Origin of the sequence: Mesorhizobium sp. M7A.F.Ca.MR.245.00.0.0 (assembly GCF_003997415.1) — a bacterium.
Classification (GTDB): Bacteria; Pseudomonadota; Alphaproteobacteria; order Rhizobiales; family Rhizobiaceae; genus Mesorhizobium.
In genome coordinates this window covers 56116-110631 of the sequence record NZ_RZTE01000011.1, presented here as the reverse complement: position 1 = coordinate 110631, position 54516 = coordinate 56116, and the positions used below count along the sequence as shown (strand labels likewise).

The window sequence follows — 54516 nt, the reverse complement described above, 5'->3', positions numbered from 1 at the left end:
CAGATCCAGGGCGGCACCATCAAGGCCTATGCCGTCACCTCGCCGGAACGCCTCGATGTGCTGAAGGATGTGCCGACGACGGTGGAAGGCGGTCTCCCCGATGTGCAGGTCGGCATCTGGCATGGTCTCTATGCACCCAAGGGCACGCCGGCCGAGATCACCGAACGCCTGTCGAAATCGCTGCAGGTCGCGCTGAAGGACGAGAACGTCGCCGCCCGCTTCGCCGAACTGGGCACCAAGCCGTCGCTCGAGGCCGATGCCACGCCCGCCGCACTGAAGGCCAAGCTGGAAAGCGAGATCGCGCGCTGGAAGCCGATCATCGAAGCCGCCGGCCAGTACGCCGACTGAGATTTGAATAGGGGCGCCACCAGCGCCCCTATTCCGCTCGGCATCCGCTACCCACTGCGGGCTTGGAGAACCACCATGAAACCTTTCGCGATCGACAGGGCCAACGGCCTGTGCGCCGCCCTGTTCATCGGTTTCGGCGCATGGTTCGCGCTGCAATCGCTCGGTCTCGAAATCGGCACCGCCTTGCGCATGGGGCCAGGCTATTTTCCGCTGGTCCTGGCGATCGTGCTGATCCTGCTTGGCGCGGTCATTCTCGTCCAGGCCGTACGCGTCGAGGGCGAAGCGATCGGACACATTGCGTGGCGCGGCATGCTGCTCATCCTGCCTGCTCCGATCTTCTTCGGCCTGACAGTGCGCGGCCTCGGATTCATCCCGTCGATCTTCCTGACGGCGCTGATCGCGTCGTTTGCCAGCCGCCGCATGAAGCCATTGACCGCGCTCGTGCTGTCGGCCGGCCTGACGTTGTTTGCGTTCCTCGTCTTCAGCTACGCGCTCGGCCTGCCGTTCCGCCGCTTCGGCCCGTGGCTGGCCCCAGGGTTGGCATCGTGAGGCGATGAGCATGGATCTCCTCGACAACCTCGCGCTCGGCTTTTCGACGGCGACGTCGTTGACCAACCTCGGTTTCTGCCTGATCGGCGTCCTTCTCGGCACGCTGATCGGCGTCCTGCCCGGCATCGGCGCCACCGCGACCATCGCCATGCTTCTGCCCATCACCTTCCAGATCGGCGACCCGGTCTCCTCCCTCATCATGCTCGCCGGCATCTATTACGGTGCGCAATATGGCGGCTCGACCACCGCCATTCTCATCAACATGCCCGGCGAATCCTCGTCCGCCGTCACCGCGATCGACGGCTACCAGATGGCCAGGAACGGCCGCGCCGGAGCGGCCCTCGCGATCGCGGCCATCGGCTCGTTCTTTGCCGGCACGGTGTCGACGTTCCTCGTCGCCATCTTTGCCCCGCCGCTGACGGCGATCGCGCTGAAATTCGGCGCGGCCGAGTATTTTTCGCTGATGATCGTCGGCTTGGTTTCGTCCGTCGCCCTCGCCCACGGCTCTATCGTCAAGGCGCTGGCCATGGTCGTGCTCGGCCTGCTGCTCGGCATTGTCGGCACCGACATCTACACCGGCACGCCGCGCTTCACGCTTGGAATCCGGGAATATGCCGACGGGTTGAATTTCGTTGCGGTGGCGGTCGGCGTCTTTGGCGTCGCCGAGATCCTGCGCAACCTCGAAAACGAGGATGAGCGCTCCGTGATGATCCGCAAGATCACCGGCCTTATGCCGACCCGCGAGGACTTTCGGCGCATGGCAGCGCCCATCGTGCGCGGAACGATCATCGGTTCGGCGCTCGGCATCCTGCCGGGAGGCGGCGCGATCCTGGCAGCTTTTGCGTCCTACACGGTCGAAAAACGCGTCTCGAAAAACCCGCAGGAGTTCGGCAAGGGCGCCATCGAAGGCGTCGCCGGACCGGAATCGGCCAACAATGCCGGTGCGCAGACCTCCTTTATCCCGATGCTGACGCTCGGCATTCCAGCCAACCCGGTCATGGCGCTGATGATCGGCGCCATGATCATCCAGGGCATCGTGCCCGGCCCCAATGTCGCGACCGAACAGCCGGCGCTGTTCTGGGGCATCATCGCCTCGATGTGGATCGGCAATCTGATGCTGATCGTCCTCAACCTGCCACTGATCGGGCTTTGGGTGAAGCTGCTGACGATCCCCTATTACGTGCTTTTCCCGATCATCATGGCGTTCTGCTCGATCGGCGTCTACAGCGTCAACAGCAACGTCTACGACCTCTACGCCGTCGCCTTCTTCGGCTTCCTCGGCTATCTCCTGACCAAGCTGCGCTGCGAACCGGCGCCGCTGCTGCTCGGCTTCGTGCTCGGCCCGCTGCTCGAGGAAAACCTGCGCCGCGCCATGATCCTCTCGCGCGGCGACCCGAGCACCTTCTTGACCAGACCGATCAGCGCCGGCCTGCTGCTCATCGCGCTCGCCGTGCTCGTCATCGTCTTCCTGCCGGCGGTCAAGAAAAAGCGCGAAGAGGTGTTTGTGGAGGAGAGTTGAATTACCCCGTCGTTCCGCTTCGGTCCTGAATCTCTTCGACAGGGTCGAGCGGTGCGATCGGCACCAGCGGTGCCGGCACATCGGTCGTCTTGACCTCGGCCTTGCAGATGTCGGCGATGACGCAGGCCGGGCAATCCGGCTTGCGCGCCTTGCAGACGTAGCGGCCATGCAGGATCAGCCAGTGATGTGCATGGCGCATATATTCGTCCGGAATGATCTTCAACAATCCTTGCTCGACCTGTTCCGGCGTCTTGCCGGGCGCCAATCCGAGCCGGTTGCCGATACGAAGAATGTGCGTGTCGACCGCCATCGTGTGCTGGCCGAAGGCCATATTGAGCACGACATTGGCGGTCTTGCGTCCGACCCCGGGCAGCTTGACCAATTCATCGCGACTGTCGGGTACCTCGCCGCCATGGTCGCGGATCAGCGCCTCCGACAGCGCAATCACATTCTTCGCCTTGTTGCGCCACAGCCCGATGGTGCGGATATATTCGCCGACCCTTGCCTCCCCCAGCGCCAGCATCTTGTGCGGCGTATCGGCGGCCTTGAACAGCGCCCGCGTCGCCTTGTTGACGCCGGCATCCGTCGCTTGCGCCGACAGCACCACCGCGACCAGCAGCGTGAAGGCGTTGACATGTTCGAGCTCGCCCTTCGGCTCGGGCCGCTGGACGGAAAAGCGCCGGAATATCTCGTGCACTTCGGCCGGGCTGTAGCGCGAAGTGGGGCGCACAGGCCGCGGACGGGGCTTGGCGTTCGACCCGCCGTGTCGTGCGGGCAACAGCTCTTTTTTGGACAGGGAAGAATCTTTGGACTTGGGGCTTGCCATTTCCCTCCTATAATATCCCCTCATGAGCGACACAAACGCCTCGTTCCAGGCCGACGAGCCATTCTTTCAGGCGCTACTCACCCCGCACCGGTCTCTGGGCCGGACAGGCTTCTTCATCCTGATGGGCGCGCTGCTGTTCGGCTGGCTGGTGACAGGCGCGGTTTTCCTGTCGCGCGGCGCCTGGCCGGTGTTCGGCTTCTTCGGCCTCGACGTGGTCGCCGTCTACATCGCCTTTCGCATCAACTATCGTGCCGCTCGCGCACGCGAGGAAGTCTCGGTCTCGCGCACCAGCCTCGACATCCGCAAGACCGCCCCCTCGGGGAAATCGGAAGCGCATCGCTTCAATCCGTTCTGGGCGCGGTTTTCGGTGGCCCGTCACGCCGAGATCGGCATCACAGGGATGACGGTGGAAGGCCAAGGGCAGAACGTGCCGATCGGATCGTTCCTGGACCCCGATTCCCGCGAGAGCTTTGCCACCGCCTTTTCGCGAGCGCTGGCGACCGCCAAGGCACGCTGAGCCAGCCATGAGCGGCGCCTCGGCTCGAATCCCGTGCCTATCTGGGTATGCGCCGCAGGAAGGCAAGTTTCGGGTGGCGATCGACGCCCCGAGGGGCGATATTCCGGCTCAAGGAGACAGTTCCATGAGCACACACACCGCAGTCCTCAAAAAGGACATCACGCCTGAAGGCAGCGACTACGAAATCGTGCGCCGTGCCATCGAGAAGATCAGTCTCGACTATCGCGATCAGCCTTCCCTTGAAGAGCTGGCCGAGGAGGTCGGCGAGACGCCGACCGGCCTGCAAAAACTCTTCACCCGCTGGGCCGGCCTGTCGCCCAAGGCCTTCCTGCAGGCGGTGACGCTGGACCATGCGCGCAGGCTGCTCGATTCCGGCATGCCGCTGCTCGAGACCTCGTTCGAACTGGGCATGTCCGGCCCGGGCCGGCTGCATGACCTGTTCGTCACCCATGAGGCGATGTCGCCGGGCGACTACAAGACACGCGGCGCCGGGCTCACCATCCGCTACGGCTTCCATTCCTCGCCGTTCGGCACCGCCCTGATCATGGCCACCGAGCGCGGGCTTGCAGGCCTGGCCTTCAGCGACCCCGGCGAGGAACGCGCCGCCTTCGCCGACATGTCCAGCCGCTGGCCGAACGCCGTCTATGTCGAGGACATGACTGCTACCGGTCCCTATGCCGCCCGTATCTTCGACCCGACGCTGTGGCGCCCCGACCAGCCGCTGCATGTCGTCATGATCGGCACCGACTTCCAGGTTCGCGTCTGGGAGGCGCTGCTCAAGATCCCGATGGGTAAGGCCCGCACCTATTCCTCGATCGCGGCCAGCATCGGCGCACCGTCCGCCAGCCGTGCTGTCGGTGCGGCCAACGGGGCCAATCCGCTCTCTTTCGTGGTGCCTTGTCACCGCGCCATCGGTAAATCAGGCGATCTCACCGGCTATCACTGGGGCCTGACCCGCAAGCGCGCCATTCTGGGCTGGGAAGCCGGGCAGGTATCGTAATATCGATTTTCCTCGATATTGCGAAGGAAAACATGGATATATCGGCCTTATTAAGTATAAGCGCGATTTAGACTGTGGTTTCTGCCGTTGCAACCGAGGGCAACCTGCGGTACCTGTAGTTGTTATTTTACGCCGTTATTTTAGGTAACTCTAAATTAACCACGATAAAGTGATGATGCCCTCATATTAATCCGGACGATCCGGCTTGATAGGAGGTCCCGATGACATTGTTTCGCGCCGCCTGCGGCGCAGCTCTGCTGGTTGCCAGCCTCGACGAGGCCGCGTTGGCCGCGACGCAGAATGTCATCTTCAATGGCACGATCGCGCCCACCTGCACGCTTGTCGTTGCCACCAACGGCACGATGACGGCCAGCCCCGATCTCCAGTCCCTCAGTTCCCACAACAGCGGCGGCTCGGCTGGGACCGTGACGCTGACGACGACCGGAGGTGTGTCGCTCAGCGTCGATCCGGTCACCACCATGACGGTGCCATCGGCAGACAGCACGTCGACGACCTGGACGCCGACCTACTCCGCCACCGGCGCGCATGCCATCGTCGAGACCGGCTCGGCAACCAGCATCACCACACCCGGCGCCGATCTCGTCTCGGTTCACCTCGCCGGAACCAAAGGCGGCAGCAATCGCTTCGCCAACGGCAATTATCAGGCAACGGTAACGCTGCGCTGCGAATGACGCGCAGCGAAGGAGGGGTCGTTGAAACATGTTCGAATCCTGACGACGGCACTGGCCATCGGATTGGCGCCCATTGCCGTCAAGGCACAATCGATGTCGCCGATGCGTGGCGAGATCAACAGCTTCACCGACGTCTTCGCGGTCCGCATCTTCCCTGCCAATCCCTACGACAGGAAGATCCGGGTCGAAATCCACGTCTACGATCAGGATTTTCAGCCGGTAGATGCCAGGATCTCTCCAAATGTCTTCCAGCTGGCTTCCCAGGCTTCCCGTTCTGTCCTTGTGGTCGTGCCCTTTGACGGCGCGGCCGAGCGTAAAGTGCGTATCTGTACCGAAAGCATCCCCTTTCCCAATCAACAGACGCAGATAAGGGCACAGATATGCGGAAAGTTCTTTGGGCGCCGCAAGTCCTGACACTGGCGCTCGCGGCTGCTTGGGCGTGTGCCTCGCCGGCCGGGGCCGAGGACGTCTACAATCTCAACCAGAATGAGAGCGGCTTCAACCTGCCCGGTGTCACCTTGCCCCAGGGCCAGGACGAGGTCCGTGCCGCGGACGGCACCACATGCCGTTCCGCCGTCTCCGGCTCCGGGGCCTATGTCGATCTCGGTCTTATCAGAGGCAACAGCCAGTCCGACAACAGCGTCGCCACCTATGGCCGGGTGGTGATCCCGATCGGGCGTACGCCGAAGCGCGTCGATTGCAGCCGCCTCTACGAGCTTGAGGTCGAGCGCCTGCATCTGGAGCTGAAACTTCTCAAAATGGGCCTCGGCGCCGACGGCCAGACGGCCAGCATCGCCGCCACCGCTCCCGCGACTGCATCGCCCGGATGGGCCAACGAAGGCTGGGGCATCAGGACCGGAAATGGCGATGGCAAGAAAAAGAAGAAGCAGTAGCCGCGCGCTGCTTGCGATGGCAGCACTTGCCGGGTCCTGCCTTCCGGTGCAGGCGGCGATCATCGGCACCTGCACCATCATGGTCGGGGCGTCCGGAACGATGAAGGCCAATCCCGCCATCAGCATACTGGGCTCCAAACAGGCAGGCGGATCGAGCGCCAGCGCCACCGTGGTGGCGAGTTCCCTGTTGTGCTCGATACTTAACTTGCTTGACTGCTACTCGGTTTCGGCGCCGGCGCCTGCCGCATTCTCGTCCGCGCCGAGCGGCGGCGGCACCAACGTGACCTTCGCTTCAGTCTTCCGCCTCGATGGCTCGGGGATCGATGTCAACGGAAGTGTGCCGCAGAGGGTTGCCAACGGCACCCACGCGATGCAGATCGACCTCACCGCCACCAAGTCGAGCGGTATCTTTCCCGCCGGCAATTACCAGGGCACGGTCACCGTGCGCTGCGAATAAGGCCACGAAACCTCAAATCGGACTGGACCATGCGCATGGTCTGGCAAGCCGCGGCCTTACAGGTTAGCTTTCACGCAATCGGAACGATCTGCGTTCGCCCGGACGCACGAAGACGCTCCGATATTTTGAGTTTGCGTTGCCAGGAGGCCCTGCTTGATTATCGTCATCGGCTCGATCAACCTCGACCTTATCGCCAAGGTCGACCGCTTGCCGAGCCCCGGCGAGACGGTGGGCGGCTCGGCCTTCACCACCGCACCTGGGGGCAAGGGCGCCAACCAGGCACTGGCCGCCGCACGCGCCGGCGCCTCGGTGCGCATGGTTGGCGCCGTCGGCAGGGACAGCTTCGCCGCCGAGGCACTGGCCTTGCTGCGCGACGGCAAGGTCGACCTGTCCGGCGTTGCCGAGACTCATGCCTCGACCGGCACGGCACTGATCATGGTCGCCGACGACGGCGAAAACATCATCGCCGTGGTGCCGGGCGCCAACGCTTCCGTGGTGCCAGGCGATCTCTCCAAGGCCTTTCTGAAAAAAGGCGACGTCGTGCTGCTGCAAAATGAGATTCCGCTGGCCACCGTCGATGCCGCCCTCGACCAGGCAAGGGCGGCCGGCGCCATCACCGTGCTCAACACGGCGCCTTTCCAGGGGCAGGCAGCCGGCTTTCTCGACAAGGCCGACTATGTCGTCGCCAACGAAACCGAGTTCGACCTCTATGGCGAAGCGCTGTCGCTGCAAGGCCGCGACCGGGCGGCCCGCATGCGCGACTTTGCCGGAAAGACCGGCCGCACCGTCGTCGTGACGCTCGGCGGCGACGGCGTGATGGCAGCGACACCGAGCGATTTCCTGGCCGTTGCTGCGCGCAAGATAACGCCTGTCGACACGGTCGGCGCCGGCGATACGTTCTGCGGCTATTTCGCCGCCAGCCTGTCGTCGGGCCTCGCGCTCGAACAGGCGCTGGCGCGCGCTGGCGCGGCCGGTTCGCTAGCCTGCCTGAAGCCTGGCGCCCAACCGGCGATCCCGCTCGCCAAAGACGTCGATCAGGCGCTGCAGGAAACCCATTAAAATGCTGCGTCCTCAAACGAAACATGCCGTGCAGCCGGCAAGCGACATCTGCCGCCTGTCCGCGGTCGAACTCGCCGGCGCGATCCGGGAGAGAGAGCTTTCCGTGCGCGAGGTGGTGGCGGCATTCCTCGATCGCATCGAGGCGGTCAATCCGCTGGTCAACGCCATCGTCTCCTTGCGCGATCGCGCCGATATCCTGCGCGAAGCCAATGCGGCCGATGCCAGCCTGTCGCGGGCCGAAGCGGCAGGTCCGCTCTTCGGCCTGCCGATCGCCATCAAGGATCTCGCCTCGACCACGGGCCTCAGGACCTCCTTCGGCTCGCCGATCTTCGCCGATTTCGTGCCGCAGGAAGACGATTTCTTCGTCGAGCGTATCCGCAATGCCGGCGCCATCATCATCGGAAAGACCAACGTCCCCGAATTCGGGCTCGGCTCCAACACCTACAACGCCGTGTTCGGGCCGACGCTGAACGCCTTCGATCCGGCCCTGACCGCCGGCGGCTCGAGCGGTGGCGCAGCCGTTGCCCTGGCGCTCGACATGGTGCCCGTCGCCGATGGCAGCGACTTCGGCGGCTCGCTGCGCAACCCGGCCGCCTGGAACAATGTTTTTGGCTTCCGCCCGTCGCAAGGACTTGTTCCCGGCGGACCCGATTTAGAAGTCTTCCATGCGCAGATGGGCGTCGACGGGCCGATGGGCCGCAACGTCCGTGACATGGCGCTGCTGCTCGATGTGCAGGCCGGTTACCACCCGCGCGCGCCATTGTCCTACGAGAAACCCGGCTCGTTCCTCGAAGGGCTTGGAATACCGGCAACTGCTGGCCGCATCGCCTGGCTCGGCGACCTCGGCGGTCATCTGCCGGTTGAAACAGGCATTCTCGGCCTGTGCGAGGCGGCACTTGGCCGCTTTGCGGATGCATCCTTCCCTAGCGAACCCCTGCTGCCGGATTTCGATTTCGAAGCGCTGTGGCAGGCCTTCGTGACGCTGCGCCAGGCCAGCAGCGGCTGCGCGCTCAAAACCCACTATGACGATCCCGCGAAGCGCCGCCTGCTCAAGCCGGAAGCCATCTGGGAAGTGGAGAACGCAATGCGGCTGACGGCGCCGCAGATCCGCGCCGCCTCCGTGACCCGTACATCCTGGCATCGCACGCTGCTGTCGATCTTCGATCGCTATGATCTGATTGCGCTGCCGACCGCGCAGGTCTTCCCCTTCGATGTCGATACGCATTGGCCGCGTGAGGTCGCCGGACGCGCAATGGACAGCTATCACCGCTGGATGCAGGTTTCCGCCTTCGCGACCTTGGGCGGCTGCCCGGCGGCCAACGTGCCGGTCGGCTTCGACGATAGGGGCCGACCGATGGGCATGCAACTGATCGGCCGGCCGCGCGGCGACCTCGCCGTACTGAAGGCGGCGGCCGCCTATGAGGCAACGCTGCCCTGGCCGGCCGGCGCCTGAACCGGGCGGACTGGCGTGTCGCAGGGCGCTGGTTAGCGGCTTGCACCGGCTGCGCTGCTATGCATTGATTGTTCTCAAGCCGCGCCGCATCGGCGGCATTCCTGGGGAAAAGTCATGTCGCTCGAACTCTACGCCGCCTATGTCCTCGCTTGCATCGTCATTATCCTGGTGCCGGGCCCAACGGTCACGCTGATCATCGCCAACAGCATCCGCCATGGCTCCCGCGCCGGTCTCGCCAATGTCGCCGGCACGCAGGCAGGGCTTGCCGTGATGATCGCCATCGTCGGCATCGGCCTCAACACACTGATCTCGGGCATGGGCCACTGGTTCGAGTGGGTGCGGCTGATCGGCGCCGCCTATCTGATCTGGATGGGTGTGCAGATGTTCCGTTCCAAAGGCACGCTGAACGCCGATGGAACGGCCAGGAAACCGCGCGGCGGCTTCTTCCTGCAGGGCCTGCTGGTGGCGCTCAGCAACCCCAAGACGTTGATCTTCTTCGGCGCCTTCTTTCCGCAGTTCATTTCGCCGCAAGGCAACTATTCGCTGCAGATCGCCATCATGGGCCTGACCGCCATGATCTTCGCCGCCTTCTCGGATTCGACCTATGCGCTGGCCGCCGGCCGCGCCGGGCGCCTGCTGTCGGCCGGCCGCATCAAGCTTTTGTCGAGGATCAGCGGCAGCTTCATGGTCGGCGGCGGCCTGTGGCTGGCGCTTTCAAAGGCAAAGTAACAGCGCGCCGACAAGCCGGGACTCTAACAGCAATTTCCTGAAACAGGGAGGCCGATTGAAAGTCGGCCTTCTGTCTACCACATGAATCGGCGGTTGGGGGATTCACGTCGATGTCGTGGACTTTTGCGGATGTGAAAGGGCACGTGCTGGGCGTGGTCCTCATTGTCGCGGTGTTCGCGGCGGTGTTGATCGTCGATCCCATCAAGTGGACGAATAGGGCCAGCCCGATCCGGTCGGTCGAAATGATCGACGCGACGGTCAAAACTGTTCCCTTGAAGATGGTTCGACGGTCCTCGTTTCTGACGATCGCCCACGCTTGATCGGCTCAACCATCAGACTTGAGCGCGTTACGCGCGCAAACGGCTTCGTCTTTTACCGGTTTCAAGATGAGCGGCGGCCGGCTGATGTTTTTCCCAAGCCAAAGCAGCAATCATTGAAAATTTTGAACACGATCTATTGAATGCGGTGTTTGCCACTAGCGAATATAGCGCATGGGGCAAACACGGCTTTCTCTCCGGAATCGCCTGCTTCTGCTTAAGGAAGAATATCGAGACGCTGTCATTTGCGTCAGTTTCTTCTGTGCGGTCGCTCTCATGAAAACCTTGCCTGGCCTAATCAGGCAGGACAGCCCGATCATCGATACGCAACGGGTTAGCGGCATTGTCGAATACGCCACAACGCCGATGAATCCGAACGCCTCCGTCGGTCAGGGACTTCATTTCACATATCAAATCCGCCTCCAGGACAGCGGCGCCATCGTTTTTGTCGATGGCGAGGTCGAGACGCCGCATGTGATTGGATCCCGCGTTTCGGTCGAACGCCGGCACCACAAGAACGGCACCGACACCTACCTATTGCTTAGGGGATAAGCGTCATGGCCAAGGCCCGGCATTCCCTTGCCTGGATGACCCTGCAGGAGAACCTCAGGGGCATTCTCGTCACCATCCTTGTCGTGGGCGTCTGCGCACTGGCGATCGGCATCCCGATTGCAAGGCAAAGCAGCCCCATCGTCAATGTCGAGCGCCTGACCGGTACTGTGGTCAACGTTCTCAACACGACTCCGGACCCCGAAAGCTCGGCGGGCAGGGGGTTCAGCTATTTGTATGGTATCCGCCTCGACGAAAATGACCGCCTGGTCTTCGTCTACGGCGATGCGACAGCGCCGCGAGCCATCGGCTCGAAGGTCTCGGTCGAGCGGCAGCATCGCCGCAACGACACCGAAACATACCGCCTGCTCCGCCAGTAGTCGAGTATCGCCCAGAAGCTCTGCGCCTCTGGGCGAACCGTATGCATCAAGGGATGGAGGTCCTAGAGCCGCCCCAGCCTCTCCACCAGTAGCGCGAAGAAGCCGTCGTGATCGATGTCACGTATCACCATGGCGTTCTTCGGCCGCTTGGTAACGCCCCACCAGTCGATCACGGTCATGCCCATGGTGAGCTCGGAGGCCGTTTCCACGCTGACGTTGCAGTTGCGGCCCTTGAACAGGTCAGGCTTCAACAGATAGGCGATGACGCAAGGGTCGTGCAGCGGGCCGCCGTCGGTGCCGTATTTCTCCTCGTCGAAGCGCTCGAAGAATTCCAGCATCTCGGCGGTGGCGGTGCCGACCTTGGTGCCGAGCGCGCGGAAGGTTTGCGTGCGCTTGGCGGTGGTCAGCGCCTTGTGGGTGACGTCGAGCGGCATCATGACGATCGGGATGCCGGATTTGAGCACGACATCGGCGGCCTGCGGGTCGACATAGATGTTGAATTCGGCGGTCGGGGTGACATTGCCGCCCTCGAAGAAGCCGCCGCCCATCAGCACGATTTCCTTGATGCGCGGTGCAATGCGCGGCTCGCGGATCAGCGCCAGCGCAATGTTGGTGAGCGGGCCGAGCGCACAAAGCGTGATCGTGCCGCTTTCTTCCCCCATCAGCGTCTCGACGATGAAATCGACCGCGTACCGGTCCTGCAGCTTCATCGTCGGTTCTGGCAATTGCGGTCCGTTGAGACCGGTCTTGCCATGCACTTCCTCGGCGGTGACCAATTCGCGCATCAGGGGCCGGATGGCGCCGGCATAGACCTTGATGTCCGGACGGCCAGCCAACTCGCAGATCTTGCGGGCATTCTTTTCGGTAAGCTTCAGCGGCACGTTTCCGGCAACGGCTGATATGCCGACGATCTCCAGTTCGGAGCTGCCGAGCGCCAGCAATATGGCGACGGCATCATCCTGACCGGGATCCGTGTCGATGATGATCTTGCGTGATTGGGGCATTTCAATTCCTTGTTTGGCGAGGTCGTGGGCTTGAACCGATCCGATCGAAACATCCAAATGACGCCGAAGCGGTCGCGAGCTGCCATGTCGAACCGCTCGACCGGGAAAGACAATTCCCGACCTGCGCGCTTCTCCTTGCATCTGCTCGCCGTTTCAAGCGCCATGTCGATCATTCCTGTGAGTCCACGCCTGGTCTTTTTGGGCGGGTCTGTTGACGGCTTGAACTTGGTCGCGGGGCGGACCATATCAAGGCCATCGGGAAAAATGCCATCTGGGTTTTTCCACTTTATGTCGCTCTTGAGAGGACAGTGTAACATGAGCCGAATGACGCCCTTTTCCAGCCCGCTTCTCCTTGGTTTCGACGCCATGGAAAAGACCCTGGAACGCCTGGCGAAATCCGGCGACAGCTACCCTCCCTACAACATCGAACGCCTCAGCGGCGCCGACGGCAAGACCGAAAGGTTGCGCATCACATTGGCGGTCGCCGGTTTCGCCGAAAGCGATCTCGATGTCACCACGGAGGAAAACCAGCTGGTCGTGCGCGGCCGTCAGACCGACGACACCGCGCGCGAATTTCTTCATCGCGGCATCGCCGCACGCCAGTTCCAGCGCTGTTTCGTGCTGGCCGACGGCATGCGGGTGATCGCGGCGGAGTTGAAGAACGGTCTTTTGTCGATCGACCTCGATCGGCCGGAGTCCGAACGGCTGGTACGGAAAATAAACATATCGGTGAAAGACTGATCTTTACCACTGCATCGGCCGGAAATCGGCTCCGACTTTCCGAAAGCACGATGCAGCAAATTGAAATGGCTCTCATGCGGGATGGCCTTGAGCGGCGTCCTCGCGCCAAGGAGGCTTTGAAATGACCAGAACTGAAAACATCACCATGACCAATGGCGAATTCGCTCATCTCGGCGAAGGCTCGGTCGCTTATCTCAGAAAGGTCTCGAGCGACGAATTGCTCGGCCGTTTCCCCAATCTCGGCGAAATCGCCCCCGGCATGGAACTGTGGGCCTTGTTTGCCGCCAATGGTCAGCCGATCCTGCTTTCCGATGCGCGTGACCGCGCTCTGGCCGGCGCCATGGAAAACGACCTGACCACCGTCGCCATTCACTGACAGCGATTTCCGGCTGAAACGGAAAGGGCCGCCCATGGCGGCCCTGTAGCGATATCATTCTCGAAATTCAGGCCGCGTGCGAAGCCTGGGTGTCCGACAAAAGCGCGTGGATAGCGGCGGCGTCGCGCGTACCCCTGATCTTGGCCACGGTGTCAGCGTCGCGCAGGACCCGCGCGATGCGCGACAGTGCCTTGAGGTGGTCGGCGCCCGCCCCTTCCGGCGCCAGCAGCAGAAACACCAGATCGACGGGCTGATCGTCCAGCGATTCGAAATCGACAGGCGTCTCCAGCCGGGCGAAAACACCTGCGATGCGCTTCACGCCGGCCAGCTTGCCGTGCGGAATGGCGATGCCGTTGCCGACGCCGGTCGAACCCAGGCGCTCACGCTGCAGGATGGTGTCGAACACCTCCCGCTCCGGAATGCCGGAAATCGCCGCTGCCCGTTCGGACAGCAGTTGCAGCAGCTGCTTCTTGGAGTTCGCCTTCAACGCCGGCAGTATCGCCGGAACGTTGATAAGATCGCTCAGATCCATGCTAGAAAATCCCTTGTTCGCCTGCCGTCACCAGTCCCCACCCCTCGTGCGGCCGGCTCTTATTGCCGTGCGACCTTGTCGTCACCGTGCGACCCTTGTCGTCACTGTGCGACCCTTGTCGTCACGCTTGCGCGACCTTGGTCGTCGACGGGTCGATCCAGCCGATATTTCCATCGGGTCGGCGATAGACGATGTTGAGATGGTCGGTTCCCGCATTGCGGAAGACAAAGACCGGGCTGTCCTTGGTGTCGAGCTCGATGACCGCCGACGCCACCGACATGGTCTTCAGCGTCATGGTTGATTCGGCGACGATGGCGGGCGCGAAATTCTCCGGAATGTCCTCGTCGTCATCGGCAAGCGGCGCCATCACCGTGTAGGCGATGTCGGTCGGCTGGCCGTTGGCGGCGCCCGAATTGTGCGATTTCAGCCTGCGCTTGTAGCGCCTCAGGCGGGTTTCCAGACGGTCCGCCGCCGCCTCGAAGGCTAGCGTCGGATCCTGGGCATCGCCGGTGGCCTGCAGCGAAGCGCCGGAATCCAGCCGGATCATGCAGTCCGCCGAATAGCGCGAGCCCGATTTGATGACCGTGACATGTCCGGCAAAGCCGCGATCGAAATATTTGCCGATCGCTTCGCCGACGCGATCATTGATGCGTGTCCGAAACGCATCGCCGATATCCATGTGTTTTCCCGATATGCGCAGATTCATCTGAAAACTGACCTTCCTTGCTCAGGCTTCAAACTGGCCCGAGTTTATACTCGTGATCCGTGCGCACAAGCTTTGCGGCGTCACTTGCGCCGATTTTAAATCCAAACTTTCCGGTTGATCACAAGCCGCCCTTTGACCGTCCCGAGGCCAACGTCGTGACGGACCATCCGCATGCGGGCATCTAGCCCGTCTCATGCGGGCGGGCTTCTAGCCACTTCACCGCGGCTTGTCAATGAAGTGCCGGCCTGTGGAAAATCGACCCGCTCAGCGCCCGGCGCTGGCCATCGCCCGTTTCTCGCGTCGGCGCTGCACCGAAGAGGGGATATTCATGCCTTCCCGGTACTTGGCGACCGTACGTCTTGCAATATCGACGCCACTTTCGCGCAACATGTCGACGATCGCGTCGTCGGAAAGCACGTCGACGGGTTTTTCCTCGTCGATCAACTGCTTGATGCGGTCACGCACGGCTTCCGAGGAATGCGCATCGCCGCCGCCCGACGCGGCGATCGAGGCGGTGAAGAAGTAGCGAAGCTCGAACACGCCGCGCGGCGTCAGCATATATTTGTTGGCTGTGACCCGGCTGACCGTCGATTCGTGCATGCCGATGGCGTCGGCTACCGTGCGCAGATTGAGCGGCTTCAGCTGGCGCACGCCATGGACGAGGAAGGCATCCTGCTGGCGAACGATTTCCGAGGCGACCTTGAGGATGGTCTTTGCCCGCTGGTCGAGGCTGCGCGTCAGCCAATTTGCATTCTGCAGGCATTCGGCCAGAAAATCCTTTTCGGCCTGGTTCTTGGCCTGCGGTGAGACCTGGGCGAAATAGATATGGTCGACCAAGACCCGCGGCAGCGTTTCGGCATTGAGTTCGACCGTCCAACTGCCGTCATTGGCCGCGCGCACCTCGACATCGGCGACGATCGCGTCGCTGGCGCCGCCCGAAAACGCCATGCCCGGCCGGGGATCGAGCGCCCGGATCTCTGCCAGCATGTCGAGCAGATCCTCCTCGTCGACACCGCATATCCGTTTCAATGCATGAAAGTCACGTCGTGCCAGGAGTTCGAGATTGGCGACCAGCGCCTTCATCGCCGGATCGAGCCGGTTGCGCACCGCAAGTTGCAGCGACAGGCATTCGGCCAGGTCGCGGGCAAACAGGCCAGCCGGCTCGAAGGTTTGACACACCGCCAGCACCTTCGCCACGGCAGCGGCATCCGCACCGAGACGAGCGGCGATCTCGACCAGGTCGGCACGCAGATAGCCGGTCTCGTCAAGGCCGTCGGCGAGTTCGGCGGCGATCAGCCGTGCAGCCGGGTCAGTGAAGGCTAGCGCCACCTGCTCACCGACATGGTCGCGCAGCGTGATCGCAGCAGTCGCCATATCGCCGGCGTCAAACCACTCGGATGAGGAACCCGCGCCATTGCCCGAAGCCGATTTCCATTGTGCCGTTAGGTCGGGACCGAGTCGCTCGCTGGTCCCCGGGTCGTCGGGGAACAGGTTTTCCAGCGACGTGTCGAGCTTGTCCGAGATCGCCTCGGCGCTCCACTGCGTCTCGTTTTCGAACCAGTCGCCTTCGGCGGTGGCTTGCGGCTCCGCCTCGATCTTCTGCGCCTGGTCGCTGGCGGCATCGTCCTGCGGCTCGGCGCGCTCCAGCAGCGGATTGCGCTCGATTTCCTCGTCGATGAAATGCTCAAGCTCGACATGGGTGAACTGCAGCAGCCGAATCGACTGCATCAGCTGCGGCGTCATCACCAGCGACTGCGATTGTCGTAGCTGTAGTTTGGCCGCCAACGCCATGGTTCGGTTTCAAACGCCTCGTCTACGCATCCCGACTTCCGGGCAAGAATTTTGCAGCCGGCCATAAAAACTGGCCCGGCTTTTGCTTGTCAAGGCAATTGGTAGCAAAACGCGCTTACCGGAGCGTTATCCCGGAGCAAAATCGAGAAAAAAGCGCCGCGCGAACCGCAAAAGTCGTGTCAGGAAACAAATTTCACGCTCAGAGCAATTTCAGGAAAAGTGAGAGACGGCTTTCCCGGGAAAAGCGCATGGCGCTTTCCCTTGGGAATTGCGTCAAGACGAAAAGACGGAGCGGATTGGCGTTTTCCGTGAAACGACGAACCGTTCAGAGCGTAAAACCCTCGCCGAGGTAAAGTCGCCGCACATCGGGGTTTGCCACCACCTCGTCGGCCCTTCCATGGGTCAGCACCTGGCCGGCATGGATGATGTAGGCGCGGTCGATGAGGCCGAGCGTTTCGCGCACATTGTGATCGGTGATGAGGACGCCGATGCCGCGCGCCGTCAGGTGGCGCACCAGTTGCTGGATATCCGCGACGGCGATCGGATCGATGCCTGCGAAAGGCTCGTCGAGCAGCATGTAGGCCGGACGTGTCGCCAGCGCTCGCGCGATTTCCAGGCGTCGCCGCTCGCCGCCCGAAAGCGACATGGATGGCGCCTTGCGCAGATGGCTGATGTGGAATTCCTCGAGCAGTTCGTCGAGATTGCGCTCGCGCACCTTGCGGTCCTTTTCGACCACTTCCAGCACCGCGCGGATATTCTGCTCGACATTGAGGCCGCGGAAGATCGACGCTTCCTGCGGCAGATAGCCGATGCCGAGGCGTGCGCGACGGTACATCGGCATCGACGTGACGTCGAAGCCGTCGATCTCGATCGTGCCTTCATCCACCGGCACGAGGCCGGTAACCATGTAGAAACAGGTCGTCTTGCCGGCGCCGTTGGGGCCGAGCAGCCCAACGGCCTCGCCGGCGCGCACGCCGATGGTGACGCCGCTGACGACCTTGCGGCCCTTGTAGCTCTTGGTCAGCCCCTTGGCGATCAGGGTTCCCTTGAACTTTCCCGCATCTACGGTCACCGTGGCCGGTGCCGAAAGCTTGCCGGCGGCCCGTCCCGGAAGACGCGCCGTCAGCGACGACAGGCTGGCCATCAGGGGTTCGTCGCTCCCGATTTCGGCGGCGGCGTGATCGACATCTGGACGCGTTGCCCAGCGCATGGATCCACCTGAGCCAGCCCGCTTTTCATCTGCACGGTAAGCTTGCAGCCCACCAGAATGTTGTCGTTTTGCGACAGAACGACCTTTTTGCCCGAAAGCACCAGCACCTGGCTCTTCATATCGAAGCTGCCTTGATCGCCTGTCGCGACCTGCGCATCCGACTTGATGTAAACCTTGTCGGAGATCTCCAGGTGATCGATGTTGGCCGAGCCCGTCATCGCCGCACCCGCGGCCTCCGTGCCCTTGGCAGCGGCGTTGGGATCCTTGACGTAGTAGACCGTCATCTTGCCGGCCTTCATCAATGTCGGCCCCTGGACGACGCTGACATTGCCCGTGAAGATGGCGACACTGTCGGCCTGGCGGACTTCCAGCTTGTCGCTCTCGATCTGGATCGGCTTGTCGCCGGACAGTTTGAGGCCTGATTGACTGGTCGTCTGCGCCCATGACGGCACGAGTCCGAGCAGCAGCAACGCTGAAGTTGCAGCCGCGAGCCGCGTCGAACTACTGAGCCGCATTGGTTTCTCCGCTGTTTCCCTGTGCCGCCTTCAAGGCGGTGGAATCGATGTTGACGCGCACTTTGTTCTCGAAAACCAGAACCTTGCCATTGTCCTGGACCGACATCGTATCCGCCGTGATCCGCGACCCGCCACGGCTGACATCGACGGGATCTCCCGTCTTCATAGTGCCTTTGCCCATGTCGAGGAAGACCGATTTGAACTTGGCCTGCATGCCGTCGGTCGTAGTGATCGTCACGTCGCTGGTCAGGTTCATCGTATTGCCGTCGCGATCGTAGGTGCCGTGCGAGGCCTTGACCGCCGCCACATTGTCGGGCGCGATCGGCACCTTGGCGTCGATGCCTTCCAGCTCGATGATACCTTGCGTGCTGACATCCTGAATGGCACGCAGCGCCGTCATCGAATAAGGCTGCTTCTGCTTGGTGAAACCGTTGAGCTTGGGATTGGCCATCACCAGCTTGCCGTTGGAAAAGGCAGTGCCTTCCGCCTGAACCTTCATGGCGACGGGTGCGGCGAGATAGGAATAGACCGGGAAAGCGACCGCTATCAGTGCCGCGGCCACCGGCACGGCAAATTTGAGAACGCGCACGCGGCGCGAATGACGCTGTGCACGGTCGAAAGCGTCGCCGCGCGTCCGGCCGTCCGCCGGAGGAGCCAACACCGCCTCGGCGTTGGTCGGTTCAATCGGTCGCGCTAACATTCACTGCTTTCTTCTAACCCTGCCCACCCTTAAGCACCGCCTATAGGTGGGACGCCGGCGCTTTCAAGCAAGCACAAGCCCACGAAAACTGCAAAAATGTGACAGCCGCCTTTGTACAGACGAAAACGAGGTCCGCACAACTGCGTGTTCTCCATAGCAGAAACAGACACGCGGCGTAAAATTTATCCGCCGTCGGTCTCGTCGCCGACCTGGGGCGATTGCACAAACATGTGAGCAGACCAATACTTGTAGAGCGCCTAGCCGAGGCTGGCCGACTGTCGACGGGGATGGCCACCTCACGTCCAGGTGCTGACTTGTCTCGCCATACGCAAAAGAGAACTGCTTCCAGATGCGCGGATCATGGTCTAAAAGCGTCTCCTCCCGCCGACTGAAAGGCTGACCATGGCACTGAGAGCCGACGACCTGATCGACCGCCGCCGTTTGCGGCGCAAGCTGACATTCTGGCGCGTCGTCGCCATAGGCATCGTAGCCCTTGGGGTGATTGCGCTTTCAACCTGGTTCTATGGCGACGATCTCGGCGGCTCGACGGTCGACCATATTGCCAAGGTCAAGATCGAAGGCACGATCACCGAGGACGAGGAACTGATCAAGCGGCTGGAAACCATTCGCCTTTCATCGAAGGTGAAAGGCGTGATCCTGTCGATCGATTCGCCTGGCGGCACCACCGTCGGTGGTGAGTCGATCTATGAAGAAGTGCGCAAGCTGGCCGCCGACAAGCCGGTGGTGGCGGAAGTCGGCACGCTCGCCGCATCGGCGGGCTATATGATCGCCAGTGCCGCCGATCACATCGTTGCCCGCAAGACCTCGATCGTCGGCTCGATCGGCGTGCTGATCCAGTATCCCGACGTCAGCGGCCTGATGGACAAACTCGGCGTCAAGCTGGAGGAAGTGAAATCCTCGCCGCTGAAAGCCGCGCCCTCTCCTTTCAAGCCGACCAATGACGACGAGCGCGCCATGGTCCGCAAACTCATCCTCGACAGTTACAACTGGTTCGTCGACATCGTCGCCGAACGCCGCAAGATGACCCGCGAACAAGCACTGGCGCTTGCCGACGGCTCGATATTCACCGGTCGTCAGGGCGTTGCCAACGGGCTGATCGACGCCGTCGGCGGCGAGGCGGTAGCGGTCGACTGGCTGGCGACCAAGGGCGTCGATGCCAAGCTCAAGGTCGTCGAGTGGAAGGATACCGAACAGCGCGGCGGCTTCCTGTTCTCGAAAGCGATGGCGCAAACCATCGGCAGCGCGCTCGGCCTGCCCGCCTACAGCGGCGACGTCATCCATGAACTCGGAGCCGACCGCTTGTTTCTTGACGGTCTCGTTTCCGTCTGGCACCCTTGAGACGCCGTTTGGGGCAAGTGAAAAAAGCAAATAAAATCATCCTCATAATTTTGACCGCACTGCTTTCACGGGGACCCGTCTCATGATCAAGTCCGAACTTGTGCAGATTATTGCCACGCGCAATCCGCATCTTTTCCTGCGCGACGTCGAAAACATCGTCGGCGCCATCTTCGATGAAATCACCGACGCCCTTGCCGAAGGCAACCGGGTCGAGTTGCGAGGCTTCGGCGCTTTTTCGGTGAAGAATCGTCCCGCCCGCACCGGCCGCAATCCGCGCACCGGCGAATCCGTCGAGGTCGAGGAGAAATGGGTGCCGTTCTTCAAGACCGGCAAGGAACTGCGTGAAAGGCTGAACGGCGGCAAGTAGGCGCGACGTCAGCGCCTGACGGCCTTTCGGACAGGCCAGCTTCCGACGGAAAACATCATGTTCAATCGCTTCATGCTCATCGCGATCTTCGTGCCCCTGGCGATCATCCTGATCGCGCTCGCCGTTGCCAACCGCGAACTGGTCGCCTTCACACTGGATCCGTTCAACCCCGGCAATCCGAAGCTGACCCTGACTTTGCCGCTGTTCATTTTCCTGTTCCTGGCACTCGCCATCGGCATGATCGTCGGCAGCCTGGCAACCTGGGTCAAGCAGGGCCGCTATCGCAAGCTGGCGCGCCAGCGCGGCGTCGAGGCCGAGAACCTGCGCCAGGCGGTCAGCCGTGCGCCGGCGGTACCGCAAAGCCAGGCTCCGGGAACGGCCCCAGGCTCCACCCAAGGGTCCGCTCAAGGGTCCGCCCAGGGGTCCGCATTGCCGAAGCCGACCGCTTGAGCCGCCCGTCGGCGGTTTTGTCCCTACGGAGTTTTACATGCTGACCATTTCGGCCGCAGAGGTCGACCATGCGCTGACCTTTGCCGGACTGGTCGAGACGCTGCGCACGGCGTTCCGCGACGGTGCGGTGCAGCCGGTCAGGCATCATCATACGATCGAGCGGCCAGATGGCGCGGCCTCCACCCTGCTCTTGATGCCGGCCTGGACCGACCTCAACGCGGCCGGCACATCGACCGGTGGTCACATCGGCGTCAAGATCGTCACCGTGTCCCCCGACAACAATGCCATCGGCAAGCCGGCGGTGATGGGGCTCTATCTCCTGCTCAATGGCGCCACCGGCGAACCCGAGGCCTTGATCGACGGCCAGCGGCTGACACAGTGGCGCACCGCCTGTGCTTCGGCGCTTGCGGCCTCCTATCTCGCCCGCGACGATGCCTCGCGGCTGCTGGTGGTCGGCGCCGGCGCGCTGTCGCCCTTCCTCGCCAAGGCGCACTCGGCCGTACGGCCGATCAAGACCATCCGCATCTGGAACCGCACCCCGGCCAATGCCGAGAAAGTCGCCGCCGATCTGCGCGCCGAGGGTTTTGCAGCCAGCGCGGCGAGCGATCTCGATGCCGAGCTTGGGCAGGCCGACATCGTCTCCTCGGCGACGATCACGACGACGCCGCTGATCAAGGGCGCATTGTTGCGGCCGGGAACCCATGTCGACCTGGTCGGAGGCTTTACGCCGACGATGCGCGAGAGCGACGACGACGCGATCAGGCTCGCCCGCGTCTATGTCGACACCCGCGCCGGCGCCACCAAGGAAGCCGGCGACATCGTCCAGCCGCTGGCCTCCGGCGTGCTGAAGCCGGAAACCATCGTCGCCGATCTGCACGAATTGGCGCGCGGCCAGAAGAAGGGTCGCGAGAGCGCCGGTGAGATCACGCTGTTCAAGTCGGTCGGCGCGGCGCTCGAGGATCTTGCCGCCGGCATTGCCGTCTACAAGGCGCTCACGGCCTAGTTCGCCGGTACAGCCATTTTGGCGCTCATCGCGTCGGCGATCACACGAAAATCGTGATCCCCGATTTCGAAAAGGCCAAAGCGAAGCTGATAACCCCAGTTCGACTTGGCCATGGTGAAGTCCAGCCTGTCGAGCAGCGGCTTGATCGGCGCTTCCTCGGCCTTGGCCCACGCCACATCGCGGCGGAAGGGTGTGAAGCCGGCGCCCATATCGCCCTGATAGGGCTCGCCTTCCCGCACGATGCCGATCGCGGTGAAGGCCCGCAGGCCATCTTTCTCGCCCAAAACAGTGTTCGGCGAGTAGTAGACGATGCCATCGCCTGGCTTGACGCGACGCAGCGGTGCCGCCTTGCCGTGGTTGACCTGCATGAAGCCGGCTGCGCGACCCCGCCGGACATGTTCGGCCGACGCCACGGCGATCCAGTACGCGCTCATTTCTGGTTACCATTGGCCTGTTCGCCATCGGACAGCCAATAGACGCGCAGGCGATGATTGTCGGGATCGAGCGCGACAAAAGTACGGCCGAAATCCATGTCGGTTGGCGTCTGCAGGATATTCAGCCCGCGCCCGGACCAGTCGGCATGGGCGGCATCGACCGCATCGGGCGTATCCAGCGCAAAGACGATTTCGGCGCCACCGCCTGACATGGCGGCTGCCGGCTCCACCGTATGGCGCGACCACAGGCCGAACTTGAAGCCGGCATCGAGCACGAACAGCACGAAGGTCGGCGAACTTTCGACCGGCTCACGGCCGAGCAGCGCGCTGTAGAAGGCGCCGCTCTCAAGCGGCTGGTCGACATAGAGGATGATGAAATTCGGGTGGCCATATCTGCTCTCCAAGGTTCGGTGCTTCGACTTGGCGACCATAAGATGAGCTACTGTCAGATCATGGCAGCAGTCATCTCGAACCACGCGGCTTGTCGAGCGTTGCCCGCCATTCCTTGAGCAGCGCCTGGCGACGACGCGGATAGCGCGTGTCCGTTGCTTGGAGTTCGGCGATGCGATCGGCGCGAAAATGCCGGAAATCGTGCCGCATCTCGCACCACGCCACCACCACCCGCACCTTGTCGAAGAAGCCCAGCGCAAATGGCCACACGACACGCTCGGACGCAGCGCCGCCGGCGGCGCGGTAAAGAAAGCCGAGCTTGCGCTCGTTGCGGATGGCTTGCCGTACGAGGCCAAGGTCGATGGTCTCGATGGCCGTGGCGGGAGGGCCGACCAGCAGGGTGCTCGCGTCGAGATCCTCGCGCAGATCGTCCGGCAGGACCGCCGCGATCTTGGCCAACGCGTTGGCAGCGGCGGCCGAGAGGCGCTGGTCCGGCTGCTTGGCGACCCAGCGCGAGCCGAGCACGATGGCTTCGATCTCCTCATCGCTGAACATCAGCGGCGGCAGCATGAAGCCGGGCTTGAGCACATAACCGACACCCGCCTCGCCCTCGATCGGCGCGCCCTGGCCCTGCAGCGTGGCGATGTCGCGGTAGAGTGTGCGAATCGAAATCCCGAGTTCATCGGCCAGCGCCTGTCCGCTCACGGGCCGGCGATGCCGGCGCAGGCACTGGATCAGGTCGAGCAGGCGTTCGGAACGGGACATCCGGTAGATTTGCCTGTTTCCTTGACATTGGTCCATCGCGGCCAACCTGAACCGGAGAGGCCGACCTGTCGGAGTTGGTTGCGAAGCCGGTTGCCCTATGTCAAAAGCGGCCACGCCGTTCGGAGTTGCCCCCGCTTGAAGTCTTTTCGCGACAAACGCCGCGACAACCGTCCACATCCATCCGCGAAGGGTGCGGCGGACGTGTCACGTCCGCGTCCCGGCCAGGCTCCCGCCAGACTGGAAGCGCCACCGCGCGAGCGCCATGAGGCGAAGACGGAAAGTCGTTCCGAACCGAACTCGGCGCCGCGCATCCTGGCCCGCCGCGAAGGCGCTCTGCCCGCCGAACATCTTCCCGTGATCCTGGAAGTGGCGCCCAATGCCGATTATGCGCTGCTCGACAGCGGCACCGGCCAAAAGCTCGAACAATATGGCCCCTACCGTATCGTGCGGCCCGAGGGCCAGGCGATCTGGCAAAAGGCCTTGCCGGCAAAGGAATGGGAGCGTGCCGACGCCGTCTTCACCGGCGACACCGACGAGGAGGGCATCGGCCGCTGGCGTTTCCCCAAGCTGCCGCTCGGCGAGACCTGGCCGATGAAGCATGACGGCATCGACTATCTCGGCCGTTTCACCTCGTTTCGTCATGTCGGCGTCTTTCCCGAGCAGGCCTCCCATTGGGATCACATGGCCGGGCTGATCGCGGCGGCGAAGCGGCCGGTCAAGGTGCTGAACCTGTTCGGCTATACCGGTCTCGCCTCATTGGTGGCGGCTCGCGCCGGCGCCGAGGTCACCCATGTCGATGCCTCGAAGAAAGCGATCGGCTGGGCCCGTGAAAACCAGGAGATGGCCGGCCTCGGCAGCAAGCCGATCCGCTGGATCGTCGACGACGCGGTCAAATTCGCCGAGCGCGAGGAGCGCCGCGGCAGCCGCTACGACATCATCCTGTTCGACCCGCCGGCCTATGGCCGTGGCCCCAAGGGCGAGGTCTGGCAATTGTTCGAGGACCTGCCCGATTTGACCGATCTCTGCCGGGCGATCCTGACGCCGAAGCCGCTTGCCGTGGTGCTGACCGCCTATTCGATCCGCGCCTCCTTCTTCGCCATCCACGCCCTGATGCGCGATACCTTTGCCGGCATGGGCGGCAAGATTGAATCGGGTGAGCTGATCATCCGTGAAAAGTCCGCCGGCCGGGCGCTCTCGACTTCATTGTTTTCGCGTTGGGTGGCTGAATGAACGAGCGGCATGCAGGCGCACCTGGCCAGGTGAAGGAGGTCACCAGCCTCGCCAATCCGCTGGTCAAGGACATCAAGGCGCTCGCTCAGAAGAAATTCCGCGACCAGCAGAACGCCTTCATGGCCGAGGGGCTGAAGCTGGTCATCGATGCGCTCGATCTCGGCTGGCAGATCAGGACATTGGTTTTCGCCAAGGCCGGGCGCGGCAACGCGGCGGTGGAGAAGGTGGCCGCACGCACGGTTGCCGCCGGCGGCATGGTGCTCGAAGTGTCGGAAAAGGTGCTGGTCGCCATCACCCGTCGCGACAATCCGCAAATGGTGGTGGGCGTCTTTTCCCAAAAATTCCTCGCCTTGAAGGATGTGCGCGCCGACAATGGCGACGTCTGGGTGGCGCTCGACCGGGTACGCGATCCCGGCAATCTCGGCACCGTCATCCGCACCGTCGATGCAGTCGGCGCCAAAGGCGTCATCCTGGTCGGCGATACCACTGATCCGTTCTCCGTGGAAACGGTGCGCGCCACCATGGGTTCGATCTTTGCCGTGCCGGTGGCCAAGGCGACAACCGAGGCTTTCCTTGCCTGGCGAGGCGGCTTCTCAGGGCTAGTCGTCGGCACCCACCTGAAAGGCGCCGTCGACTATCGCTCGGTCGATTTTTCCCGCGGGCCCGTGCTGCTGATGATGGGCAACGAGCAGCAGGGACTGCCCGAAAGCCTGGCTGCGAGTTGCGACAGGCTGCTCAGGATTCCGCAAGCCGGCCGTGCCGATTCGCTCAATCTGGCCGTTGCCACCGGCATCATGCTGTTCGAGATCCGGCGCGGCGCGCTCAAGCTCGAGCCAATCCTGGACCAGCAATGAAGGTTGCCCGCCCGTGAGATCATGGTCTCCCTACGCACTGCTCGTCGTCGCGGCCATCGCGCTCGACCAGTGGATAAAATACCTGGTCGAGGCCGATCTGCCTTTTCAGGAGAAGGTTGATCTGCTGCCCTTCCTGGCGCTGTTCCGCACCTACAATACCGGCATCGCCTTCTCGATGTTCTCGTCCTTCGGCGACACCGGGTTGATCGTCATCTCGCTCGCGGTCGTTGCCTTCGTGCTGTTCCTGGCGACGCGGATCGCGCCGTCCCAGATCCTTGCCCGCACCGGCTTTGCGCTGATCGTCGGTGGCGCTCTGGGCAATCTGATCGACCGCGCCGTCTACGGCCACGTCATCGACTATATCCTGTTTCACACGCCGGTGTGGTCCTTCGCCGTCTTCAACCTTGCCGACGCCTTCATTTCGGTGGGCGCGGCACTGGTCGTCTTCGACGAGCTGTTCGGCTGGGGACGCGAACCCAAAGCCAGGCCTTCCAAGGATTGACCCCGTGCGGCCATCGCCGCACAGTTCATGTCGCCAAACAAGATCGCGGAGAAAGACATGTCCGAAACCTTCAAAGCCATCCTCGTTTCGCGTGACGCCGAGAAAAAGCAGTCGGTCAACGTAACCGATCTCACCGAGGCCGACCTGATGGAAGGCGATGTCACCGTCGCGATCGAGGCAACGACGGTGAACTACAAGGATGGCCTGGCGATCACGGGCAAGGCGCCGGTGATCCGCCGCTGGCCGCTGGTGCCGGGCATCGATTTCGCCGGCACCGTCGTCTCGTCCTCGCATCCCGACTGGCGCACCGGAGACAAGGTCATTCTGAACGGCTGGGGCGTCGGCGAAACCCATTTCGGCGCCTATGCAGGCCGTGCCCGCGTCAAGGGTGACTGGCTGGTGCCGCTGCCGCAAGGCATCAGCCCGCACGACGCGATGGCCGTCGGCACCGCAGGCTACACCGCCATGCTCTGCATCATGGCCCTGGAACGGCACGGCATCCTGCCCGATCGCGGCCCGGTGGTGGTGACGGGGGCGGCCGGCGGCGTCGGCTCGGTCGCGGTCTCGATCCTGTCCAGCCTCGGCTACCATGTCATTGCTTCCACCGGCCGCAATGCCGAAAGCCCCTTTCTGATCGATCTTGGCGCCGCCGAAGTGATATCGCGCGACGAGCTTGCCCAGCCGGCCAAGCCGCTGGCCAAGGAGCGCTGGGCCGGCGGCATCGACGCAGTCGGTAGCCACACGCTGGCCAATGTGCTCTCGATGACCTCCTATGGCGGCGCGGTCGCCGCCTGCGGCCTGGCCGGCGGCATGGACCTGCCGACCAGCGTCGCGCCCTTCATCCTGCGCGGCGTCTCATTGCTCGGCATCGATTCAGTGATGGCGCCTAAAGCAGTCCGCCTCGAAGCATGGCGCCGCATCGCCACCGACCTCGATCTGCAGAAGCTCGCCAGCCTGTCCAGCACCATCGGGTTCGACGGCATCGTCGATGCCGCGCGCGACATCGTCGACGGCAAGATCCGCGGCCGCGTCGTCGTGGATATGTGACTCCGCCCAACTGCCGGAAGGCATGGAATCGCCAGATCTGGTGGCAAACCCGCCGCGCCTCGGCAAAAAGCGCTCATCCGCTAAAATTCGAACGATCCGCCGCAATTTTCCATAATCTCTGTCTGGCAAGGATTTCGCATGATCGCGGAATCCGGCAGCCAACAGGCGGACACTGGCGACGACGTCGATGCGGTGCTCCCGCCGGCGTCGACGCGGCGCTTCGTCGCCGCGCCGCCGCTGGTGCCCGAGCCGGAATTCTCCAGGCGCGAAAGCCTGCCCTTTCTGACATTCGTCGCCATCGTGTTGGTGGCCGGGCTGGCGCATCTGACCGGGGCACCGATCTTCATCAGCGTCGCATTGCTGGCAACCGGCCTTGCCGGCCTTGCCTTGCATCTGCGCGCCAGGCGGAGCGAACATCGCACCTCCGCCCTTCTTGACGAAACCACTGCCCGCAGCCGCGCCGAGATCGAGACGCTGGCCGACCGCATGTGGGAGATGCAGGAGAGCGACGAGCGCTTTCGCGGCCTGATCGACGCGCTTGGCGATCTCGTCATCCATCGCGACCGCGACGGCTACATCGTCTATGCCAACAAGGTCTTCGCCGATCTCGTCGAGGTCGACCAGCGCGACCTTGCCGGCAAGACCCTGGCAGAACTGGGCATCGAGGTCGGCATGGTTCCCGATGCCGCCTTTTCCGACCATGAGTGTCTGAGTTCCACCGATGTCTCCATCAGCACGCCGAGCGGGCAGCGCTGGTTCTCTTGGATCGAACTGTCGGTGCGCGACAAGGACAGCGGCGCCGTTTCACACCGCGCCATCGCCCGCGACATCACCGCCCGCAAACGCGCCGAATCGTCGCTGATCACCGCACGCGAACGGGCCGAATATGCAAGCCAGGCCAAATCGCGCTTCCTCGCCACCGTCAGCCATGAAATCCGCACCCCGATGAACGGCATTATGGGCATGGCCAGGTTGCTCGCCGACACCAGCCTGTCGCCGGAGCAGCAGACCTATGTCGGCGCCGTCTCGACCTCGGCCAGCGCATTGCTTGCCTTGATCGAGGATCTTCTCGACTATTCCAAGATCGAAGCCGGGCGTTTCGACCCCGAGCCGCAGCCGATGTCGGTGCGCGAGATCGCCGACAACATCATCGAATTGCTGGCAGCGCGCGCCTTCGCCAAGGATATCGGACTGGGTTGCCATGTCGAACCCGACGTGCCGCAATTGATCACCGCCGATCCGGGCAAGGTCAGGCAGGTGCTTCTCAACCTCATCGGCAACGCCATCAAGTTCACCGACAGCGGCGGCGTGCTGGTGAGCATAGCACGCGCACGCACCGAAACCAGCGACCGCATATGCTTCACCATCGCCGATACCGGTCCGGGCCTGCGTGACGCCGACCTGGAGCGGATTTTCGAGGAATTCGAGCAGGCCGACGGCACGTCGACACGCACACATGGCGGGGCCGGCCTCGGCCTTGCCATCTCCAGACGCCTGGTGGCCGCCATGGGCGGCACGATCTCGGTATCGAGCCGGCTCGGCCAGGGATCCGAATTCGTCTTCGAAATCCCAGCGATAGCGGCCACCGAAGCGCCGCAGGGCCACCAGAATGCTCTCTCGGGCAGACACGCGGTGATCCTGTCGAAGAACGCCGTCGAGGCCGACGCCATCGCCCGCACCATCCGCGCCAATGGCGGCGCGGTCGACATCGCCACCACTGCCGCACAGGCCGCGCCTTTCGCCGCCGGCTGCGATGCAATCCTGGTCGATGCAGCGATGGAAGAAGGCGACGGAAGGCTGCTCAAGCGCCTGCGCCAAAGCGGTTTCTCCGACTGTGAGGCGATCACGCTGATCGCGCCGACCGATCGCGGCATGCTTGGCGAGTTCCGTGCCAGCGGCTACGCAACCTTCCTGGCCAGGCCGGTGCGTGGCGGAACACTTCTGCGTGTTCTGCTGAGCAGCCATGCTCCGAGCCTCGGCCCGCCGCCGCCGGAAAAGCGCGGCGCACCGTCGCTGCGGGCCGTCGGCAACCGCCAGCGCGGCCTGTCGGTGCTGATCGCCGAGGACAATGACATCAACGCCATGCTGGCCCGCGCCACGCTGCTGAAGGCCGGGCATCGCGTCAAGGTGGTCGGCAACGGCAAGGCCGCCGTCGAGGCTGTCACCGGCGCCGCGCACAAGGACCGCTTCGACGTGGTCTTGATGGATCTGCACATGCCGGTCATGGACGGGCTGGACGCGATCGCCGCCATCCGCCGCCATGAGGAAGAAAGTGCCGTGCGGCCGGTGCCGATCATGGTGCTGTCGGCCGACAGCCAGGAAAAGACCCGTCATGCGGTGTTGGCCCATGGCGCCAGCGGCTTTGTCACCAAACCGCTCGACCCCGAAGCGCTGGTCAATGCCGTCGAGGGGCAGGTCGTCGCGGCCTGAGCTTTCCACCGCCATTCGGCACGGGCGATCACTTAAACGTAGCCGGTTGATCGTATTCGCCAGCCGACGAAGTATTGCCCACGGCGTCGTATCACGGTACTGTCACAATCCTGTTGCACCTACACCGTATCCCCGTGCCAAGAGGGATGGCTCGAAGGAGAATCACTCGTGCATACAGTTATGCCGGAATGTGACACTCGGCCGAACGCCAGCAGCGCCTTGCTTGCCGGACGTAACGTCGATTCCGTCATAAAGGGCGCTGCGCTGGGCCGTATAGGCAATCTTGAAGTGCGGCTCGCTCGCAACGAGGCCGAGATCGCGGCCGCGCAGGAAGTGCGCTACCGGGTGTTCTACGACGAACTTGGCGCCAGGAAGGACCTGTTCCAGGCCCATGACCGCCGGGACGCCGACCGGTTCGATCCGCTCTGCGACCATCTGCTGGTTTTGGACACCACGCTTTCCGGTCCCGAACATCGCCGCATCGTCGGCACATATCGGCTGCTGCGGCAAGAAATCGCGGCCACGGCCGGTGGCTTCTATTCCGAAGGTGAATTCGAGCTGACCAAGCTCATCGCCCGCCACCCCGGCCAGCGTTTCCTTGAACTCGGCCGCTCCTGCGTTTTGCCGGAATACCGCTCGAAGCGCACCATCGAGGCGTTGTGGCAAGGCATCTGGGCTTACATCAATCATTACGAAATCGGTGTGATGACCGGCTGCGCGTCCTTTCACGGCACCGTGCCGGCGGCGCATGCCGAAGCGCTCACCTATCTCGCCCACCACTGCCGGACGAATTCGGCCTGGGACGTGCGCGCGGTGTCCGGGCGCTATTGCTCGATGGATCTGATGCCGATCGAGGCCGTCAATGCCAAGGCGGCGATCGCCGCGATGCCGCCTTTGGTCAAGGGCTATCTGCGCGTCGGTGCCCGCATCGGCGATGGTTGCGTCATCGATCGCGAATTCTCGACGGTCGATGTGTTCGTCGTGATGCCGGTCAAGGAGATCGGCGCACGCTACGTCAACTATTATGGCGGCGAAGCCCAGCGCTTCGCTGCGTGACGCTGGCGAATAGCGAATAGCGAATAGCGGGAGCTATCTCGCTCAACCCCTATTCGCTACTCTCTATTCGCTATTCGCTTCCTTTCACAAAATATCTTCCGGCCGCCTGCCGGGTCGGCTCTTGTAGGACGGAAACGACCAGCCGAATTTGAGCGCACCACCGCGCACGAGGAACGCCGCCGCAAAGCCGGCGAGGTTCGAGGCGAGCGGCGGCAGTCCGGCAAGATCGCCAAGCGTGTAGAGGCCGGCACCCGCAAGGGCCGCCGTGACGTAGATTTCGGGCCTGAGCAGCACCGATGGCTCGCCCGCAAGGAGATCGCGCAAAATGCCGCCGAAAGTGGCGGTGAGCACGCCGGTGATGACGGACACGACCGGCGAGCCGGTAATCGCAAGCCCCTTGGCCGCGCCCATCACCGAAAAGGCGGCGAGCCCGATGGCGTCGAGCCAGAGCAGCCACTTCCAGCGCGATTCGACACGATGCGCGCTGAAGAAGACCAGCACCGCAACCGCGGCGCAGACCAGCACATAGCCGGAGTTGGCGACCCAGAAAACCGGCAGGTTGAGGATAACGTCGCGAAGCGTGCCACCGCCTATCCCGGTGACGCTGGCCAGGAACAGGAAGCCGATAATGTCGAGTTGCTTACGCGAAGCCGCCAGCGCCCCGGTCGCCGCGAAGACGGCGACACCGGCATAGTCGAGAAGCGCGATGGCATTCATGCAGACCAGGGGAGTAAGGGAATAGGGGAATAGGGGAATAGGAGAGTATGTTTATCACAAAGCCGCACCGTTGGTACGCTTCCCTACTCCCTTACTCCCTTACTCCCTTACTGCCCTAAAACTACGCATCCTTCTCAGCCTGTTCGTTCACCGGCCCCGGCTCAACCGGTGCTTCAGCGGCGGCGAACTTCGGACCACCCTTGGCGACGCCGACCATGGCCGGGCGCAGCACGCGGTCGCCGATCGAATAGCCCGGCTGCACGACCTGGACCACGGTGTTGGCCGGGACATCCGGATTGGGCACTTCGAACATCGCCTGGTGGAAATTGGGATCGAACTTCTCGCCTTCCGGCGCGAGCTTCTTGACCCCATGCCGTTCCAGCGCCGACAGCATGGCGCGCTCGGTGAGGTCGACGCCTTCGATCAGCGCCTTGAAGCCGGCGTCACCCGATGCCTTGGCCTCGGCGGGAATCGCATCCAGCGCGCGGCGCAGATTGTCCGATACCGACAACATGTCGCGGGCGAAATTCGCGACCGCGTAGGTGCGCGCATCGTGCACATCGCGCGCCGTGCGGCGACGCAGGTTTTCCATCTCGGCCGCCACGCGCAGCGCGCGGTCCTTCAGCTCTTCATTTTCCTTCAGCAGCCGCACAAGAGCCTCATAGTCGCCGTCGGTGCTGCCTTCCGTGCGCTCGGCTGCGGGCTCGGTCGCCTCGACTTCATCGGGCGCGCGTTCGTCTTTTGCCTGGTCGCTCATCGCCGTTTCCCGTCAATCTCGAATGATGTGGATTTTGTGCCCGATATCGATGTTTGGCGGCCAAAAATCAAGGGGTAAGCGACTATGGAAGCCGCCGGCCAAGGCCGGGCAATGACAGGCAAGACATTTCGACTTTAATTCAAATTTTACCTTAACCGCGGGCTTTGCTTGCCATACAGGCATGATGGGGGAACCATTCTCTTGCTGCAGGAGTTTCGAAGCCGACACAGGATTTTGAGATGATGACCCGCAACATGGGCGAAAAGGCAGAGGGGCTGGCCATCGAGGTCAGGCGCCAGTTCGGCACCGAGGCGGTGACCCGCTTCCTGCGCACCTTGCCGGCCTTCCGCACCGAGGCCGACATCCCCGACCGGCTCAGAGAACTGCTCGACCGCCTCGATGGGGCGGAGCGCGGTGACATCGGCTGGCGCCGGCCGTAACGCTACAATCGATCTTGGCAGCAAACCTCCTATCGGCAATAGCCGGGGAGAGCCGAACCATCTAAGGATAGATGTGTTGTGGTTCAATGGAGGACGTAAATGCGCAAGGTTTCAATCACCTCATCGCTGATAGCGTTTGTCGGCCTCGGCGCCATCACCTTGGCGGCCTTTCCGGCACAAGCAGACAATCTGCAGCTGCAATTGGGCAAACATGGCCCGCGACTGAAGCTCATGGAAGATTGCGACCCGGCCTACGACGATTGCGAAGGCCCCCGTCGCGACGGTCGGCGCGACCGCCGTCAACGAGGCTGCACCGAAGACCGGGCTCTCGACAAGGCGGACCGAATGGGCATCCGCCGCGCAAGGATAGAGTCCGTCGGCCGCCGGGAGATCACGGTCCGCGGCAGACAGGGCGGCGACCGCGTGCGCGTGACTTTTGGCACCGAGCGCGGCTGCCCTATCCTCGATCGCGAATAGCGATCGACCAGCGGAAAACCGACGCTCAGAGCCATCAGCAGGTCGAGTTGGCGGGTTGGCAGGCTCGATCGCCAAGCCACGCGACAATTACGCACAGTAATTTTGCGTGATGTTGCCTTGCGGCGGCGAGGCACCCCGCCTATGCTTCCTGATGAACATGATTTCCCCTGAGGCGGTCGCCAACAGCAAGCGCGCCTGGTTGAAGATTCTTGCCCGCTACAAGAAGCCTGACAGGCGGCGCAGCGCCGTCGAGCTCGCCATCACCCTCATTCCATTCGCCATACTCTGGGGACTGTCCTCGGCGGCTTATGCCTATGGCCATTGGTGGGGACTGGTCCTCATCCTCCCCGCGGCCGGGTTTCTGGTGCGCATCTTCATGATCCAGCACGATTGCGGCCACGGCTCCTTCTTCGCCAATCGTTACGCGGACGACTGGATTGGCCGCGCGCTCGGCATCCTGACGCTGACGCCCTACGATTGCTGGCGGCGCGCCCACGCGACGCACCACGCCAGCGCCGGCAATCTTGACGAACGCGGCATGGGCGACATCCGGACGCTGACCGTTGCAGAATACCGGCAGATGTCGTGGCGGGGCCGCCTCGCCTATCGTCTCTATCGCCATCCGCTGGTGATGTTCGGGCTCGGTCCGATCTGGCTTTTCATCTTCGAGCAGAGGCTACCCGTCGGCATGATGCGCGGCGGCCTGACCCCTTGGGTGTCGTCGATGACCACCAACCTTGGCATCGCGGTCGCAGCAGCCGTCCTTATCTGGTTCGTCGGCCCGGGCGCTTTCCTGGTGGTTCACCTGCCGATCGTCATCCTCGCCGGTTCGGCCGGCATCTGGCTGTTCTACGTCCAGCACCAGTTCGAGGAAACAGAATGGGCGAAGGATGCCGACTGGGAATTCCAGCACGCCGCCTTGCACGGATCGTCGTATTACGACCTTCCGCCGGTGCTGAACTGGCTCACCGGCAACATCGGTGTCCATCACGTCCATCACCTCTCGGCCAAGGTGCCGTGCTACCGGTTGCAGGAAGTGCTGCGGGATTATCCCGAGTTGCGCGACATAGGCCGGGTTACGCTGCTCGAAAGCCTGCGCTGCGTCAAACTGGCATTGTGGGACGAAAACCGCCGCAAGCTGGTGTCGTTCCGCGAGGCACGGGCGGCGGCTTAAGCAATTCCAGGAGAAGTGTGAACGGTTTTCCAGGGAAAACGCGTAGCGTTTTCCCTGGGCAATTGCGTCACAACAAAAAGACCGCCGCGCCATGGGCGCCGCGGCCTGGAGCTCCGATCAGGCAGCCCTGATCATGTCGGCGGCCTTTTCGGCGATCATGATGGTTGGGGCATTGGTGTTGCCACCAATCAGTGTCGGCATCACCGAGGCGTCGACGACACGCAAGGCTTCAAGCCCGCGCACCTTGAGTTGCGGATCGACCACCGCCATCTCGTCGACCCCCATCCGACAGGAGCCGACCGGGTGATAGACCGTGTCGGCGCGGGTACGGATATGGGTCATCAGATCGGCATCGCTCGGCTCGCCGGCGATGTGCATTTCCTTGTGCCGGTAGCGCGTCAGCGCCGGCGAAGCCAGCACCTGCCGGGTGATCCTCACGCCTTTCAGCAGCAGTTCCGCATCGCGCTGGTCGCCGAGAAAGCGCGGATCGATGCGTGGCGCGGCAAGTGGATCGGCGCTGGCCAGCCCAACCTCGCCACGCGAGTGCGGTCGCAATATGCAGACATGACAGGAAAAGCCGAAGCCGTAGTGCAGCGTGCGCGCATGGTTTTCGACGAGCCCGATGACGAATTGCAGCTGCAGGTCAGGGCGCTCAAGCGCCGGGTCGGATTTGACGAAAGCGCCGCTCTCGGCCGACGGCGAGGCGATCAGCCCGGTTCCATCCCGCCGCCACTGCGCGATATGCCTGAGGAAACCCCACGCGCCGCGCGGGCTCATACCGAGCATATCGGTGTCCTTCGATCTCCAGCCGACGATAAAATCGAGGTGGTCCTGCAGGTTCTTGCCGACGCCCGGCAATTCGTGGACGACGGGAACGCCATGCACGGCAAGTTCGGCCGCCGGGCCGATACCCGACAGCAACAGAAGTTGCGGCGAACCGAAGGCACCGCCACAGAGGATCACCTCGCGCGACGCCTGTGCCACGGCCTCGCCTTTGCGTGTCCGGTAGCGGATGCCGGTGGCGCGCTTGCCGTCAAGGACGATGCCTGTGGCGTGCGCCCGCGTGATCACGGTCAGATTGGTCCGCTGCATCACCGGATGGAGATAGGCGGCGGCAGTCGAACAGCGCTCGCCATTACGGGCGCCACCGGCAAACTGGGTCACCTGGAAATAGCCGGCGCCCTCTTGTTCCGGTCCGTTGAAATCGTCCGAGGCGCGAATCTGGTTTTCGGCACAAGCCTCTAGGAAGGCCTTGGCGATCGGCCTCGGCGAGCGCTGGTTCGACACTTTCAGTGGGCCGTCCCCGCCATGCAAGGCATCAGTGCCGCGCTCATTGCCCTCGGCGCGCCGGAAATAGGGCAGAACCTCATCCCACGACCAGCCCTCGCAGCCCAGATTTGCCCATTCGTCATAGTCGCTGCGATGGCCCCTGACATAGAGCATTGCATTGATGGCGCTGGAGCCGCCCAGCGCCTTGCCGCGCGGCTGGTAGCCCTTGCGGCCGCCAAGACCTTGCTGCGGCACGGTTTCGAAGGCCCAGTTGTTGATCCTGGGCCGGCCGGAAAGCATGCCGATAATGCCAGCCGGAGCACGGATCAGCATATCCCTGCCCTCGCCGCCAGCTTCGATCAGGCAGACCGTATTCGAGGGATCTTCCGAAAGCCGTGCGGCAAGCGCACAGCCGGCGGACCCACCGCCGGCTATGACATAGTCGTAACGCATGAAGACCCCTCCCCAATCGTCCACGGATTTTCCATCCGGATGATCAAGAGAAGGCCTGAACACGGCTGATGTAAAGACGCGCGGAATTACCGCTACGTCAGCTGCTGCGAACGCGCCGCCAGGAGTATTTCGGGCCTTTTGGTTCCGGCACGGCGGCTGGCTGGTAGTAGAGCCCCAATCCGCCGGTGCGGCCCTCCTCCAGGCGCTTCAACAGCACCGCATTGGAAATCTCGAACTCGTCGAAGCCTAGCCGCAGCATATGCGGCAGTTGGTCCACCAGCACCTGGCCCGTGGCGCGAACGGCACCTTCGAAATGGTAGCGGCCGCGCAGCAGTTCTCCCTTGGAGAAGGAGCGGCCGTCGCTGAAGGCCGGGAAGGCCAATGCCACCAGCGACAGCTGGTCGAGCAGGTCGGCAATCTTCTCGAGCTGATCACCAGGCTGCAGCAGGACGCCGAGCCGTTCCTTGGCCGAGCGGCGCACCTCCGGATCCAGATCGAGGAAGACTTGCAACGGCAGGATGAAGCGGCCGTTGCCGGACAGCGCATCGGCGCTTTCGGCATGCGTCCACTCATCCTCGTGAAAACCCGCAGGGGTCCAGAGTCGGGTCTCCGCTGTCGTCGGTTCAGTCATCAAAAAGTTCCTAAATAGTCAAACGAACCAAGGATGTGTTGAGATTCAGGTCAGGCTGCGCCGAAAATGGCGGCTTCCGAGAACCGGAGCGGAGCGTACTTGAAGTACGTGAGCACCGGAAGCGCAGGAAGCTGCCGTTTGCAGGCCAGCCTAACCTGAATATCAGCATATCCTAAAGGGATGCGTCGGTCAGCGACTTCTCCAGCCCCGACAGGTGAATGCCGCACTCGGTCTTGGCGTGACCGGCCCAGCGGCCGCTGCGCGCGTCCTCGCCCGGCTGCACCGGCTGCGTGCACGGGAAGCAGCCGATCGACAGATAGCCATAGGCGACCAGCGGATTTTCGCGCAGCGCATGCGCGCGCATGTAGTCCGCCTGGTCCGATGTCGTCCAATGCGCCAGCGGATTGATGCGGATGCGCGGACCGACCGCCTCGAACACCGGCAGCGCCGCCCGCGTCGCGGCCTGAAAACGCTTGCGGCCGGTGAGCCAGGCACGAAATGGCGCGACACCGCGCGCCAGCGGCTCCACCTTGCGCACGTCGCAGCAGGCGTCGGTGTTGCTCTGATGCAGATTGCCCGTCGGATCGATCCGTTCGAGTGCTGCTTCCTCGGGTTTGATCACCCTTATGTTGGTCAGCCCGAAATCGGCGGCGAGCGCGTCGCGATAGCCGAGCGTCTCCTCGAAATGCTTGCCGGTGTCGAGGAAAATGACCGGCAGCGTCCGGTCGATCTTGGCGATCATGTGCAGCAGCACAGCCGAATCCGCGCCGAACGACGACACCGCCGCGATCTCGTCGAGGAACAGTTCGCGGGCCGAGCGTTCGATGATCTCGATCGGCTTCAGATGACCATAGAGCGCATCGAGCCCCGCCGCTTTGGCGGCGATACCGTCATCGACGTCTCCAATACGGTCAAGCGGCCTTGGCTTCGCCAGCATAGAGCGCCTCCTTGAACGGCGCGGGACCGACTCGGCGGTAGGCGTCGATGAATTTCTCTTGTGGGTCGAGCCGGAGGCCGAGATAGGTCTCGACGATCTGCTCGATGGCGTCGGTGATCTCTTCCGACGAGAAGCCGCGGCCGATGATCTCGCCGACCGAGGTGTTTTCGTCGGCCGAGCCGCCCAGCGTCACCTGATAGAGCTCAGAGCCCTTCTTCTCGACCCCGAGGATGCCGATATGGCCGACATGGTGATGACCGCAGGCGTTGATGCAGCCGGAGATCTTCAGCTTCAGTTCGCCGATCTCGCGCTGCCGCTCAAGCGAGGCGAAGCGGCGCGAGATTTCCTGCGCGATCGGGATCGAGCGCGCCGTGGCCAGCGCACAGTAGTCGAGGCCCGGGCAAGCGATGATGTCCGATATCAAATTGGAATTGGCCGTCGCCAGGCCGATGCCGACCAGCGCATCATAGACCGCCTTGAGGTCGGCGCGGGCCACATGCGGCAGGATCAGGTTCTGCTCATGGCTGACGCGCAGTTCGTCAAAGCCATATTTCTCGGCGATGTCGGCGATTGCTTCCATCTGGCTGTCCGAGGCGTCGCCGGGCACCTCGCCGATGCCCTTCAGCGAGATCGTCACCGCCGCATAGTCGGGATGGCGGTGCGTCACGACATTCTGGTCGAGCCACTCCGAGAACCCCTTGGAATCGAGCCGCGCCAGCTTGACCGCCTGGTCGCCTTCCGGCCGCCCAGCGAGCACCGGTGGCGCGAAATAGGCCTCGATGGCGCGGATGTCGGCTTCCGGCAGCTTCAGCTCGGCGTCCTTCAACTCCTGCCACTCGGCCTCGACCTGGCGGGTGATCTCCTCGACGCCGGTCTCATGGACGAGGATCTTGATGCGCGCCTTGTACTTGTTGTCGCGGCGGCCATAGAGGTTGTAAACGCGCAGGATCGCCGTGCAGTAGGACAGAAGGTCGGCTTCCGGCAGGAAGTCGCGGATCTTGCGGGCAACCATCGGCGTGCGGCCCTGGCCGCCGCCGATATAGACGGCGAAACCGAGTTCGCCGGCGGCGTTCTTCTTCAGGTGCAGGCCGATGTCGTGGGTCTGAATGGCGGCGCGGTCGCGCTCGGCACCCGTCACCGCGATCTTGAACTTGCGCGGCAGGAACGAGAATTCCGGATGCACCGACGACCACTGGCGCAGGATTTCCGCGTAGGGACGCGGATCGGCGACTTCGTCGGCGGCAGCGCCGGCGAAATGGTCTGCGGTGACGTTGCGGATGCAATTGCCGCTGGTCTGGATGGCATGCATCTCAACGCTAGCGAGATCCGCCAGGATCGCCGGAATGTCCGACAGCGCCGGCCAGTTGAACTGGATGTTCTGGCGGGTGGTGAAATGGCCGTAGCCCTTGTCGTATTTGCGGGCGATGTGACCAAGCATGCGCAACTGCTTGCCGTTCAGCGTGCCGTAAGGCACCGCGATGCGCAGCATGTAGGCATGCAGTTGAAGATAGACGCCGTTCATCAGCCTCAATGGCCGGAACTGGTCCTCGGTGATCTCGCCGGCAAGACGACGCTGCACCTGGTCGCTGAACTCGGCGACGCGGGCCTGGACAAAATCGTGGTCGAACTCATCGTAACGGTACATGCTTGGTCTTTCAGGGCGCGTCCGCCCATGCCTGGTGTCTTGGTTATGCTGCCCGCGCAGCCTGCTTGCCGAGATCGTTGCGAATGGTCGGGCCGGCAGCGCGGATCTTCTCGCGCAGCCGCACCGGTTGGACGACACCGTTGACGACTTCAGCGTCGATCAAATTGACGTCGACCACTTCGTTGGCGGCATAGGCCTTGGCGCCGATCGCCTCGAGCCTATCCTCCGCTGCCTTGTCATCGGCGAGGTCGGCATGGTCCACCGTCTCCGCCCAGCCACCATCGGCGTACCAGACAGCAATGCCGTCGGTGAGGCGGTTGGCGGTCAGTATCTTCATGGCTGAACTCCTTCGGCGATCGAACTGGACGCACCTTCATGCCTGTGTGCCGCCAGCGGCTCGGATCGCTCAAAATTGGCGCCGGCGACCGCATCGCCGATGATGGTCATGACCGGGCCGGAAAGATCGGCGCGCGCTTCCAGCGACGGCAGGTCGGCAAGCGTGCCGTGGAAGCGACGCCGGTTGGCGAGGCTGGCATTCTCGACCACGGCCACCGCAGTGTCCGGCGACAGACCGGCCTCGATCAGCCGTCCGGCAACCTCGGCGGCCACCGAGCGGCCCATATAAACGGCAACGGTGGCGCCGGAAATGGCGAGCTTGGCCCAGTCGGGCAGCGAATTGCCCTTGAGGTCGTGGCCGGTGGTGAACACCATCGACGAGGAGACACCGCGCAAGGTCAGCGGCAGTTCGAAATCGGCGGCGGCAGCAAAGGCCGCGGTGACACCCGGAACCACCTCATAGCCGATTCCGGCATCACGAAGTGCCGCCATCTCTTCGCCGGCCCGGCCGAACACCAGCGGATCGCCTGACTTCAGCCGCACGACACGCTTGCCTTCACGACCAAGCTCGACCAGCAGCGCATTGATCTCAGCCTGGCTCTTGGTGTGGCAGCCCTTACGTTTTCCGACCGGCAGGCGCTCGGCATCGCGGCGCCCCATGGCAACGACCGCCTCGGGCACCAGCGCGTCATGGACGATGACATCGGCTTCCATCAGCAGACGATGGGCCCGCAAGGTCAAAAGATCCTCGGCGCCCGGACCGGCGCCAACCAGCGCGATGTGACCGCAAGCGGGCGTGTCCGACAGCAGAAGATCGACGGCAGCTTCATGCGCCTGCGAAAGCTGGCCGGCTTCGGCCGCGCGCGCAGGAGCGCCAGAGAAGAAATCATTCCAGAAGCGGCGGCGGGCATTGCCTTTCGGCAGCAGCTTCTCGGCAGCCCCGCGAAACGACGCCGCAAGAATTGCCAGCGGCCCGAGCGACGGCGACAGCATGCGGTCGATGCGGCCGCGCAACATCTGGGCAAGCACCGGGCCTGCACCTTCGGTGCCGATGGCGATGGCGACCGGCGCGCGGTTGACCAGCGCCGGGGTGAAGAAATCGCAAAGCTCAGGCCGATCGACGGCATTGACCGGAATGCCTAGGCGGCGCGCATCCGCAGCCACCCGACGGTCGAGTTCCTCGTCGCCGCTGGCGGCAAACACCATGATCGCGCCTTCGAGCTGCGATGCGTCGTAAGCGGCGGCAAAATGGCTCGCGCCGGCCTGGGCGATGAAGGCGAGCAGGTCGGGCTCGGCGTGTTCCGCGATGATCCGCAGGACCGCGCTCGACTGTCCGATCAGCCGCGCCTTGGCCAGTGCCTCTTCGCCGCCGCCAACGATGGCCACGGCTTCGCCCTCGACCCGCATGAACACGGGGAAGGCGCTGAGCTTGGGAGCAGTGTGCGACATGGACGCGAGCGGAATCCTGAATGAGCTTGCAGTTCTACGCGCGGGCGCGAGAAACCAGAAGGAACGCACTCGCGCATCCCTTGTCGGGATGCAATTGCTTTTCTGAAAGCATCCCGGCCAAGAGAAAAATATTTCTCGTTTGCAGATGGAGCGGATTCAAGCTGCTGTCGCAGGCCTTGTTTTCCGGGTCTTTTAGCGCCCGGGGAGAAAAGCCGCAAAACTGTTTTTTCTAAATTCTACCAAATTAGTAGATTAAAGCCGCGAACTCTGGATAGCCAGAATGTCCAACGCCGACGCGGCGGCCGACTGGAACATTAGTGGCTCGGGGCGCGTTCTCAAAAGGCCTGTCATATCGGATCGAAACCCCGGCTGCGGAACGCCACGAAAGGCCACCACGCGGCTGAAAAGGAGCCTGTCATCATGAACACAATCATACTCAAGCACGGTATCTGGGTCATGGTGGCCGATGGCGAGAAGGCGCTTTTCCTCAGGAACGCCGGCGACAACAAATATCCGAATCTCGAGGTGGTGCAGGAAATACAGCAGGACAACCCGCCCACCCGCGAGCAAGGCAGCGACAGCCCGGGCCGGTACAATGATGGTCCCTCCGTACACCGCAGCGCAGTCGAGGATACGGACTGGCACCGCATCGGCAAGGAGCGTTTCGCCGATGAAATCGCCGCCCGGCTCTACAAGCTCGCGCATGACGGCGAATTCAACGAGATCGTGCTCGTCGCACCGCCAGTGGTGCTTGGGACAATGCGCAAAAAGCTGCACAAGGAGGTCGAGGACAAGGTGACCGCCGAAATTCCCAAGACATTGACCAACCATGCCATACCGGAAATCGAGGCCCTGCTGCGGGCAGGCTGATCATTGTCGATCGGCCCTGACGGATCGAGACGAATAGCACCGCACAAATTCCGATCCGGCCGGCAGCTTCTCAGCTGCCGGTCAAATTTTTGCGGCAGCGCCGTCGATTTCACGGATTCGCGGGTTGCATCGCCGACATACCATCCACCATATTGCAAAACAGGCGGCGGCTTTGGGCGGCGCTCATCCAACATCGCTGTTTTTGAAAGGCGCTCCATAGACAATGCCGCATGACACGCCCCTTATCGCCACCATCGTCGCCGGTCTGGGGCTGGCTTTCGTCTTCGGGGCTCTCGCCAACCGCTTCCGTATCCCGCCGCTGGTCGGTTATCTCGTAGCCGGCGTGCTGGTCGGGCCGAACACGCCTGGCTTCGTCGCCGATGCCGGCCTTGCCAACGAACTGGCCGAAATCGGCGTCATCCTCCTGATGTTCGGCGTCGGGTTGCACTTCTCATTGAAGGATCTTCTGTCGGTGCGCGCCATAGCCGTGCCGGGCGCCGTCGTCCAGATCGGCTTTGCCACCGCACTCGGTGCCGGGTTGTCGTGGATGCTCGGCTGGTCGATGGGCGCGGGACTGGTGTTCGGCCTGGCACTATCGGTCGCCTCGACGGTCGTGCTGCTGCGCGCTCTGCAAGAGCGGCGGATGATCGAGACCGAGCGCGGCCGCATCGCTGTCGGCTGGCTGATCGTCGAGGACCTGGCCATGGTGCTGGCGCTGGTGCTGCTGCCGGCGCTGGCCGGCGTGCTCGGCGGCCAGGAGCAGACCGACGCCCATGCAAGCGGGCTGCTGTCGCTGCCGGCCAGCTACGGCATCTGGGGCGTCGTCGGCATCACGCTGGCCAAGGTCGCCGCCTTCGTCGTCGTCATGCTGGTGGTCGGCCGCCGGGTCATCCCCTGGATCCTGCACTATGTCGCCCACACCGGCTCGCGCGAGCTCTTCCGGCTGGCGGTGCTTGCCATAGCGCTCGGCGTCGCCTTTGGCGCGGCCAAACTGTTTGGGGTCTCACTGGCGCTGGGCGCATTCTTCGCCGGCATGATCATGAGCGAATCCGAACTCAGTCACCGTGCCGCCGAAGAATCCTTGCCACTGCGCGATGCCTTTTCCGTGTTGTTCTTCGTCTCGGTCGGCATGCTGTTCGACCCGTTCAGCCTGATCAGCAATGGCTGGCCGATCCTGGCGACGCTGGCCATCATCGTCATCGGCAAATCGCTGGCGGCGTTCGTCATCGTCGTTGCCTTCGGCTATCCCCTGGCCACCGCATTGATGATTTCGGCAAGCCTTGCCCAGATCGGCGAATTCTCCTTCATCCTGGCCGAGCTCGGCGTCGGGCTGAAACTGTTGCCCGAACAAGGTCGCGACCTCATTCTGGCCGGCGCCATCCTGTCGATCGTCCTCAACCCGATGATGTTCCTGGCCATCGACTGGATGAAGCCGTGGCTGGAACGGCGCGCCGCCAGGACGGCACCGCCGGTCGAAGCAAAACCGGTTGGTCCGGCGACGGAGCCGGGCCAGGTGGCCTCTGTCGCGGCAACGGCGAAAAGGGAGGACGGGCCGCCGCCCAAGACGGCACTCACAGGCCATGCCATCCTGATCGGCTACGGCCGTGTCGGTGGCCTGGTCGGCTCGGCGTTGAAAGACGCGGCACTGCCCTTCCTGGTCATCGAGGACGCCGACAAGACGCTGGCGAGGCTGAAAGCGGACAGCATCGAGACCGTCGCCGGCAATGCGGCCAATGCCGAAGTGTTTGCCGCCGCCAACCCCGAAGGCGCCAGCCGGCTGATCCTTGCCATCCCCAATGCCTTCGAAGCCGGTCAGATCGTGCTCCGAGCCCGCGCCGCTAATCCCGGTATCAACGTTATCGCCCGGGCCCATTCGGATGCCGAGGTCGAACATCTCAAGGGTTTGGGCGCCGATACGGTGATCATGGGTGAACGCGAGATTGCGCGCGGGATTGTGGAAGAAGTTCTCGGTTCCAAACCGGAGTTGAGGCGCGAAACCGCCGAGCCATCGGTGGCCTGAGTCCCAAAGCCAAGCTGCATTCTCGCACGCTGGCAACCTGATTGGCTCGACCAGCCTTTCAAGTGAGCATTACGCCACGAATGCAGAGCCGCCATTTTGCGCGATACCACTGAGGTATTTGGCCGGCGGCTTCCCAAGCGCCTTCTTGAACATGGTGATGAAGGCCGTGACCGAACCATAGCCGAGATCGCCCGAGACTTGCTGGACACTCTTGCCGGACGCCAGTTCCCGAATTGCAACGATCAAGTGCAATTGCTGGCGCCAGCGCCCGAAACTCAGCCCTGTCTCCTTTGTCACAAGGCGGGCGAGGCTGCTCTCGCTGAGCGCCATGCGCTTGGCCCAGTCCGCCAGCGTGCTGCGGTCGGCAGGGTCTTGCGCCAACGCCTCGGCGATCCTGTTCAAGCGCGGCTCAGATGAGATCGGCAGGTGCAATTGCTGGACAGGCATGCGTGGCAATTCGGTGAGCAGCATTTTGGTCAAGAGTTCGCCCCTCGCCTCGTCGTCCTGCAGCCGATCGGAAAGCTCGATGATCAATTCGCGCAGCAGTGGCGAGATCGAAAGCGTGCAGCACCGCTCCGGCAGGTCGGCCGCTCCCGGCTCTATGTAGACGAAAAAAATCCGGGCGTTGGCGGTTGCGACATTGCTGTGCTCCATGCCGCCGGGGATCCACACCCCGCAATGCGGCGGCACCATCCATAGACCGCTTGGAACGCGGCATGTGACGCCGCCGCCGAGCGCGAAGACGAGCTGGCCTTTGCGGTGCCGGTGGGCGGGGACTTCCGCTCGGGTGTCGGGGATGTCGACGCGCACGGCAATCGCCAACGCGGAAGGGTCATCCACATCGAGATCAAGCCAGGGGTAGCTGAGGGGCCGTCTCATGATTGACTGCTATTAGCGATGAAACGCCATGATAGCTAAATTCTTTAACCGCGGAAGTCGATAGGCTCCGGTTCGCGCAGGGTTGATCTCGTGATGCTGCGCGCCATCGCCGGTATGGCTCGCTACCTACGTGGGTACTCAGCTTGCCGTGCTTTCCAACGCAAGCTGGCACCGACAAGCCAGCAACAAGGTACGCCATGCTCGCCCTGGTCATCTCTCCCGAAGGCGCGACCGGGTTGAGGCTCGCCGACGTCGCCGAGCCTCAACCGGCCTCGAATGAAGCGCTTGTTTCGGTCCACGCGACTTCGTTGAATCGCGGCGAACTGCGCCTGCTTGCCATACGCCCCAAGGGCTGGATACCCGGCCAGGACATTGCGGGGATTGTCGAACGAAGAGCAGCCGATGGTTCCGGGCCAACCGTCGGCGCCCGGGTTGTCGCGTTGGTCGACGAGGCTGGTTGGACCGAACGCATCGCAGTCCCAACCGACCGTCTCGCCGTCCTGCCGGATGACGTCAGCTTCGTTTCCGCAGCCACGCTTCCTGTCGCCGGTACGACGGCGCTGAGGACTCTACGCCATGGCGGGGACCTCGCCGGCCAGCAGGTCTTGATCACCGGCGCAAGCGGTGCGGTCGGTCGTTTCCAGATCCAGCTCGCCCGCCATCAGGGCGGATTCGTGACCGCTGTCGCCGCCGCCCGGCACGCTGAGGATCTCCGCGGCCTCGGAGCCAGGCAGGTTGTCGAAGCGATCGATCTGGCCGAGGGACCGTTCTCGCTGATCACCGAGTCGGTTGGCGGCCAAAGCCTCGCATGCGCGATCGAACGCGTCGCCCCTGGCGGGACCATCGTCATGTTCGGTTCGAGCAGCGGCGAACTGACGCCTGTCGGGTTCCGCCAGTTCGTTCCGGATCATGAGGGGGCAAAACTTCAGACTTTCGCGTACTACACGTCCGGTCCAGGCATTGGCGAGGACATCGCCTCGCTACTCGCTCTGGTCGCGGCCGGCCGGCTCGAAACACGCGTGGCCTTGACCGTGCCATGGACAGACATCGCCCAAGCGCTGGACGCACTACGACAGCGCAGCTTCAGCGGCAAGGCCGTTCTCACCATAACAGGATGAGCATCCTGTTATGTCACACGTGCTGGCCGCCATTGATGTGAATTTCCGAGCCCGTCACATAGGACGCCTGCTGCGAACACAGGAAGAAGATGATGTCGGCGACTTCGGCCGTGGTGCCAAGGCGCCTGAGAGGGATGGTCTCGACGATCTTGTCAGTGCCCGGCGACAGGATCGCGGTGTCGATCTCGCCGGGCGCAATGGCATTGACGCGGATGCCGTGCGGGCCGAAATCATGTGCCATCTCGCGCGTCAGCGAGCCGAGTGCCGCCTTCGATGTGGCGTAGGCCGTGCCGGCAAAGGGATGCACGCGGGTTCCGGCGATCGAGGTTACGTTGACGATCGAGCCCTTGGCCGCCGCCAGCTCTTTGAACAGGCCGCGCGCCAGCATGATCGGCGCGAAGAAATTGACCTGGAACACGTCGCGCCAGACATGCATCGGCGTGTCGATCGAATCCATGCGGCTGTTGCCGTCCTTGAGCTTCGGCGAAATGCCGGCATTGTTGACCAGCGCATGCAACTGGCCGCCATGCGCTTCCAGCCGGTGGCGGATTTCGGAGACGGCGATGCCGACATCCTCCTGATCGGCGAGATCGACCTTGATGTGGTCTTCCGGCCCGGCCGGCCACGGGCAATCCTCGGCGAAAGCCTGCCTGGAGCAGGTGATGACGCGCCAGCCCTCGCGCGAAAAACGCTTGACGGTGGCGTGGCCAATGCCGCGGCTGGCGCCGGTCAGCACGATGGTCTTTCGGGTGTCGAGCTCAGTCATTTCAAGGTCTCCGACCGGCAGATGTAGCCGAACGCCGCCGAGGTGGCGAGAGGCCGAAATGTCACCATTCGCCTCGATGAGGGAACTGGCGGGCCCGCTCGCCGTTGGTCCGTGAATGCGGAAAGGGCGCGGGGTTCTGAATCAATCAATCGGGACAGAGCCATGACACAGACAGCACCCCTCGACATAGCCACCGCCTTCACCAAGGCGTGGACAAGCCACGACCTCGAAAAGGCAGCATCCTTGGTCGCCGACGACGTCGTCTTTGATGGGCCGATGCAGCAATCGACCGGCAAGAAACCCTATCTCGAGGGCCTGACCAAACTATCACAGGATGTGACCGGTGTGCGCATGATCGCGGCCTTCGGAGACGATCATCAGGCGCTGCTGATGTATGATTTGGTGACAAAGTCGTCCGGCGCGCTTTCCTGCGCCAAGCACCTCACCATCAGCGATGGCAAGATTCACAGCGACAAACTGACCTTTGACAGCAAGAAGTTGGGCAGCGCCAAGCCACGGAATTAGCGGATCGGATCAGCCGCCAAGGAGGTCGAGGATCGAGGTCTGCCGCTTCTTGCGCGGACCGCCGACGTCGCCTGGCGGCACCGGATGTTTGACCGACGCGGTGGCGCCGTCATCCTCCGGCATGGAGGGGCCGTCGGCATCGACAGTTTGGGCGGGACGGGCCGCGCGGACCGGCGCTTGGGCAACCGGCGCTGCTGGCCGCGCCGGTGCCTGCTGACCGACCGACGTCGACGGAACCGGCGCCGTGTTGTTCGCCGAGGGTATCTCGTCGGGGACGATTGTGTCGGCCGGCGTCGATTTCCAGGTGCCGGGCAGCGGCCGCACCGGCACACCCTCGTGGGCCGCAACCATGAACTCGTGCCAGGCCTGCGCCGGCAGTGCGCCGCCGGTGACCTTCTTCATCGCGCTGCCATCATCATTGCCGAACCACACACCCGTGGTGAGGTTGGCGGTGTAGCCGACGAACCAGGCGTCGCGCGAATTTTGACTGGTGCCGGTCTTGCCGGCCGATGGCCAGGCGAAAGCCGCTTTCCGGGCAGTGCCGATCTCAACCGTGCCCGTCATCATCGAGTTCATCATGCCGACGATCTCAGGCTTGACGACGCGCGGCGCGCTGCCGCCGCCGCTGTCGTAAAGCACTTTGCCCTCGGTGGTCGTCACGCGCCGGATGAAATGGATGTCCGGCTTGTAGCCGCCATTGGCAAAGGGGACATAGGCCGAGGTCAGCTCCAGCGGCGTCACTTCCGAAGTGCCGAGCGCGATCGAGGTGTTGGCTATCAGGTCGGACTGGATGCCCATGCGGTGCGCCGCCTCGACAACCGCGTTCGGCCCGACCTCCATGGTCAGTTGCGCCGCCACCGAGTTCAGCGACTTGGCCAGCGCGGTGGCCAGCGTCACCTTGCCGAAATACTTGCCGCCGTAATTGTCGGGTGTCCAATTGCCGATCTTGATCGGCGCATCGTTGCGGATGCTGTCGGGCGTGCGACCGGCTTCGAGCGCGGCCATATAGACGAACGGCTTGAACGCCGAGCCCGGCTGGCGACGTGCCTCCGAAGCACGGTCGAACTGGCTCGTCGAATAGTCGTAGCCGCCGACCATGGCACGTACCGCACCGGAATCGTCGATCGACACCAGCGCGCCCTGTGTGACGTTGAGCTTTTTGCCGCTCTCGTCGATCAGTCTGCGGATCGACTGTTCGGCGAGCTTTTGCAGGTTGAGGTCGACGGTGCTGTCGATGACGATGTCGCCGCGCACATCGCCGATCAGGTCGGGCAATTCCTCCATGATGGTGTCGGCGACGTAATTCTCCGAGCCGGTCCAGTAGGACGGCGCACGCGTTGCCGGCGCGCTCATTGCCGAGGTCATTTCCTTGGCGCTGATCTTTCCCTCGTCACGCATGGCGGCAAGCACCAGTTGCGAGCGTTCCTCGGCGGCCTTCGGATCGCGTGCCGGGGACAGCCGCGACGGCGCCTTCAAAAGGCCGGCAAGCAATGCGGCTTCCGACAGGGTGACGTCGCGCGCGCTCTTGCCGAAATAGCGGCGCGAGGCGGCCTCGACGCCATAGGCGCCGGAACCGAAATACACCCGATTCAGGTACATTTCGAGGATCTGGTCCTTGGTGTGCTTGTGCTCCAGCCACAGCGCCAGCAGCACTTCCTGCACCTTGCGTTCCAGCGTGCGGTCGGGTGTCAGGAACAGGTTCTTCGCCAATTGCTGGGTCAGCGTCGAACCGCCCTGCGAGAAACGCCCGCCCAGCACATTGGTGACCATGGCGCGGGACAGCCCGATCGGGTCGATGCCGAAATGCGAGTAGAAGCGCCGGTCCTCGATGGCGATGACGGCTTCCGGGATATAGGGCGACATTTCATGCAGGCCGACGGCCTCGCCGCCGCTCATGCCGCGATTGGCGAGCAATTGGCCATCTGCCGAGACGATCTTGATGTTGGGCGCGCGGTCGGGAATCGACCAGGTCGTCGCCGCCGGCATCTTGGCGCCATAGTAGACGACGATGCCGGCCACCGCGATGCCGCCCCAGATGGCGAACACGAAGCACCAGTAGAACAGCCGGCCGAGCACACCGAACAGGCCGCGCCGGCTTCTGCCGCGCTTGGCCCGCGACGATTTCCCTTTGGCCGGCTTGCGTTTTGCGGAGGCTTTGCGATTGCTCGGCACGACGCGATCCTCCTCGTTCACCGAAAGACCCGCCGAGGACCGCGCCTGCGGCGGCCCCTCGAAACTGGGTTCGATGCGACTGTCTCTGCGGTTCGCCATGCGCTGTGCTTGATATCCCCGATGCCTATGGCGTTCGGGTTGAAGAGTAGATGCGGCGGTTTAAAGGCGGGTTAAGTCGTGTTCGAATGCCGGCCCTGGCGTTGGTCAACGATGTTGATGCGAAAAAGCCGCTACGCCTTGATATCTCGCTAGAGACCCGCCGCCTTCGCCAGATAGGGCGCCAGCGCCAGCGCATAGGTGGCCGTCATATGGTGATGGTCGCGCCAGACGATGATGTTGCCGACCACGGCCGAACAGCTGTCCTTGCCACATAAGGCATCGTTCATGTCAACGACACGGACCCCTGGCAATGCCCCTGCGGCGAGGGCGAAGACATCGCTCGTCTCCACCTCCTGTCGCGCGTTGACGCATTTGTCGGGATCGGCGGCCAGGCAATCACCGGGATCGAACTTGACGAAAGGCGTGTTACGAATGGCGATAATGCGCACGCCGGCACTGTTCAAGTCGCTCCAGATGCTGCGCAAACCGTCGATCATTGCCGGCTCCGGTGTGTCGGAATAGCGAGACTGGCTGGTGAACATCAGGTCTGGCCGCAATTTCCTGATCTCGGCGAGAACGTTGTCGCGCCATGTTGCGCAGGCCTCATACGGCTTACCGTCATCCGTCACAGCGGCAAGGGTGAAAGGGCATGCAGCCTTGGTGAAGGTGACCAATTTCCACTTGCGGTCCCTGGCAATCTTGTCGATGGCAGGGATCCATTGTGCTGCGTGTGAATCGCCTGCGACGACAATGGTCCTGGTTCCCTGGGGATCGCCGAGCTGGCAGCCCACAGCTTGCGTGCTGTCCTGCTCCTGATGGCATTTCAGTCGATAGACGATCGGTACGTCACGCCTGAGTTTGCCGAGGGATGGCAGCAGTTCCACGTCGCGCGGAACCGAAGCGTTGGCAAGCAGCGCTGCCGGCCCTGGATAATTCGGTGTCCCGATCAGGCTGATATCGACGTCTTGCCTGTCGAGCGCATAGCCGAGCCCACCCGACACCATCACGCAGACGGCAACGGCGGCAGTGGCATAGGCCAGAGGTTTCCGTTCCGTATCCGACCGCGGCTGCCGGTAGCGCTGTTCGACATATCGGTAGGACAGATCCGAGATTGCCAGCGTCAAGGCGATCAGCACGAGACCTGCAAGGAGCCCGGCCGCGGGGCGATGCGCCGAATAGAAAACAACCAGCGGCCAATGCCAGAGGTAGATCGAATACGACCGGTCGCCGTCGCCGACATAGCAAAGGATGCTGGCGTCAAGCCCGCGAAACCGGCCTAGTTTGATGCCGCCGGCGGCAATGATGAGCACCGTCCCCAGGGTCGGCAGCAACGCAAGAGCGCCAGGAAATGACGTCGAGGCGGAAAAGAAAAGCGCTGAAAACCCGATGGCGCCAATACCGGTCATCGCCATTGCGGCGCGCAATGGCAGCCCTGCCCTGAACCGATGGACCGTCAGCGCCAGCAGGCCACCAAGCGCCAGCTCCCACAGACGGGTATGGGTTACGAAATAAGCGGCGGCCGGATCGCTCCGGGTGATGACAACCGAGGCGATCAGCGATCCGGCAAAAACCGCGGTCAGCCCCACGAGGAATACGTCTTTCGCTGGCCGCCCGAGACGGCGCGCCAGCCAAAGGCCTGCCACCATCAGCAATGGCCAGACGATATAGAACTGCTCCTCGATGGATAGAGACCAGTAATGTTGTACCGGGCTCGCCGCCTCCTCGGCGCCGAGATAGTCGACCGCCTGCCAGGCAAGCCGCCAGTTCTGCACATAGAGCGCACTGGCAGCGACCTGGATTGCCGTCTCTTCCCAACGTGTTATGGACAGGAAGACCAGCGTTCCTGCGAGCGTGGCAAGAAGGGCCAGGATCGCAGTCGGCAGCAGTCGCCGCACTCGCCGCGAATAAAAGGCCATCAGCGAGATGCGGCCGTCGCGCAGCGCCATGCGGGCAAGCAGACCGGTGATGAGATAGCCCGAGATGACGAAGAACACATCGACTCCGACATACCCGCCAGGAAGAACCGCGGGCCAGATGTGGAAAACCACCACCAGGGCAACGGCAATGCCACGCAGCCCCTGGATTTCAGGCCGCAATGCAACAGGCCCCTCAGCGTCTTCTGTCAACACCACCCGCCTCAGACCTGATTTCAGATGGGCTCGAACTTCACATCCGGCTGGTCAGGACCGCCGGCTTGCCGCAACAGCGCGAGAATGTGTTCGCCCCTGTCAACCTGCTGTCGTCTCCAGTTGGAGGCGTTCGTCACATGCAGCCAGCCATCGACCACCATGAAAAAATCCTCGGATGGGTCATGTCCCGCGCCGAAGCGAAGCGATTTGTTTTCAGCGAACCGAACCATCGCCGGGTCCATCGACCTGTAGAGCACCGGCCAGTTGCCGCCGCCGGAATCCATATGAAACTTGTAGCTCGGGGCGAAATCCAGCCGCCGCCGCAACAGGCTTCCATCGAAAAAACAGAAGCCGGGCCACAAGAACCAGCCGCCTGGTGTCGGCGTATCGCGCCGCACGCTGCCGTAGAGGCTCTTGCCCTCCATCCGGTCGCGGATCGAAAATGGCTCAGTCGGAAAGATGTCATGATCGATGAAGCCGAAAAGCTTCGGCCCCAACCCAGGCAAGAAATTCCGCACGATCCAGTTGAGCGCTTGACCGTGCGATCTGCTGACGACCAGCCTGTTCTTCGGCAAGGCGACATAGGGGACATGCTGGCGACGGCAGAGATCGCGGATCGCTTCCCTTGCATCGTCCTTGTTGCTGTTGTCGAAAACGATGTAGCTTTCGTGCTCGGCCAGGTATCTGCGTACCAGGTGGATTTGCCATTCGATCATTTCGGGCCGGTTGAAGGCTACGGTGGCTATGATCGTATCGCGGAAAGCCTGCTCTCGCCCCTGCAATTCGCTGACCGGCGCGGATGTCCTCAGGAAGCGAAACACCCGCCAATGATAGCGCAGCAGCGCCTCGCGTCTTGGCGGCCTGTTCAGCCTCTCCCATTCCGCAACGGTAATTCTGGGCTGATCGACGTCTTCCGGAGCGTCAGAAGCCACCATGTCGTGCTCCTGCATGTGCCGTTCGACGGCTCAGTTCTGCTGGATCGAAATGCCCTTGTCGTCGATCTTGAGCTCGACGCCCTTGGGTTTGGTCTGCTCGCGATAGACGTAGATGCCGAGCGCAATGACCACGACGACGAGCGCGCCAATGACAAGATAGAGCGTATTCTGTTTCATGGCGCGCTCTTTGCGTTGTCGAGCCTCAGGCTCGTTTCAGGACCTTGACCAGCACCAGCAGGATGATGGCGCCGATGGTGGCATGGATGATCGCGGCGAGAGTGCCGCCGCCGATGGAAAATCCGATCCTCGGAAACAGCCAGCCGGCGATGAACGCGCCGACGATGCCGACGATGATGTTGCCGATAAGGCCGAAGCCGAAACCGGAAACGATAAGACCGGCGAGCCAGCCGGCGATGGCACCGATGATGATGAAGACGAGCAGGCTTTCGACACCCATAGAGAGTTCCTCCGAGCAAGAGGGCGACGGCGGAACGGAAAGCTCCGAATCGGCCTCGATATCAACGGCTTCAGGCTATTCGAAAGCGGCCAGCCTCACCAGCGGCGCACTCATTGATCGTCATCGTCGCTTGCGGCAGGGCGCCAGCTGGTCGGCTCGACCTTCTTTTGCGTGTGACTGTCGATATAGACCCACCAGCCATCGTCGCGATATTGCGCGATGGATTCGTTGATCACGCCGTCGCTGTCCTTCCAGGTCACGGAGACCTTGGAGCCGTCTGTCGGTGCGGTCGCAATCGGCTTTCTGTCCGCCATGTCATCATCCCCCAATTACGCCGACAAACTGAGCCGACAGAACGCGGCGGCCTGCATCCGGTTCCAAACGCTCACCGGCAGAGCAACTCGCCGGGACGACCGTCAGCTATGGGCGAAGATATCCTCTTCGTCCCAGCCCATCAGGTCAAGCTTGGCACGCGTCGGCAGGAAGCGGAAGCAGGCATCGGCCTCCTTGGCCCGCCCATCGCGCGCCAGGCGTCCGGCGAGCACATCGCGCAAACGGTGCAGATAGAGCACGTCGGAAGCGGCATATTCGAGCTGTTCGGGCGACAGCGTCTCGGCCGCCCAGTCCGACGATTGCTGCGCCTTGGAGAGGCCAACGCCAAGAAGCTCGAAGCAGATGTCCTTCAGCCCGTGGCGGTCGGTGTAGGTGCGGGTCAGCCGCGAGGCGATTTTGGTGCAGAACACCGGCTCCGGCATCACGCCGAACGCATTGTAGAGCACGGCAAGATCGAAGCGTCCGTAGTGGAACAGCTTGGTTACACCACGGTTCCGCAGCAGGCTGACGAGGTTCGGCGCCTTCTTCTGGCCAGCCGCGATCTGGATGACGTCGGCCGTGCCGTCGCCGGGCGAAATCTGCACCACGCACAGCCGGTCACGATGCGGATTGAGCCCGAGCGTCTCGGTGTCGATGGCCACTGCCCCGACATTGTAGTGCGAGAGGTCGGGCAGGTCGTTTTTATGGAAACGGATATCGGCCATTGTCTTCTCCGGTCGAGCCCTACAGTGTCCCCTGACCCGCAAGGGACGCTGCAGCGCTTTGTCTTGTGGCCCGTCCTCGCCGCGATCCGCTGAAAAATCAACAGGAAAACAGGAGTTCCGCCGCTCAGCGCGTCAAGGCATCGAGAATCCGCGCCCAGGAGCGCTGGCCCTTGTGGAACGAGCTGAGCTCGTATTTCTCGTTGGGCGAGTGGATGCGGTCGTCGTCGAGGCCGAACCCGACCAGCAGCGATTCCATACCGAGATAGGTCTGGAAATCGCCGACAACCGGAATGGAGCCGCCGCTGCCCGTCGTCACCGCCGGCTTCGGCCATTCGTCGGACAGCGCATTCTTGGCCTTGGCCAGGAAGGGCGAGTCGTAGGAAAGCTGGATTGCCGGCGAGCCGCCATGGGGGTGGAGTTCGACCGAACAGTCGGCCGGAATTCGCTCCTTGACGAATTTCTGGAACGCAGCGC

General features: G+C 63.1%; 62 protein-coding genes and 1 pseudogene (1 of these 63 only partly in view). 34 read left to right on the top strand and 29 right to left on the bottom strand.

The genetic code is table 11. The features are described 5' to 3' along the window. The 3 genes from EOB80_RS14510 to EOB80_RS14500 all read left to right on the top strand — a co-directional run. On the top strand, positions 1-348 hold the end of the coding sequence (locus EOB80_RS14510) for a tripartite tricarboxylate transporter substrate-binding protein (RefSeq protein WP_127320505.1). It extends 630 nt beyond the left edge of the window; the window shows 348 of its 978 coding nt (coding positions 631-978); the start codon falls outside the window, past its left edge; its stop codon occupies positions 346-348. A 75-nt stretch (positions 349-423) separates the two neighbouring features. Next, on the top strand, positions 424-897 hold the full coding sequence (locus EOB80_RS14505) for a tripartite tricarboxylate transporter TctB family protein (RefSeq protein ID WP_127328324.1): 474 nt from the start codon (positions 424-426) through the stop codon (positions 895-897). Between the two features lie 10 nt (positions 898-907). Next, positions 908-2416 (top strand): tripartite tricarboxylate transporter permease, encoded by a 1509-nt coding sequence (locus EOB80_RS14500; protein WP_127328322.1) that lies wholly within the window; start codon positions 908-910, stop codon positions 2414-2416. A 1-nt stretch (position 2417) separates the two neighbouring features. Here the strand turns inward: EOB80_RS14500 and nth are convergent, their stop codons facing one another. Continuing rightward, positions 2418-3242 (bottom strand): endonuclease III, encoded by an 825-nt coding sequence (gene nth / locus EOB80_RS14495; RefSeq protein WP_127328320.1) that lies wholly within the window; start codon positions 3240-3242, stop codon positions 2418-2420. A gap of 22 nt (positions 3243-3264) precedes the next feature. Here nth and EOB80_RS14490 point away from each other — a divergent pair, with 22 nt between their 5' ends. The 12 genes from EOB80_RS14490 (at position 3265) to EOB80_RS14435 (ending at position 11288) form a co-directional block, all read left to right on the top strand. Next, complete coding sequence (locus EOB80_RS14490; protein WP_127328318.1) at positions 3265-3759, top strand: DUF2244 domain-containing protein; 495 nt, start codon at positions 3265-3267, stop codon at positions 3757-3759. 124 nt (positions 3760-3883) lie between these two features. Further along, entirely contained in the window at positions 3884-4759 is an 876-nt protein-coding gene (locus EOB80_RS14485; protein WP_127267099.1) for a bifunctional helix-turn-helix domain-containing protein/methylated-DNA--[protein]-cysteine S-methyltransferase, read from the top strand. Positions 4760-4980: 221 nt separating this feature from the next. Continuing rightward, on the top strand, positions 4981-5451 hold the full coding sequence (locus tag EOB80_RS14480) for a hypothetical protein (protein ID WP_127328316.1): 471 nt from the start codon (positions 4981-4983) through the stop codon (positions 5449-5451). 21 nt (positions 5452-5472) lie between these two features. Continuing rightward, positions 5473-5865, top strand: a complete 393-nt coding sequence (locus tag EOB80_RS14475; protein WP_127328315.1) for a hypothetical protein — start codon at positions 5473-5475, stop codon at positions 5863-5865. After that, complete coding sequence (locus EOB80_RS14470) at positions 5832-6344, top strand: hypothetical protein (RefSeq protein WP_127328313.1); 513 nt, start codon at positions 5832-5834, stop codon at positions 6342-6344. Before EOB80_RS14475 ends, EOB80_RS14470 begins: the two co-directional genes overlap by 34 nt. Then, a complete protein-coding gene (locus tag EOB80_RS14465) occupies positions 6319-6801 on the top strand; it encodes a hypothetical protein (protein WP_164762613.1) in 483 nt (160 codons plus the stop codon). Before EOB80_RS14470 ends, EOB80_RS14465 begins: the two co-directional genes overlap by 26 nt. A gap of 153 nt (positions 6802-6954) precedes the next feature. Further along, positions 6955-7860, top strand: a complete 906-nt coding sequence (locus EOB80_RS14460; protein WP_127328309.1) for a ribokinase — start codon at positions 6955-6957, stop codon at positions 7858-7860. A 1-nt stretch (position 7861) separates the two neighbouring features. Then, positions 7862-9313, top strand: coding sequence for an amidase (locus EOB80_RS14455; protein ID WP_127328307.1), 1452 nt, complete (start codon positions 7862-7864; stop codon positions 9311-9313). Positions 9314-9427: 114 nt separating this feature from the next. Further along, on the top strand, positions 9428-10042 hold the full coding sequence (locus tag EOB80_RS14450; protein ID WP_127267106.1) for a LysE family translocator: 615 nt from the start codon (positions 9428-9430) through the stop codon (positions 10040-10042). Positions 10043-10152: 110 nt separating this feature from the next. Beyond that, positions 10153-10362, top strand: a complete 210-nt coding sequence (locus tag EOB80_RS14445) for a hypothetical protein (RefSeq protein WP_206516810.1) — start codon at positions 10153-10155, stop codon at positions 10360-10362. A 171-nt stretch (positions 10363-10533) separates the two neighbouring features. After that, entirely contained in the window at positions 10534-10911 is a 378-nt protein-coding gene (locus tag EOB80_RS14440) for a hypothetical protein (RefSeq protein WP_127328305.1), read from the top strand. 5 nt (positions 10912-10916) lie between these two features. Continuing rightward, positions 10917-11288: a hypothetical protein gene (locus EOB80_RS14435; protein WP_127328303.1), complete on the top strand. Its 372-nt coding sequence runs from the start codon at positions 10917-10919 to the stop codon at positions 11286-11288. A 62-nt stretch (positions 11289-11350) separates the two neighbouring features. On the opposite strand, the gene EOB80_RS14430 is transcribed toward EOB80_RS14435, so the two are convergent. Then, on the bottom strand, positions 11351-12292 hold the full coding sequence (locus tag EOB80_RS14430; protein WP_127328301.1) for a nucleoside hydrolase: 942 nt from the start codon (positions 12290-12292) through the stop codon (positions 11351-11353). Positions 12293-12607: 315 nt separating this feature from the next. Here EOB80_RS14430 and EOB80_RS14425 point away from each other — a divergent pair, with 315 nt between their 5' ends. Continuing rightward, complete coding sequence (locus EOB80_RS14425) at positions 12608-13033, top strand: Hsp20 family protein (protein WP_127328377.1); 426 nt, start codon at positions 12608-12610, stop codon at positions 13031-13033. 121 nt (positions 13034-13154) lie between these two features. Then, complete coding sequence (locus EOB80_RS14420; RefSeq protein WP_023760740.1) at positions 13155-13409, top strand: DUF1150 family protein; 255 nt, start codon at positions 13155-13157, stop codon at positions 13407-13409. A 67-nt stretch (positions 13410-13476) separates the two neighbouring features. Here EOB80_RS14420 and ptsN read toward each other — a convergent pair whose 3' ends face one another. From ptsN to lptC, 6 genes are all read right to left on the bottom strand, one after another. Further along, positions 13477-13941: a PTS IIA-like nitrogen regulatory protein PtsN gene (ptsN, locus tag EOB80_RS14415; protein ID WP_013529589.1), complete on the bottom strand. Its 465-nt coding sequence runs from the start codon at positions 13939-13941 to the stop codon at positions 13477-13479. Positions 13942-14062: 121 nt separating this feature from the next. Beyond that, on the bottom strand, positions 14063-14647 hold the full coding sequence (gene raiA / locus EOB80_RS14410; protein WP_013529588.1) for a ribosome-associated translation inhibitor RaiA: 585 nt from the start codon (positions 14645-14647) through the stop codon (positions 14063-14065). A gap of 264 nt (positions 14648-14911) precedes the next feature. Then, the gene (gene rpoN / locus EOB80_RS14405; RefSeq protein WP_127328299.1) at positions 14912-16438 is read right to left on the bottom strand and encodes an RNA polymerase factor sigma-54; all 1527 of its coding nucleotides are present in this window, start codon (positions 16436-16438) and stop codon (positions 14912-14914) included. 325 nt (positions 16439-16763) lie between these two features. Beyond that, the gene (gene lptB, locus EOB80_RS14395) at positions 16764-17582 is read right to left on the bottom strand and encodes an LPS export ABC transporter ATP-binding protein (protein WP_013529586.1); all 819 of its coding nucleotides are present in this window, start codon (positions 17580-17582) and stop codon (positions 16764-16766) included. After that, entirely contained in the window at positions 17582-18163 is a 582-nt protein-coding gene (locus EOB80_RS14390; RefSeq protein WP_127328297.1) for an LptA/OstA family protein, read from the bottom strand. Before EOB80_RS14390 ends, lptB begins: the two co-directional genes overlap by 1 nt. Further along, complete coding sequence (gene lptC, locus EOB80_RS14385; RefSeq protein WP_127328295.1) at positions 18150-18863, bottom strand: LPS export ABC transporter periplasmic protein LptC; 714 nt, start codon at positions 18861-18863, stop codon at positions 18150-18152. The genes EOB80_RS14390 and lptC overlap by 14 nt, the downstream gene beginning before the upstream one ends. A gap of 402 nt (positions 18864-19265) precedes the next feature. On the opposite strand from lptC, the gene sppA reads away from it, so the two are divergent. The 4 genes from sppA to EOB80_RS14365 all read left to right on the top strand — a co-directional run bounded on the left by sppA (position 19266) and on the right by EOB80_RS14365 (position 22042). Then, positions 19266-20222, top strand: a complete 957-nt coding sequence (sppA, locus tag EOB80_RS14380) for a signal peptide peptidase SppA (protein ID WP_127328293.1) — start codon at positions 19266-19268, stop codon at positions 20220-20222. Positions 20223-20304: 82 nt separating this feature from the next. Then, a complete protein-coding gene (locus EOB80_RS14375; RefSeq protein ID WP_006200394.1) occupies positions 20305-20589 on the top strand; it encodes an integration host factor subunit beta in 285 nt (94 codons plus the stop codon). A gap of 57 nt (positions 20590-20646) precedes the next feature. Further along, positions 20647-21039 carry a LapA family protein gene (locus EOB80_RS14370; protein WP_127328291.1) on the top strand — a complete coding sequence of 131 codons (393 nt, stop codon included), beginning with the start codon at positions 20647-20649 and terminating at the stop codon, positions 21037-21039. Positions 21040-21076: 37 nt separating this feature from the next. Then, positions 21077-22042, top strand: a complete 966-nt coding sequence (locus EOB80_RS14365) for an ornithine cyclodeaminase family protein (protein ID WP_127328289.1) — start codon at positions 21077-21079, stop codon at positions 22040-22042. Here EOB80_RS14365 and EOB80_RS14360 read toward each other — a convergent pair. Genes EOB80_RS14360 through EOB80_RS14350 form a run of 3 tightly spaced genes read right to left on the bottom strand, consistent with a single transcriptional unit; the run spans position 22039 to position 23631 of the window. After that, positions 22039-22476: an EVE domain-containing protein gene (locus EOB80_RS14360; RefSeq protein WP_127271652.1), complete on the bottom strand. Its 438-nt coding sequence runs from the start codon at positions 22474-22476 to the stop codon at positions 22039-22041. The genes EOB80_RS14365 and EOB80_RS14360 overlap by 4 nt on opposite strands. Continuing rightward, positions 22473-22880 (bottom strand): VOC family protein, encoded by a 408-nt coding sequence (locus tag EOB80_RS14355; RefSeq protein ID WP_245466359.1) that lies wholly within the window; start codon positions 22878-22880, stop codon positions 22473-22475. The genes EOB80_RS14360 and EOB80_RS14355 overlap by 4 nt, the downstream gene beginning before the upstream one ends. Positions 22881-22938: 58 nt before the next feature. After that, positions 22939-23631, bottom strand: a complete 693-nt coding sequence (locus tag EOB80_RS14350; RefSeq protein WP_127328285.1) for a YafY family protein — start codon at positions 23629-23631, stop codon at positions 22939-22941. 135 nt (positions 23632-23766) lie between these two features. On the opposite strand from EOB80_RS14350, the gene EOB80_RS14345 reads away from it, so the two are divergent. The 6 genes from EOB80_RS14345 (at position 23767) to EOB80_RS14320 (ending at position 30750) form a co-directional block, all read left to right on the top strand. Further along, complete coding sequence (locus EOB80_RS14345) at positions 23767-24861, top strand: class I SAM-dependent rRNA methyltransferase (RefSeq protein ID WP_127328283.1); 1095 nt, start codon at positions 23767-23769, stop codon at positions 24859-24861. Next, positions 24858-25715, top strand: coding sequence for an RNA methyltransferase (locus tag EOB80_RS14340; RefSeq protein WP_127328281.1), 858 nt, complete (start codon positions 24858-24860; stop codon positions 25713-25715). The genes EOB80_RS14345 and EOB80_RS14340 overlap by 4 nt, the downstream gene beginning before the upstream one ends. A gap of 13 nt (positions 25716-25728) precedes the next feature. Then, positions 25729-26217: a signal peptidase II gene (gene lspA, locus EOB80_RS14335; protein WP_127328279.1), complete on the top strand. Its 489-nt coding sequence runs from the start codon at positions 25729-25731 to the stop codon at positions 26215-26217. Positions 26218-26274: 57 nt separating this feature from the next. Next, positions 26275-27264, top strand: coding sequence for an MDR family oxidoreductase (locus tag EOB80_RS14330; protein ID WP_127328277.1), 990 nt, complete (start codon positions 26275-26277; stop codon positions 27262-27264). A 138-nt stretch (positions 27265-27402) separates the two neighbouring features. Further along, positions 27403-29694, top strand: coding sequence for a PAS domain-containing hybrid sensor histidine kinase/response regulator (locus EOB80_RS14325; RefSeq protein ID WP_127328275.1), 2292 nt, complete (start codon positions 27403-27405; stop codon positions 29692-29694). 180 nt (positions 29695-29874) lie between these two features. Continuing rightward, complete coding sequence (locus EOB80_RS14320) at positions 29875-30750, top strand: GNAT family N-acetyltransferase (protein WP_023812526.1); 876 nt, start codon at positions 29875-29877, stop codon at positions 30748-30750. Between the two features lie 84 nt (positions 30751-30834). Here the strand turns inward: EOB80_RS14320 and EOB80_RS14315 are convergent, their stop codons facing one another. Further along, complete coding sequence (locus EOB80_RS14315; RefSeq protein WP_127319279.1) at positions 30835-31467, bottom strand: trimeric intracellular cation channel family protein; 633 nt, start codon at positions 31465-31467, stop codon at positions 30835-30837. Between the two features lie 121 nt (positions 31468-31588). Beyond that, positions 31589-32224 (bottom strand): nucleotide exchange factor GrpE, encoded by a 636-nt coding sequence (gene grpE / locus EOB80_RS14310; protein WP_027161324.1) that lies wholly within the window; start codon positions 32222-32224, stop codon positions 31589-31591. 239 nt (positions 32225-32463) lie between these two features. Here grpE and EOB80_RS14305 point away from each other — a divergent pair, with 239 nt between their 5' ends. The 3 genes from EOB80_RS14305 to EOB80_RS14295 all read left to right on the top strand — a co-directional run bounded on the left by EOB80_RS14305 (position 32464) and on the right by EOB80_RS14295 (position 34315). Then, complete coding sequence (locus EOB80_RS14305; protein ID WP_127328273.1) at positions 32464-32664, top strand: hypothetical protein; 201 nt, start codon at positions 32464-32466, stop codon at positions 32662-32664. A gap of 99 nt (positions 32665-32763) precedes the next feature. Next, entirely contained in the window at positions 32764-33141 is a 378-nt protein-coding gene (locus EOB80_RS14300; protein WP_127328272.1) for a hypothetical protein, read from the top strand. A 151-nt stretch (positions 33142-33292) separates the two neighbouring features. After that, on the top strand, positions 33293-34315 hold the full coding sequence (locus EOB80_RS14295; protein ID WP_127273297.1) for a fatty acid desaturase: 1023 nt from the start codon (positions 33293-33295) through the stop codon (positions 34313-34315). A 117-nt stretch (positions 34316-34432) separates the two neighbouring features. On the opposite strand, the gene EOB80_RS14290 is transcribed toward EOB80_RS14295, so the two are convergent. The 6 genes from EOB80_RS14290 to cysG all read right to left on the bottom strand — a co-directional run bounded on the left by EOB80_RS14290 (position 34433) and on the right by cysG (position 41035). Beyond that, positions 34433-36037 (bottom strand): GMC family oxidoreductase N-terminal domain-containing protein, encoded by a 1605-nt coding sequence (locus EOB80_RS14290; RefSeq protein ID WP_127328270.1) that lies wholly within the window; start codon positions 36035-36037, stop codon positions 34433-34435. 97 nt (positions 36038-36134) lie between these two features. Beyond that, the gene (locus EOB80_RS14285; RefSeq protein ID WP_127271069.1) at positions 36135-36668 is read right to left on the bottom strand and encodes a DUF934 domain-containing protein; all 534 of its coding nucleotides are present in this window, start codon (positions 36666-36668) and stop codon (positions 36135-36137) included. A 172-nt stretch (positions 36669-36840) separates the two neighbouring features. Beyond that, positions 36841-37605: a phosphoadenylyl-sulfate reductase gene (locus tag EOB80_RS14280; RefSeq protein ID WP_127272509.1), complete on the bottom strand. Its 765-nt coding sequence runs from the start codon at positions 37603-37605 to the stop codon at positions 36841-36843. Beyond that, positions 37580-39250 (bottom strand): nitrite/sulfite reductase, encoded by a 1671-nt coding sequence (locus EOB80_RS14275; protein WP_127272508.1) that lies wholly within the window; start codon positions 39248-39250, stop codon positions 37580-37582. Before EOB80_RS14275 ends, EOB80_RS14280 begins: the two co-directional genes overlap by 26 nt. 43 nt (positions 39251-39293) lie before the next feature. After that, positions 39294-39587, bottom strand: a complete 294-nt coding sequence (locus EOB80_RS14270; RefSeq protein ID WP_127272018.1) for a DUF2849 domain-containing protein — start codon at positions 39585-39587, stop codon at positions 39294-39296. After that, positions 39584-41035: a siroheme synthase CysG gene (gene cysG, locus EOB80_RS14265; RefSeq protein WP_127328268.1), complete on the bottom strand. Its 1452-nt coding sequence runs from the start codon at positions 41033-41035 to the stop codon at positions 39584-39586. Before cysG ends, EOB80_RS14270 begins: the two co-directional genes overlap by 4 nt. Before the next feature lie 420 nt (positions 41036-41455). Between cysG and EOB80_RS14260 the strand changes: the two genes are divergently transcribed. Both EOB80_RS14260 and ybaL read left to right on the top strand, forming a co-directional pair. Continuing rightward, positions 41456-41905, top strand: a complete 450-nt coding sequence (locus tag EOB80_RS14260; RefSeq protein WP_127271043.1) for a host attachment family protein — start codon at positions 41456-41458, stop codon at positions 41903-41905. Positions 41906-42128: 223 nt separating this feature from the next. Then, on the top strand, positions 42129-43925 hold the full coding sequence (gene ybaL / locus EOB80_RS14255; RefSeq protein ID WP_127328266.1) for a YbaL family putative K(+) efflux transporter: 1797 nt from the start codon (positions 42129-42131) through the stop codon (positions 43923-43925). A gap of 69 nt (positions 43926-43994) precedes the next feature. On the opposite strand, the gene EOB80_RS14250 is transcribed toward ybaL, so the two are convergent. After that, entirely contained in the window at positions 43995-44804 is an 810-nt protein-coding gene (locus EOB80_RS14250; RefSeq protein WP_127271895.1) for a helix-turn-helix transcriptional regulator, read from the bottom strand. Positions 44805-45001: 197 nt separating this feature from the next. Between EOB80_RS14250 and EOB80_RS14245 the strand changes: the two genes are divergently transcribed. Continuing rightward, positions 45002-45922, top strand: a complete 921-nt coding sequence (locus tag EOB80_RS14245) for a zinc-binding dehydrogenase (protein ID WP_127328264.1) — start codon at positions 45002-45004, stop codon at positions 45920-45922. A gap of 13 nt (positions 45923-45935) precedes the next feature. Here EOB80_RS14245 and EOB80_RS14240 read toward each other — a convergent pair whose 3' ends face one another. Beyond that, complete coding sequence (locus EOB80_RS14240; protein WP_023812510.1) at positions 45936-46688, bottom strand: SDR family oxidoreductase; 753 nt, start codon at positions 46686-46688, stop codon at positions 45936-45938. Between the two features lie 162 nt (positions 46689-46850). Between EOB80_RS14240 and EOB80_RS14235 the strand changes: the two genes are divergently transcribed. Beyond that, on the top strand, positions 46851-47213 hold the full coding sequence (locus tag EOB80_RS14235) for a nuclear transport factor 2 family protein (RefSeq protein WP_127328262.1): 363 nt from the start codon (positions 46851-46853) through the stop codon (positions 47211-47213). A 9-nt stretch (positions 47214-47222) separates the two neighbouring features. Here the strand turns inward: EOB80_RS14235 and EOB80_RS14230 are convergent, their stop codons facing one another. The 8 genes and pseudogenes from EOB80_RS14230 to EOB80_RS35280 form a co-directional block, all read right to left on the bottom strand. Continuing rightward, entirely contained in the window at positions 47223-49484 is a 2262-nt protein-coding gene (locus EOB80_RS14230; RefSeq protein WP_127328260.1) for a transglycosylase domain-containing protein, read from the bottom strand. A 149-nt stretch (positions 49485-49633) separates the two neighbouring features. Further along, positions 49634-51610, bottom strand: coding sequence for an acyltransferase family protein (locus EOB80_RS14225; RefSeq protein WP_164762612.1), 1977 nt, complete (start codon positions 51608-51610; stop codon positions 49634-49636). Between the two features lie 23 nt (positions 51611-51633). After that, complete coding sequence (locus EOB80_RS14220; RefSeq protein WP_127328256.1) at positions 51634-52548, bottom strand: hypothetical protein; 915 nt, start codon at positions 52546-52548, stop codon at positions 51634-51636. 30 nt (positions 52549-52578) lie between these two features. Next, positions 52579-52725, bottom strand: coding sequence for a hypothetical protein (locus EOB80_RS14215; RefSeq protein ID WP_013529552.1), 147 nt, complete (start codon positions 52723-52725; stop codon positions 52579-52581). Between the two features lie 25 nt (positions 52726-52750). Next, a complete protein-coding gene (locus EOB80_RS14210; RefSeq protein WP_013529551.1) occupies positions 52751-53005 on the bottom strand; it encodes a GlsB/YeaQ/YmgE family stress response membrane protein in 255 nt (84 codons plus the stop codon). Positions 53006-53115: 110 nt separating this feature from the next. Beyond that, the gene (locus tag EOB80_RS14205) at positions 53116-53319 is read right to left on the bottom strand and encodes a hypothetical protein (RefSeq protein WP_013529550.1); all 204 of its coding nucleotides are present in this window, start codon (positions 53317-53319) and stop codon (positions 53116-53118) included. A 102-nt stretch (positions 53320-53421) separates the two neighbouring features. After that, entirely contained in the window at positions 53422-54042 is a 621-nt protein-coding gene (locus tag EOB80_RS14200; RefSeq protein ID WP_127328254.1) for a ribonuclease D, read from the bottom strand. A 124-nt stretch (positions 54043-54166) separates the two neighbouring features. Next, positions 54167-54516: pseudogene (locus EOB80_RS35280) on the bottom strand (M20/M25/M40 family metallo-hydrolase); the annotation flags it as partial.

Coding starts and splice junctions, on each gene's coding strand:
- ybaL (WP_127328266.1), top strand. CDS start 42,129: ATGCCGCATGACACGCCCCTTATCGCCACCATCGTCGCCGGTCTGGGG.
- EOB80_RS14505 (WP_127328324.1), top strand. CDS start 424: ATGAAACCTTTCGCGATCGACAGGGCCAACGGCCTGTGCGCCGCCCTG.
- EOB80_RS14450 (WP_127267106.1), top strand. CDS start 9,428: ATGTCGCTCGAACTCTACGCCGCCTATGTCCTCGCTTGCATCGTCATT.
- EOB80_RS14430 (WP_127328301.1), bottom strand. CDS start 12,292: ATGCCCCAATCACGCAAGATCATCATCGACACGGATCCCGGTCAGGAT.
- EOB80_RS14275 (WP_127272508.1), bottom strand. CDS start 39,250: ATGTACCGTTACGATGAGTTCGACCACGATTTTGTCCAGGCCCGCGTC.
- EOB80_RS14445 (WP_206516810.1), top strand. CDS start 10,153: ATGTCGTGGACTTTTGCGGATGTGAAAGGGCACGTGCTGGGCGTGGTC.
- EOB80_RS14375 (WP_006200394.1), top strand. CDS start 20,305: ATGATCAAGTCCGAACTTGTGCAGATTATTGCCACGCGCAATCCGCAT.
- EOB80_RS14245 (WP_127328264.1), top strand. CDS start 45,002: ATGCTCGCCCTGGTCATCTCTCCCGAAGGCGCGACCGGGTTGAGGCTC.
- EOB80_RS14260 (WP_127271043.1), top strand. CDS start 41,456: ATGAACACAATCATACTCAAGCACGGTATCTGGGTCATGGTGGCCGAT.
- EOB80_RS14390 (WP_127328297.1), bottom strand. CDS start 18,163: ATGCGGCTCAGTAGTTCGACGCGGCTCGCGGCTGCAACTTCAGCGTTG.
- EOB80_RS14280 (WP_127272509.1), bottom strand. CDS start 37,605: ATGCTGGCGAAGCCAAGGCCGCTTGACCGTATTGGAGACGTCGATGAC.
- EOB80_RS14290 (WP_127328270.1), bottom strand. CDS start 36,037: ATGCGTTACGACTATGTCATAGCCGGCGGTGGGTCCGCCGGCTGTGCG.
- nth (WP_127328320.1), bottom strand. CDS start 3,242: ATGGCAAGCCCCAAGTCCAAAGATTCTTCCCTGTCCAAAAAAGAGCTG.
- EOB80_RS14360 (WP_127271652.1), bottom strand. CDS start 22,476: ATGAGCGCGTACTGGATCGCCGTGGCGTCGGCCGAACATGTCCGGCGG.
- EOB80_RS14200 (WP_127328254.1), bottom strand. CDS start 54,042: ATGGCCGATATCCGTTTCCATAAAAACGACCTGCCCGACCTCTCGCAC.
- rpoN (WP_127328299.1), bottom strand. CDS start 16,438: ATGGCGTTGGCGGCCAAACTACAGCTACGACAATCGCAGTCGCTGGTG.
- EOB80_RS14350 (WP_127328285.1), bottom strand. CDS start 23,631: ATGTCCCGTTCCGAACGCCTGCTCGACCTGATCCAGTGCCTGCGCCGG.
- EOB80_RS14500 (WP_127328322.1), top strand. CDS start 908: ATGGATCTCCTCGACAACCTCGCGCTCGGCTTTTCGACGGCGACGTCG.
- EOB80_RS14420 (WP_023760740.1), top strand. CDS start 13,155: ATGACCAGAACTGAAAACATCACCATGACCAATGGCGAATTCGCTCAT.
- EOB80_RS14315 (WP_127319279.1), bottom strand. CDS start 31,467: ATGAATGCCATCGCGCTTCTCGACTATGCCGGTGTCGCCGTCTTCGCG.
- EOB80_RS14485 (WP_127267099.1), top strand. CDS start 3,884: ATGAGCACACACACCGCAGTCCTCAAAAAGGACATCACGCCTGAAGGC.
- EOB80_RS14205 (WP_013529550.1), bottom strand. CDS start 53,319: ATGGCGGACAGAAAGCCGATTGCGACCGCACCGACAGACGGCTCCAAG.
- EOB80_RS14240 (WP_023812510.1), bottom strand. CDS start 46,688: ATGACTGAGCTCGACACCCGAAAGACCATCGTGCTGACCGGCGCCAGC.
- EOB80_RS14300 (WP_127328272.1), top strand. CDS start 32,764: ATGCGCAAGGTTTCAATCACCTCATCGCTGATAGCGTTTGTCGGCCTC.
- EOB80_RS14480 (WP_127328316.1), top strand. CDS start 4,981: ATGACATTGTTTCGCGCCGCCTGCGGCGCAGCTCTGCTGGTTGCCAGC.
- EOB80_RS14455 (WP_127328307.1), top strand. CDS start 7,862: ATGCTGCGTCCTCAAACGAAACATGCCGTGCAGCCGGCAAGCGACATC.
- EOB80_RS14235 (WP_127328262.1), top strand. CDS start 46,851: ATGACACAGACAGCACCCCTCGACATAGCCACCGCCTTCACCAAGGCG.
- EOB80_RS14365 (WP_127328289.1), top strand. CDS start 21,077: ATGCTGACCATTTCGGCCGCAGAGGTCGACCATGCGCTGACCTTTGCC.
- EOB80_RS14470 (WP_127328313.1), top strand. CDS start 5,832: ATGCGGAAAGTTCTTTGGGCGCCGCAAGTCCTGACACTGGCGCTCGCG.
- EOB80_RS14440 (WP_127328305.1), top strand. CDS start 10,534: ATGGGGCAAACACGGCTTTCTCTCCGGAATCGCCTGCTTCTGCTTAAG.
- EOB80_RS14320 (WP_023812526.1), top strand. CDS start 29,875: ATGCCGGAATGTGACACTCGGCCGAACGCCAGCAGCGCCTTGCTTGCC.
- EOB80_RS14220 (WP_127328256.1), bottom strand. CDS start 52,548: ATGGTGGCTTCTGACGCTCCGGAAGACGTCGATCAGCCCAGAATTACC.
- raiA (WP_013529588.1), bottom strand. CDS start 14,647: ATGAATCTGCGCATATCGGGAAAACACATGGATATCGGCGATGCGTTT.
- EOB80_RS14425 (WP_127328377.1), top strand. CDS start 12,608: ATGAGCCGAATGACGCCCTTTTCCAGCCCGCTTCTCCTTGGTTTCGAC.
- ptsN (WP_013529589.1), bottom strand. CDS start 13,941: ATGGATCTGAGCGATCTTATCAACGTTCCGGCGATACTGCCGGCGTTG.
- cysG (WP_127328268.1), bottom strand. CDS start 41,035: ATGTCGCACACTGCTCCCAAGCTCAGCGCCTTCCCCGTGTTCATGCGG.
- EOB80_RS14215 (WP_013529552.1), bottom strand. CDS start 52,725: ATGAAACAGAATACGCTCTATCTTGTCATTGGCGCGCTCGTCGTCGTG.
- EOB80_RS14270 (WP_127272018.1), bottom strand. CDS start 39,587: ATGAAGATACTGACCGCCAACCGCCTCACCGACGGCATTGCTGTCTGG.
- EOB80_RS14295 (WP_127273297.1), top strand. CDS start 33,293: ATGAACATGATTTCCCCTGAGGCGGTCGCCAACAGCAAGCGCGCCTGG.
- EOB80_RS14330 (WP_127328277.1), top strand. CDS start 26,275: ATGTCCGAAACCTTCAAAGCCATCCTCGTTTCGCGTGACGCCGAGAAA.
- EOB80_RS14230 (WP_127328260.1), bottom strand. CDS start 49,484: ATGGCGAACCGCAGAGACAGTCGCATCGAACCCAGTTTCGAGGGGCCG.
- lptC (WP_127328295.1), bottom strand. CDS start 18,863: ATGTTAGCGCGACCGATTGAACCGACCAACGCCGAGGCGGTGTTGGCT.
- EOB80_RS14490 (WP_127328318.1), top strand. CDS start 3,265: ATGAGCGACACAAACGCCTCGTTCCAGGCCGACGAGCCATTCTTTCAG.
- EOB80_RS14435 (WP_127328303.1), top strand. CDS start 10,917: ATGGCCAAGGCCCGGCATTCCCTTGCCTGGATGACCCTGCAGGAGAAC.
- EOB80_RS14325 (WP_127328275.1), top strand. CDS start 27,403: ATGATCGCGGAATCCGGCAGCCAACAGGCGGACACTGGCGACGACGTC.
- lptB (WP_013529586.1), bottom strand. CDS start 17,582: ATGGCCAGCCTGTCGTCGCTGACGGCGCGTCTTCCGGGACGGGCCGCC.
- EOB80_RS14340 (WP_127328281.1), top strand. CDS start 24,858: ATGAACGAGCGGCATGCAGGCGCACCTGGCCAGGTGAAGGAGGTCACC.
- grpE (WP_027161324.1), bottom strand. CDS start 32,224: ATGAGCGACCAGGCAAAAGACGAACGCGCGCCCGATGAAGTCGAGGCG.
- EOB80_RS14210 (WP_013529551.1), bottom strand. CDS start 53,005: ATGGGTGTCGAAAGCCTGCTCGTCTTCATCATCATCGGTGCCATCGCC.
- sppA (WP_127328293.1), top strand. CDS start 19,266: ATGGCACTGAGAGCCGACGACCTGATCGACCGCCGCCGTTTGCGGCGC.
- EOB80_RS14465 (WP_164762613.1), top strand. CDS start 6,319: ATGGCAAGAAAAAGAAGAAGCAGTAGCCGCGCGCTGCTTGCGATGGCA.
- EOB80_RS14370 (WP_127328291.1), top strand. CDS start 20,647: ATGTTCAATCGCTTCATGCTCATCGCGATCTTCGTGCCCCTGGCGATC.
- EOB80_RS14285 (WP_127271069.1), bottom strand. CDS start 36,668: ATGACTGAACCGACGACAGCGGAGACCCGACTCTGGACCCCTGCGGGT.
- EOB80_RS14250 (WP_127271895.1), bottom strand. CDS start 44,804: ATGAGACGGCCCCTCAGCTACCCCTGGCTTGATCTCGATGTGGATGAC.
- EOB80_RS14305 (WP_127328273.1), top strand. CDS start 32,464: ATGATGACCCGCAACATGGGCGAAAAGGCAGAGGGGCTGGCCATCGAG.